Origin of the sequence: Sphaerospermopsis sp. FACHB-1094, assembly GCF_014696195.1 — a bacterium.
GTDB classification, from domain to species: domain Bacteria; phylum Cyanobacteriota; class Cyanobacteriia; order Cyanobacteriales; family Nostocaceae; genus Sphaerospermopsis; species Sphaerospermopsis kisseleviana.
In genome coordinates this window covers 1-51,276 of the sequence record NZ_JACJPT010000030.1, presented here as the reverse complement: position 1 = coordinate 51,276, position 51,276 = coordinate 1, and the positions used below count along the sequence as shown (strand labels likewise).

Below are 51,276 nucleotides of genomic sequence, written 5' to 3'. Positions count from 1 at the left end.
GTCACCAGTCACCAGTCACCAGTCACCAGTCACCAGTCACCAGTCACCAGTCACCAGTCACCAGTCACCAGTCACCAGTCACCAGTCACCAGTCACCAGTCCCCAGTCACCAGTTCCCTAACTTATGACAAATAACTTAACAAATACGCTAGTAAAGACCTTCTAGTTGTAGAGTGAAATCAAATAGCCCTAATTTATTCTCAATTGAACATTCAAAGGGAAGATAATCATGGTTCAACGTGGTTCTAAAGTACGTATTCTCCGCCCTGAGTCCTACTGGTTTCAAGAAGTAGGTACTGTTGCTACTGTAGATCAAAGCGGAATTAAGTACCCTGTAATTGTACGTTTCCCCAGTGTTAATTACGCTGGTGTTAACACCAACAACTTTGCTTTAGATGAATTAGTAGAAGTGGAAGCACCCAAAGCTAAACCTGCTGCTAAAAAGTAAGCAATACAACAGTCATGAGTCCTGAGTGCTGAGAATTGAGTATAAAAACATGGAAAAGCAGTAAACTAAATATGCTGGTTCCATGCCCTTAATCTACGGTTGAGGTATGACTCTAAACTAAACACCCAGCAATCATTACTCTGAAAATGCCTGAATTGCCTGAAGTTGAAACAGTACGACGGGGTTTAAATCAATTAACCCTAAATCAAGAAATTACGGGGGGCGATGTGTTGCTACCACGCACCATCGCCCACCCTTTTTTTGTTGAAGAATTTATAGAAAAAATTAAAACCAGTGCCATTACATCTTGGCATCGTCGCGGTAAATATCTTTTAGCTGAACTCTCCCCTTTTTCCTGGTTAGGCGTTCATCTGCGAATGACAGGGCAATTATTATGGTTAAATCGAAATGAACCCTTACACAAACATACAAGAGTAAGATTATTTTTTGGAGATCAGCAAGAATTACGCTTTGTAGATCAGCGCACCTTCGGGCAAATGTGGTATGTTCCTGGGAATGTACCTGTAGAAAGTATTATTACAGGTTTGGCCAAACTAGCAGTAGACCCATTTTCCCCAGAGTTTACAGTTGAGTATTTAGCAAATAAACTGCAAAAAGTCCGTCGTCCGATTAAAACAGCCTTATTAGACCAGTCAATAGTAGCAGGATTAGGTAACATTTATGCTGATGAGGCTTTGTTTAAAAGTGGCATCTTACCTACCACCATCTGTACAGAATTGCAGAAAAAACAAATAGAACCTTTAAGAACAGCGATAATTGATGTTTTATCCGCCAGTATTGCCGCAGGTGGGACAACTTTTAGTAATTTCCTCAATGTTAAAGGCGTTAACGGCAATTATGGCGGTGAAGCGTGGGTTTATAACCGTGCTGGAGAGCCTTGTAAAGTTTGTAGTAATATCATCCAGCGTATTAAACTAGGTGGGCGTTCTAGTCATTTTTGTTCTCAGTGTCAAAGTTAGTGCTGAGTCTATATCGCTGTTAAAATTTTATGAGGAGAAAAATTATATCTGAAAATGGCGGCCAATTTAGCCGCTTTTTTGTTGACGTTACAAAAATTTATGATTAGAATAGCGACTAGGCAGTTTTGGTAAATATTTATTACTATTTATTACCTAGATTGAAATTATGTTAAGAAATGTGTTTACAAAAGTAACGATTTCTTAATATAATCTAATTAAAAGAAAAATGCAAAATTGATTGTCAACAGTGATGAATCCGATACAAATTCCTTGGCTATCAGCCATAATTTTTTTGCCGTTAGTGGCATCCTTAGCCATTCCCCTCATTCCCGACAAAGACGGTAAAACCATTCGCTGGTATGGTTTAGGAGTAGCTTTTGCAGATTTAGCATTAATGATTTATGCGGTTTGGCAAGGTTACGACTTCCAAAGTTCAGCTTTACAACTCACAGAAACCTATAGTTGGATACCTCAAATTGGTTTAAATTGGGCATTAGCGATTGATGGTTTATCAATGCCCTTAGTATTACTCACAGGTTTAATTAACACATTAGCTATATTCGCGGCTTGGAAAGTAACCAATAAGCCGCGTTTATTTTATGCGTTAATGCTGGTAATGTACAGCGCCCAATTAGGTGTATTCCTCGCCCAAGACTTGTTATTATTCTTCTTAATGTGGGAAATCGAATTAGTACCTGTTTATTTATTGATTTCTATTTGGGGAGGCAAAAACCGCCGTTACGCAGCTACTAAATTTATTCTCTACACAGCAGCCGCATCTATATTTATTCTCGTAGCTGGTTTAACAATGGCGTTTTACGGTGATAACTTCACCTTTAACATGACAGAATTGGGACTTAAAGAATATCCCCAACTGTTAGAATTAGCTCTCTATGCAGGTTTCTTAATTGCTTACGGTGTAAAATTACCTATTTTCCCCTTTCATACCTGGTTGCCTGATGCCCACGGTGAAGCGTCTGCACCTGGTTCTATGATTTTAGCTGGTGTGTTATTAAAAATGGGTGGTTATGCCCTAATTCGCTTTAACATGGAAATGTTAGGTGATGCCCACGCTGTTTTTGCTCCAGTTTTAGCAATTTTAGGTGTAGTCAATATTGTTTACGGTGCTTGTTGTGCTTTTGCCCAAACTAACCTCAAACGCCGTTTAGCTTACTCTTCTATTGCCCACATGGGTTTTGTGTTAATAGGCATTGCATCTTATACCGAAATTGGTATTAGTGGTGCAGTGTTACAGATGGTTTCTCATGGTTTAATTGCTGCTAGTTTATTCTTCTTGTCTGGTGTTACTTATGAACGCACCCATACTTTAATGATGAACCAAATGGGTGGTATTGCTAAGGTAATGCCGAGAACCTTCGCTCTTTTTACTGCTGGTGCAATGGCTTCTTTAGCTTTACCCGGTATGAGTGGTTTTGTGGGTGAGTTAATGGTGTTCTTGGGTATTGGTACTAGCGACGTTTATAGTTCTAGTTTCAAGGTTGTAGTTATTTTCTTATCAGCAGTGGGTGTGATTTTAACACCTATCTATTTACTTTCTATGTTGCGTCAGGTGTTCTACGGTAAGCAAAGTGAAGAGTTACATTTAGATACTGTAGTTGCTGATGTGAAACCCCGTGAGTTGTTCATCACTGCTTGTTTGTTACTGCCTATCATCGGTATTGGTTTCTATCCTAAGTTAGTAACAGAAACATACGATGTAAAAACTGTAGAAGTTGCGGCTCATGCCCGTCAAGTGTTGCCTGTGATCGCTCGTCAACAACCTACAAGTTTATATTCTCAAATCTTTTCTGCTCCCACTTTAGCTAGTGCTGAGTAGTTGTTAAGTTACAAGTTGTTTTGGGGGTGGTTGTGGAAACTGCCCCTATTTTTTTCTCACGCAGAGACGCAGAGGCGCAGCATTCGGGGGATAAGTTATCCCTGAAACCATTGATTTTCTTTCCGAATGCTTCGCCCTTACTTATTTGAAAATACTTGTAATTGCTTATGCACAGAAGATAGTTCTTCCTCATCAAAACCAGCATAACAGGGTTTTCAGGTGGTGTCAAGGGGTTTACTCTTTACTATTGCGGAAATTTTGATTTTTGAAATTAATGTTGAGTTTCCTTGCGTCAACCCAACCTACTACTAAAATATTGTAATCATACTATTCTAAAATTCCTAACAAAATTCTCATTAAATCTTCTAAATCATCAGGAATACGATATAGTGAGATATCTTGAAAAATTTGCTGATTTGTTTTATCTAACCTACCAAAACGCCAAGCATCCCCAATAGTTACACATCCATAAAAAATATCACCTTCTTCAACTTCAGAAATAGCAATTAATTCTACAGCTAACTGAGTAAAACCTCGTGTTAAATCATCATTTTTTGCCTCAACTACTAATAAACCGGGATTTCGTTTTAGGAAATAATCTAAATTACCTTTTAACCAATTATTCACAGATAATGGATATTCGATTCTTACTTGACATTGACAATAACGAGCAACTTCTAATAATGTAGGTGCTACTAAAGTTTCTCGTCGCGCTGTTTCGCTACTTAAACTGACTAGAGTTAAAGATTCTTCAATTCTTTGTTTTAACTCTTCTAATCTTTCTAAAGGATGATTACTTTTAGGTAAATCAATATGTCTTCTGAGTAAAGAGTAACCTAATTCTGCTAATATTTCATCAGCTTCATAGCTCATTTCAAAGTAAGATTGGAATGTGTAGGATTGATTTTCTGATAATATTTTTCTACGAGTCATAATTTCTCTGAATCAGGTGGTTATCGAGCGACCTGTACTGAGCCTGTCCTGAGCGGTGTCGAAGGGCGCAGTCGAAGTAAGTCGAGATAATATCCAGGATTTGAGGATTTACAGGATGTTTATTACCATCATACATGAGAATAATTAATTTATTGCTACGGAAGATTTAGTAAGTGATGACAAGAAAGTGATTATTTCTTGAATTAATGGATGTTGTTGTAATATTTTAATTTCTTCATCATTTATGTTGCTAAATATTATCTCGTTAATTGGCTTTTCTGCTCCTAATACTGTCTCTAAAAATTCCTTGGGTTTACTTTGGGCAAGTTGCCATTCTAAATCATTAAATTCACGTTGGGCGATTTTTTCAATTAATGGTTTATTTTGGAGAAATATAATTTCTATTTCAGGAATAGCAAGGGAGATTTGAAAAGGAATACCAGAAGATGCTTGACTTAACATATAATTAATTAAATCTTTCTTTTCAAATACTTGAGATGGGTTATTTGTATCTGCATCTATAATAAGAAAAACAGGTATTTTTTGAGTCGCAAGTAGTGAACTAGCTAAAGAACGCGCTCTGTAAGAACTTGCACCTGCTATAAATTTAATATCTTGAATTAAATTTTTTGGTAGCAATTTCTGTAAAATTTCTATATCTTTATCACTTTCTGTCAGGATGTATGCTAGTGTCATGAGAAAATCTCCGTTGTAATGTCGTAATTAGGTATACATTTTTGAACACAAACACGATATTTTTTGACTAGGAATTTACATATACATTTATTTGTGAGTGAATATTCAATTTCTTCTCCTCCCCATAGTAGAATAGTTTGCGGAGAAATAAACCCAGTTAATGTTACTGTTGCTTCTGTAAATCCACTGCGACTAAACACACTACCAATAGCTGATGCTGGTCTTCGTAGCAATTGATTTCTTAGTTTAGCTATAGGTTCAATATTAACCTCGTCACTTGTATCTTTACATTCTATCAAACAGGCTAGGCTATCTGTATAGATTACTCCGTCAATTTGTTCTACTATTTTATCTTGAATTTTGACGATGTAAGGCCAAGCTACTTCTGCACCATCAAGTTGAAATGCACGTAATACCAGATATTCTAATGCTTTACCTGCATCCCAAAAGTTTGAGGTCTTTTTTGCTTTAATTTCTGACCATAATTTAATTAAATCATCCCAGTTATAGCTGGTAATTCTTGCTTTATATTCTGCATCTGAGGTCATGATTCTATCTGATGTGTCGTATGTTGTAACCTATTATCATTAATTCTACGTTACGGTGTTATTGATTATTGTTGGGTTTCCTTGCGTCAACCCAACCTACTAAATTACAAAAACCTAATTGCCAAGTAATTCTTGTTTACGTCGCTCCTGTTCTTGCTGCTGAACTCTTGCGCGTGTTTCCCGATATTCTTCTACTGCTTTTTGAGATTCATAAGATAGTGAGTTCCTCAATTTTTGAGATTCGTTTTCATCCCCTAAAAGAGAAATCACTTCTCTTCTTTGTGGTTTATCAAGTTTAAGAAACCATTCGATAAAAGATTTTAAAATTACATCTTGTAAACCTGATACTTCGTCATGAGCTACAACACAAGAAGGGCAAACGTATGGTAGGTAGTATGATATTAAACCCCAAGAAGACCTATATTTTTCGCCTTGGGAAATCTTGTTTTTGATCTCGCCGCATTCCTTAGCAGAGATATTGTTAGCAATAATACAGTCTAACAACTGCCACTCGTAACTAGAATAACTGAAGGTGCTTGCTAGTTTTCCAACAGCTACAGAACCAGGATATCCTGGTAGTATTTCTCCTGTTGAAGCGAGTTCAGGAAATTTATCCAAAATCAAGGAGTAATGATATCGAGATTTGATGCACTCTTCTAAATCACTGTTATCCCACTTATCAATATTCAACAGCATTTGTTGATAGTATTCTTTAGAAGGAACATCTTTCTGACAACTTTTAGCCACCTCAGCCAGTGATTTCATATTAACCTGAGCATCACTTTTCATTGGCGTTAAAAACAAAGCCGAGCTAGTTACAAATAAAGCAATTAAACCTTTAACTGTGAATTTCATCATTGATTTCCCTCTTTGATTACCTGTTCTAATTCATCGGAAGCTTTAGGAATGGGATGTGTATTTTCCCAAGGTTTAGTGGCATTAATTACATAATCATTTGAACGTGGTGTATTTTCTTGTTTTTTCCTCGCTTTTTGTGGTTTAGGTACTAATTGTGGTTTCTTTGGAACTTCCACAATAGTTTTTTGTGGTTTTATTCGCAAAGATTTTTTAGTGTTTTCAGCTTGTATTTCTGCTTGTCGTCGTTGTTTTTCTCGCAGTGCAACTTGTTTTTTATGTTGTGCCAAAATAGCGGACTCAAGTTCTCTTTTTCGTTTCTCAGCTTCTTGTTTTTTCTGTGCTAATTTAGCGGATTTTTCTTTTCTAATAGCCGCTTTTCTCTCTTCTTCAGCTTTAGCTGCTGCTTGTAATTGACGTTGTTTTTCTATAGCTGCTTGTCTCTCCTGTTCAGCTTTTAAAACAGCTTGACGTTTTTGTTTTTCTATTTCTTCCCTTCTCGCTTTTTCAACTTCCACATCTTCAGATGAAACTACATTTACCGAACTTGGTTGAATTTGGGGTTTAGCCTTTGGTGTAGATTCATTAATTTGGATAACTGGTGATGAATTAGAAATACTAGGACTAATAACGGGTATTTTTTCTTCAGTTTCAACTATGTTTTTATTATTAGGTTGATTCAATGCAGCAATAGCAAAATATCCTACACCTAAACCAATCAACCATTTCCACTTTTTGCGATTTTTCTGACTTGGTTTACCAGTCGTTTGTACTGATTTACCTGGACTAACAGAAATAGTGGGTAAAGAACTATTTTTAGATTGAATATTCGTGGTATTTACAAAAATTTGCGGTTGATTTAAAGCCTTTTCAATTTTCTTTAATCTCTGTAAAATAACTCTCGTATTTTCAGGACGCTGATTTGCAGTAGGAGCAATTAAATTATCAATTAAATCTGCTAAAAGAGGAGAAATATTAACTGCATATTTTCGCCAATGTAACTCATTAGTCAGAGGATCATAAATAGCTTTATCCTGGGGTTCTTTACCTGTGATCAAAAATATAAAAGTCCGTCCCAAAGCAAAAAAATCAGACTGTTGTACAGAATAACCGTTTTGTTGTTCTGGTGGTGAATAACCTTGGGAAATAATTCTAGTATGGGAGTTTCCCGCTAAAATTGTGGTGGTGATTTGTCGCACTGCACCAAAATCAATTAAAACCAGTTGCCCACTAGGTCGCAGCATGATATTCTGAGGTTTAATATCACGATGAAAATATTTTTGAGCGTGTACTAAAGCCAGAATTTCTACAATTTGTTTCAACCAATGGATAGCTTGAGTTTCAGTAATAGGTTGATAATTGCGAATTTCCATCCATTGCTCTAAATTTACCCCTTCAATTTTCTCCATTACTAAACAGTGCAATGGTACAGAACTATTTTTAGGTAAAACCGTAAAATAACCATCTGCTTGGACTTTGGGAATACCTGCACTATTTAACTGACTCAAAACCTTAGCTTCTTGTTGAAACAGTTCCACCGCTTTAGGGTTATTCTCAGTCAGCACTTTTAAAACTTTGGTTTTTCCACCGTCGTCAATTTCAAAAGTGTTACCAAAACCACCTTGACCTAGTTGTTTAAGTACCCGATAGCGATTTTGCAGTAGTATTTGTGACCCACAGTTACGGCAAATAGGATTATTTGCATTTGCAGGAATTAAGAATATAAAGTAATCATAATATGTTTAAATATACTCTAAGTAGATTAACATAGTTGTCGTATTTTTGGCAACTGGTTTTACTATATAACTCACATTCCGCATAAGCGGAGAATAAAAAAATAATTATCTCCAAAAACATTGTTTGGTAAGGGTTTTCAGGATTTTAGTTCAAAGGAACTATAAAATGTTTATTAGGAATTTATCTCATTTATTGAGAATATTTTTGGAGTAAAGTTTGTACAACCCTGAATCTTTCGTGATAATTATTCAGAATTGGATTTTATCTGCGGAATGTGGGATATAAATAACAAAATAAGTAGGGGATGCAGTATCGCTAAAGCTAAAGCTTCGCTAACGCGCAGCGTGCCATTAAGCATATAAATACAAAACTGAATCAAGGGATTCAGGGATAAAAAGGGGAAGAAAATCCCAGGAATAGACGTTACAACCATCAAAAACTGCCCACTTTTCCCCCTGACTCCTGTAGGGGTTTAGCACTGCTAAACCCCTACTGACTCCTGACTCCTGACAATTTAATTCTTATTAGTTGTTGTAGTATTTTGAGCAGCTTGTTTACCTAAAATTTCCAAAGCTTTAGCAAATTGGGGATCTTCTAAAGTAGCCAGTTTATCACGTTCGTTTAACCACAACTCTTGTCTTTGGGCATCAGTTAAATCTACTTTGATATCAGGGTCAATACCGTGCTTGTTAATATCTTTACCGCTAGGAGTATGATATTTAGCAATAGTCACCGCTAAACCAGAACCATCTTCCAACGGACGCACAGATTGTACCAAACCCTTACCAAAAGTTTGTGTACCCACTATCGTCGCCCGTTTATTATCCTGCAAAGCACCGGACAGGATTTCACTAGCACTAGCAGAACCCTTATCCACCAAAACTACTAAAGGTTTATTAGTTAAAGCACGTCCTCTGGCTATTTCCCGTTCTTGCTCACCTTGACGATCAATAGTGGAAACAATCGTACCTTTATCTAACCACATCCGGGAGATTTCTATACTGGAAAATAATAAACCACCAGGATTACCACGCAGATCCAAAACGTAACCAGTGACGTTTTTAGCTTCTAACTTATTAATGGCATCTCTCATTTCTTTGCCAGCATTAGCACTGAATTGATTCAGTCGAATGTAGCCAATATTACCTGCTGGACTTGGTTTTTCAGCAAACTTAACCGGATGAATTTCGATTCGCGCCCTGGTGATGTCAAATATTTTTTGCTGACCATTTCGGAGAATTTTCAGTCTGACCTGAGTTCCCGCTTCACCGCGAATTAAAGATACAGCTTGGTTAGTATCCATGCCTTTAGTGCTTTTGCCATCAATTTCTAAGATGACATCTTTAGCTAAAATTCCTACTTTAAAAGCTGGTGTATCTTCAATAGGGGAAATTACAACTAATTCCTTTGTTTTTTCATCCTGACTGATAGTGATACCAATACCTGTTAATTCTCCAGAGGTATCAACCTGCATACTCTTAAATTCCTCTGGATCCATAAACCGGGTATAAGGGTCTTCTAGCTTTTTCAGCATCTCCCGGATGGATGTATAAGCTTCCTGCTGATTACTGTAGGACTTGCTTAAATATTCTTTACGAACAGCTTGCCAATCTACTTGATTAAAAGTCCCGTCTACATATTGACGGTAAACAATTTGCCAAACTTCGTCTACCAATTCCTTGGGACTTGCTTTAAACAAAGCCTGACCACGGGAATTAATACCAAGACTAGTAACAGCAATTGTAGAAAGCGTCACTGCTGTAGCACCTAAAACAAGTCTACTTTTTGTAATCACCATAATGACATCTATGTCAGAGGGAAAATCTATTGTCAGTATGCCCAATCTAACACAGGATTTGGTGATTGGTGATTGGTGATGGGTGATGGGTGATAGGGGAAAAATATTTCTCTCCCGACTCCTCTACGGGCGAAGCATTCGGGCTACCAATTCTCAATTTTATGAAAAGGTTATTTTCCGAATGCTTCGCCCCTACGACTCCCGACTCCCCATTCCCCAAATTAAGGATCTACCCAACGTCCATCAGCTTTAATTAAATTGATCAATTCCTCTACACCTTGATCTTCTGGAACTTTTTTGATTTCTTCTCTGCCACGGTATAAAGAAATAAAACCAGGATTTTTACCTACATAACCATAGTCAGCATCGGCCATTTCTCCTGGTCCGTTGACAATACAACCCATGACGGCAATATCTAAACCTGTTAGGTGTTTGGTTGCTTCCCGGACTTTGTGTAACACTTCTTCTAAGTTAAATAAAGTTCTTCCGCAAGAAGGACAAGCGACATACTCAACCATTGTTTTCCGCAAACCTAAAGCTTGCAGAATGCTGTAACAAACGGGAATTTCTTTTTCTGGTGCTTCTGTCAAAGATGCGCGAATTGTATCACCAATACCATCGGCTAATAATGTAGCTATTCCCGCAGTAGATTTAATTCTGCCATATTCCCCATCTCCGGCTTCGGTTACTCCCAGATGTAAAGGATAATCCATGCCTAAATCATCCATGCGTTTGGCCATTAACCTATAGGCTGCTACCATGACGGGAACTCGTGAAGCTTTCATGGAAATAACGATGTTGCGAAAATCCAAAGATTCACAAATGCGGATAAATTCTAAGGCAGATTCTACCATTCCTTCGGGAGTGTCACCGTAGGTAAATAGCATTCTTTCTGCTAACGAACCATGATTCACTCCTATCCGCAAAGCTTTACCTTGATCTCTTAGGGAAACTACCAAGGGTTCTAAGGTTTCACGGATTTTCTCGCCAATTTCGTCAAATTCGGCTTTTGTGTATTCGGTGCGGTTGGTGTTGGGTTTTTCAAATACATACAACCCTGGATTGATACGTACTTTTTCGATATGTTTAGCTACTTCCAGGGCAATTTTCATGCCATTGTGATGCACGTCGGCAACAATGGGAACATCACGGTAAGTTTGCTTTAATTTCTGTTTAATTTCTGCTAAGGCTTTGGCATGAGCCATACTAGGAACTGTAACGCGGACAATTTCGCAGCCAATTTCATGAAGACGACGAATAGCTGCTACAGAACCATCAATATCGAGGGTATCTTCGTTAATCATTGACTGTACCACCACAGGGTAGCCTCCGCCAATGGTGACATCTCCTACCTTGACAGGACGAGTTTTGCGGCGTTTGATGGTGGTGTCAAAGACGGGTTGACTGGATGTAATGTTGTTAGTTTCAAGGGGTGGTAGGGTTTGCATAGCCTCAACAGGTAGATTTTCTGTAGCTAAAATATCAGATTGCAAGGGGTTATGTTTCTCAGATTGCCATAGTTGAGGCTCTTTTGGGTGGTTAAGTGGAAAATTTCCAACTTCATTTTGTTAGCATTTATTAAATGGTATTGATAGGTTCAACGCTATTGATATGAATCCTACTGTCACTCGATTACAGGAACACATTGAATATCCCCGTGAGGGAGTTTTAAGCAAGGTGCTGGCAAAAGATACAGTTTGTCAATATACTCTCTTTTGTCTAGCAGCTAATACGGAAATTTCTGAACATACCTCTACACGCAATGCTACTGTCAATGTTTTGGAAGGTAGAGGTTTATTAACTTTATCAGGAGAAGAAATTCTACTCGAACCCGGAGTTTTTATTTTTATGCCTGCTAATGCCCCTCATGCGTTACAGGCTGAATCTAATTTATCATTTCTGCTCACACTTTCTGAAAGGTCAGCAGATCTTAATTAATCATTTTGGGAGGTTTGGAAAATGTCAACAGCAATTTCTACCTTTACTCAGCATTTAGATTTTTCTCAATCAGAAATAGAAGCAATACTTTCTACACCTTTAGATGAGGTACTGAAATCAGAAGCACTAAAACAAGAATTAGACAGTTTAGATATTCAATTACTGCGTGAAACTTTACCCACAGCAGGACAAGTTTTAGCTGAAAATTTACCGCTTTTCTATCATTGGTTAAAAAACGAATTAGGGGTTAAGCGTGTTCCTGATAGTCCAGATCATACAACAAAATGGGTAATTAATTTTCTCCATCATCAAGAAAGTTTAAATCACCTCGTTGAGTTACATCATCCAGTTCCACCAGCAGCTTTAGAAGAAGCTGTTCCTCGTTTAGTTAGTTTATTTGATGGTGTGGAAGATGTCAAAGTTCGTCAGGAATGGGAAAAAGCGGTTGCTGCACTTTGTTTAGTTTTGGTTGTTGATAAAAGACAGAATAATTCGTAATTCGTAATTCGTAATTCGTAATTGCTGTCAAAATTAAAAATTTACAGAATTTTAGGAAAAACTTGATTGATTTTTGCTGACCATCCTGTAAATCCTGAAATCCTGGATATCCTGATTCAGACAACATTACCATCTTATTAACACTAACTCAGAGATTTGGACGATGTTGAATCCAAGGATTAGCGGTTTCTAATTGTGCTGCTAAACTAATAATAGTAGACTCGTCCGCAGGTTTACCTATTAATTGCACACTCAGGGGTAAACCATTACTATCAAAACCTACAGGAATCGCTATTGCAGGTAATCCTGTTGCGTTTGCTACTGGACAAGGTGCAACCCATTTGATAATATTTTGAAATGTCTCTTCTGGGGTTAAATTTTGCCATTCACCAACTTTAATGGGTGAGTGCAAATAAACCGGTAATACTAACACATCAATATTATCAAAAAAGGCGACAATTTGCCGGGAAACTATCTGCATTTGTGCTAAAGCTTGCAAATATTCACCCGCAGAACCGGTTCTAGATAATAAAAATTGATTCAATGGTTGCAGTGCTTCTAGGGGTATTCCTGCTGCTGCTACTCCAGATTGCCATACTATTTGAAATGGTGCTACTAAACCACTCATATCAGGACATTTTTCTGCTATTTCATGTCCCATTTCTGCTAATAATTTAACTGTTTTTAATACTCCTTGTTTGCAGTTTGTGTCAGCATCTCCCAAGGGAGTAATACTGGTACTAAAAGCTATTTTTAACTTCTGGGTTTTTACTTGGGTTGCTGCTAAAAATGAAGGTTCTGGATTTGTCAACCAGTAAGGATCTCCGGTAATATATCCAGAAATCACATCTAACATGGCTGCTGCATCTGATACAGTTCTAGCTATGGGACCATGAACAGCAATTCCTCCCATACGATCGCCTACCGGTGCTTGTGTGACTCTTCCCCTTGCTGGTTTAATTCCCACTACACCACAACAAGCCGCAGGTCCTCTAATTGAACCACCACCATCTGAACCTTGAGCGATCGCACATAATCCTGCTGTCACAGAGGCCGCAGCACCACCACTAGAACCCCCAGGAGTATATTCTAAATTCCAAGGGTTTCTAGCTGGGGGAAAACCTGTAGGTTCACTGTAAGGATAAGAACCTAATTCAGACGTGGCAGTTTTTCCCAAAATTGTAAAACCGGCTTGTTTAATCTTGCTCACTACGCCATCATCATAGTTAGAGATATTTTTAACGAAAGCTGGATTTCCGTAAGTGCAAGTAACACCAGCTACGGCGTTTAAATCTTTAATAGAAATGGGAACACCAAAAAATGGCGGTAATTCTGAAGCGGTTGTGAGTAATTCTGTTTTTGCTTTAGCGTCAGCAATAGCTAAATCTGCTGTGACAGTAAAATAACTTCCTAATTGGGGATTGAAGCGAGAAATTCTATCTAAATATAGTTCTGTCAATTCGAGAGGTGAAACTTCCCGACGACGAATTAATTGTGCTAACTCTAAAGCTGGGGTAAAAGCTAAATCAGTTTCATTCATTGTTGTAATTTGCAACTTTAAATTTGCAACTTTAAATTTTATACATCTATCAGAAGTTATAAATCTTCCATATTTCACAAATATTAACTTATAGCCCAACACAGGGTAGTTAAGACATCAATTTATCATGAAAGTCTTACTAAAATAGGCATATACTCCTGACTTCTGACTCCGGTTGGTGAGCGACTTGTACTGAGCGCAGTCGAAGTAAGTCGAACCACTGACTCCTACTATATTACTTTTTCACACTTGACCACCCCAAACTTGTAGACTGTTGATAAATCTTCTTTAAAGTATTCACATCTCTGCTAGAAATAGATACAGGGTTACGAACTTGAGAAAAATAAAGTGCGTCAGTTTCTACGGGACTATGACCCCAAATTCCTAAAGCGTGTCCCATTTCATGACGTGCTGCTGCTTGCAAATGTTCCCCTGTTTGAGTGGGACTTAATAAAATAGTAAAACGGTGTAATAAAAAATTATTTTGATTATATAACTCGTATGTCGCTAATGCAGAACGCGCACGGGGAATTTTACTAATGGGGTTTATTTGTAAAGGTGGACGTTGACGCATAATTTTAATATCAGCTTTAATATCAGTAATTTCTGAATTTTCTACTAATTCTAAAGGTAAAAAATTATTCCACTCTTTAATAGCTTGTGAAACTTGATTTACCCATGTTTGCGCTTGTTGTTGATTGATATTTGTAGGAGTTTCAATATTTACTTTAATCGGGAAATGTGACCAAATTAAATAACCATATTTTGTAGGTTGAATTTGCTCAAAATAATCACCACTATTATTTTGATCTTGCCATTTTTCTAAACTTAGTGGTAAAGGATGGGGTTTTTGTATTGATTTTTCCCCTAACCTCTCTGCTACAAGGAAAGGGGAAATTATAGTCTCCTTCCCTGCTAGGGAACGGGGTTGGGGGTTAGGTTCTTTGGCTTGAGTATGAAAATTCGTCAAAATAACTAACAGTCCTGAAATTATGAATAAAGTCAGAACTGTTAATAATTTCCACCCAAAAAAATGATGATTTCTATTTTGGGTTTTGGATATTGATTTTTGGGATATTTTTCCCATTTTTACTTATCTAGGTTTTACTTATTTAGGTAGCCAGTTAGCACTTAAAACCACTGTTAAACCGAGAAAAATTACTACTAACGCCCAGGTGACACGATTTAATGTATTTTCTGCGCTTTTGGTACTGCTAAAGAGTTGAGCTTGGCCACCAATAGCACCGATACCATCACCTTTAGGGCTATGTAGTAAAACCAGGACAATTAAACCTAAGGCAGAAAACGCCCAAATTCCTTGCACAATGTTAGTAATCGACATACGTAATTAAAAATTCCCAAAGATGATCTTGAATATTATTTAACGTAACACGGTTAATTAAAAATTTGATGATTGGTGACTGGTGACTGGTGACTGGTGACTGGGATAATATTACCAATTACCCATTACCCATTACCCATTACCCACTACCCATTACCTCTAAAAAACAGTTAACTGTGAAAAGTTAACTGTCAAAGAAGAGAAATAGATTACAACCCTACTTGTACAGGAGTACGAGAAAGTTGTAAATCATATTCTGCGGCTCTTAGTAGAGATTTACCAGTCATTTCTTCTGGTTGAGGAATTTGTAAAATATCCAAAATAGTGGGTGCAATATCAGCTAACTTACCATCATGTCGCAAGTCAACATTTGCACCATATCCGGGTATTTTCACTTTTTCCCCTTCTACCAAAATGAAGGGAACGGGGTTAGTTGTATGTGCCGTCCAAGGATTACCATCCTCATCTGCCATATACTCAGCGTTACCGTGATCGGCTGTAATTAGCATTGTACCGCCAACTTTGCCGACACTTTCTATAAGTCTGCCTAAACATCGGTCAACGGTTTCAATCGCTGTGACTGTAGCTTCTATTTTTCCTGTGTGGCCTACCATGTCGGGGTTAGCGTAGTTCATCACTACTAAAGAGTAAATACCCTTTTCAATGGCAGCGATCGCCACATCTGTCACCGCCTGGGCGGACATTGCGGGTTCTGTATCGTAGGTGGCTACCATTGGACTGCTGACCAGTTCCCGATCTTCTCCCTTGTATGGGTCCTCTAGTCCCCCATTAAAGAAATAGGTGACATGAGCGTATTTTTCCGTTTCTGCCGTGCGGAACTGTTTTAGACCATGATTTGCAATCACTTCACCCAGAATATTCGTCAAGTTCTGGGGAGTAAAGGCCACAGAGACAGTTAACTCTGGGTCATATTGGGTAAATGTCAGAAAAGACAGAGGTGTAATTTGCTGTCTCTCAAAACCCTGAAAATCAACACTAACAAAAGCTTGAGTTAATTCTCTGGCGCGGTCGGGACGGAAATTGAAAAAGATCACCCCATCGCCAGGTGCAACTGCGCCAGGAGTAATTCTGATGGGAACAATAAACTCGTCGGTTACGCCTTCAGCATAAGAGGCTTGCAAGACTTCTAACGCTGTTTTTCCGTTGCCAGCGCCTTCTTGCGTCATTACATCATAAGCTCGTTGGACTCGATCCCAACGGCGATCGCGGTCCATCGCATAATAACGACCGCTAATAGTGGCTATCTGCCCTATTTCCACGCGGTCTATATAATCTTGCAGTTGTGCGATGGCTTTTATTCCATCTGCGGGAAGAGTATCACGCCCGTCCATGATAGCGTGAATACATACATCAGCAATTTGCTGTGATTTGGCTAAGTCCAGTAACCCAAAGAGATGGGTAATGTGGGAATGTACCCCACCGTCAGAACAAAGCCCAATCAAGTGTAACTTGCCATTTCGTGATTTCACTTCCTGGCAAATGTTTACAAGTGCTGGGTTAGCGGACAGAGAACCGTCTTCAACCGCATCGGAGATGCGTACCAGTTCTTGGGGGACGACACGCCCAGCGCCAATATTCAAATGACCAACTTCCGAGTTGCCCATTTGACCTTCTGGCAACCCTACGGCTTTTCCTGAAGTGCGAATGAGGGTGTGGGGGTAGGCCGCCCACAAACTGTCCATAATGGGAGTTTTAGCGGCAGCGATCGCGTTTCCTCGCTTGTCCTCACAGTAGCCCCATCCATCTAAAATGACTAGCACCACAGGAGCAACAGGTGCTTTGGTCATAGTAAAATTGCCCTTTACTTTTTGTAATAACCGAATGATACCACTACTAACCGCTAGTTGAAGAAAGAAGTTGGAAAAGATAGTATTTGCAGGAGTTATAGCTGTTAGAAGTCAAGAGGCAGAAGTTAGGAGTCGTAGGGGCGAAGCATTCGGGCGACCAATTATCAATTTTATGAGAAGGCTATTTTCCGAATGCTGATGCTTCCAGCACGCTTCGCGAACGCCCGTACAGGAGTCAGGAGTCAGGAGTTTGACTGTTATCCCTGTAACCAATTTTCTAAACTTAAACCTTCAACTCTTGCTAAATCACTATCATTAGAAACCACGATTAAACCTTTAATTATCGCTGTAGCCGCAATTAAAACATCTTCACTTTGAATCGGTAAACCTTTTAATCTTAAATTCGCATGAATTTCCGCAGCTTTTTCTAAAATCGCTAAATCATCTAGAAAAATTATCGGATATTTTTGACAGAATATGTTAAATCTGGCTCTTTGTTTAGGAGCATCAAACGCTAAAAAACCTCTTCTAATTTCAAAATAGGTAATACAACTAATAAATATATTGTCTTCTTTAGCTTGAGCTAATTCAATCTTTTCTAAAATTAGAGAATTTTGTTTGAGGGCTAAAGAAACAATATTAGTATCTAATAAATAATTCATGTTTTTTATATTTTTATAATATTCTCTATTTTCGTTTAATTGCGTCTTCAAAAATTGTCATTTGCTCGGGTGTAAAATCTTCACCAATTTTCGCCAAAATTCTCACAGCCATAATACCATCACAACGTTTTTTTAAACTTGCATCTGAGATATGATTAAACTCATCAAAAGATAAGGTTTTTCTAAAAATTCCCACTAAATCATTTACTATTGCACCATAATCAAGATCCTCTTTAAATATGGGATTCTCTTCCATTAAAATAGATACCACTTTCTCAACTCTCTTAATCACGGATTCTTGATCAATGTTTGTTAATAACATAATATTCGCCTCCTGCTTTCACAATGATATATAGATGTTTACAATTAAAATTTGAGGATTAAATTATTGAAATTTTACCATTTTTAATAGTACAGGTCAATTAATCAATTACTATTTTCTAAATTCTGATGCTGATCCATTAAAATTAAGATACATTAATTTATTATACTATCATCATACCATGTTCAATAAAAATTTACATAAGTTATTTTATTTCTGCTTTACAGTATTACGTAATTAGGGGTGTTATATTTTTTGCAGTGTGATTTATTTTGTCAGAATCAGGATAACCAGGATTAAAGGATTTACAGGATATGATTTTTAAATTTCTGGTTTTCCTTTGCGTCTTTGCGTGAGATTTTTTCTTATCTTCAAATCCTGATAACACCAGAAAAGTAATCAATAACAATCCTCTTAATCCTCAAATCCTGGACATCCTGATTCTGACAAAAAAATCCCCAACTTATTGATAGTTGAGGATTGCTAAATATTAGTTATTTACTTGTTTTTAAAAACAAATCTACTTCTTCTTCGCTGCGGATTTTGCTGATTTTGCTGCTTTCTTCGCTGCTTTTTCCGCTTCTATTGCAGCTAACTTTGCTTGTTCCTTTTCTTCCTCAATCTTCCGCAAATAATAATGGTAATCTCCCAAATAAACCCGAAATTCTCCGTCCCGAATTTCCACAATTTTATTTGCAACTTGGGAGATAAAATAACGGTCGTGAGATACTACAATGGCAGTACCATCATAATTTTGTAATGCTTCCTCCAACATTTCCTTAGCGGGAATATCCAAATGGTTGGTAGGTTCATCTAAAATGATTAAATTAGCAGGTGTTAACAGCATTTTCGCTAATGCTAACCTAGCTTTTTCTCCTCCACTTAACGCACCCACTTGTTTAAATACTGTATCACCAGCAAATAGAAATCTTCCTAACAAAGTGCGGACTTCTTCATTTTTCCAGTCGGGAACTTCATCATGTATGGTTTCCATGACAGTTTTATTTAAATCTAATGCTTCCGCTTGGTTTTGTTCAAAATAACCAGGGATAACATTATGATCTCCTAGTTTCACAGTTCCTTCTGTGTATGGTTCTACACCCATAATCATTTTCAAAAGTGTAGATTTTCCAGCACCATTGGGACCTAAAAAGGCGATTCTATCACCTCTTTCAATCAACAAATTAGCACCTAAAAACAAAATTTTATCACCATAAGTATGGGTTAAATCCTTAATTTCTACTACTTCTCTACCGCTACGAGGTGCGGGGGGAAAGCGAAAATGTAAGGTTCTAACTCCTGCGGTTGGTGCTTCAATTCTTTCAATTTTTTCTAGTTGCTTTTCTCGGCTTTTTGCTTGGGTACTACGAGTTGCACTAGCGCGGAATCTATCTACAAATGCTTGTTGTTTTTCTAATTCCTTTTGTTGGCGTTCAAAGGCGCTCAATTGTGCAGATTCATTTTCTGCTTTTTGTTGCAGATATGATGAATAATTACCCAGGTAAGTGCTAGAAACTCCTCTTTCAGTTTCGACAATTTGTGTACAAAGACGATCCAAAAATTCCCGATCATGGGAAACTATGACCATTGGTGTCAGTAACTTTTTCAGGTAATTTTCTAACCATTCAATAGTTTCTAAATCTAAATGGTTTGTCGGTTCGTCTAGTAGTAATAAATCTGGTTCTTGTAGGAGAATTTTACCCAAACTCATCCGCATTTGCCAACCACCAGAAAAAGCACTCACTAGGCGATCGCCATCTTCTACTTGAAAGCCCATTTCCGGTAAAATCTTACCAATGCGAGCATCTAAACCATAACCATCCAAGGCTTCAAACTGACGCTGTAATTTATCTAACTTATTAATCAGTTTATCTAATTCCTCTAGGGTGGCGGTTTCCATTTCCCGTTGTACTTCGTGCAAAGCTAACTGAACTGCGTTAGCTTCCTTGAAAACTGTCCAAAATTCTTCATTAACTGTCCGCGTCGGATCAACTTCAAATTCTTGGTTCAGGTATGCTATGTGTAAACTAGCAGGGCGGATAATTTCCCCCGCAGTGGGTTCTATTTCCCTAGAGATAATTTTCAGTTGGGTAGACTTTCCCGCACCGTTAACACCAACCAAACCAATGCGATCACCTGGTTTAACTTCCCAGTTGATATCCTTTAAAACTTCGCCTGTAGGGTAAATTTTACTAATGTGTTCCAGTCGCAACATGAAATATCTCTCAGATAGGGGATATAAGGGTAAAGCTAACGCCATACTCAATCTTAACAAAATTTAACGACATATTTACAAGAATTTAGGAGTCAGGAGTTCAGGAGTATGACTTCGCCACGCTTCGCTATCAGGAGTCAGGAGAAAGAATTGATTTTTTGTCAGCATTTAGCCGTCGGTTTCCGTCGGTTTCCGTCGATTTCCGTCAGTACCTGAAATATTTAAATACAAAGAATGAAAAGAAACAGATGCAGATAAAATGCACGCAATTAAAACTTTAGGAAATTAAAACTTCACGAAATTAAAACTTTTCAATTCTTGCTATTAGCTGATTACTAATTATTAATTATTAATTATTAATTATTAATTATTAATTATTAATTACTGATAGCTCATTACTGACTTCTGACTCCTTGTTCGCGAAGCGTGGCGAAGCCAATCTCCTGACTCCTGACAGCTTTTTGTTACTTAACAATAATTTACATCAAAATTAATAGAATACACCTGTATTGTGTCTAACAAGGTTGACATTTTGCCATCCTTTAAAGAATCATCTTAGGGAACCCGAAGAATCAAGAGGAAACTATGCACACAGTTATTCTCGTTCTGGTTGAGGTGTTAATTGTAATTGGAATGTCAAGGTTACTAGGATTGGCATTTAAATCAATTAAACAACCATTAGTCATCGGTGAAATTGTCGCTGGTATCATGTTGGGACCATCATTATTTGGTTTCATTGCTCCCCATGCAGCAGCTACACTGTTTCCTCCAGAAACCTTACCTTTCCTGAATGTTTTATCTCAGGTAGGACTAATATTTTTCATGTTTTTGATAGGTTTAGAGCTAAATCCTAAATATCTCAGCGGTAATTTAAAATCAGCGATTATTATTTCCAATATCAGCATAATTGTGCCGTTTTCCCTAGCTGCGGTTTTATCTTTGCTGTTGTATCCACTCATTTCTAATGCTAGTGTATCTTTTAACGCCTTCGCTTTATTTTTAGGTGCAGCAATGTCAATCACAGCTTTTCCTGTATTGGCCAGAATTATCACCGAAAATAATTTACAAGGGACAAAATTAGGAACATTAGCTTTAACTTGCGCCGCCGTTGATGATGTAACAGCGTGGTGTATTTTAGCAATAGCGATCGCAGTCGCTCGTAATGGTAGCATCAATCAAAACGCTATCCTCACCATTTTTGAAAGCCTCATCTACATTGGTTTTATGTTCACCATAGGGCGGTGGTTTCTCAAACATCTTCTTACCCATTATCGCCGCACAGGAAAGTTAAGCCAACTTCTTCTAGCGTTAATTTATATGGGAGTAGTTGCATCTGCTCTCATGACTGAATTTATTGGTATTCACCTGATTTTCGGCGCATTTTTATTAGGTGCAGTCATGCCCAAAAATGCCGAATTAGTCAGAGAATTAGCTGTAAAAACTGAAGATTTCGTCTTAATTTTTCTTCTCCCTGTGTTTTTTGCCTATAGTGGTTTAAGAACACAAATCGGTTTACTCAACAGTCCACAATTATGGTTACTATGTGCATTAGTTTTAGGAGTAGCCATAGCAGGAAAGTATTTTGGTACTTATTTTGCAGCCCGTCTCAGTGGCATTAATAACCGCGAAGCATCAGCCCTGGGTTGGTTAATGAATACTCGCGGTTTAACAGAATTAATTGTTTTAAATATTGGTTTGGAATTAGGAGTAATATCACCTTTGCTATTTACCATGTTGGTAGTGATGGCTTTGGTAACAACATTTATGACATCACCATTATTAGAATGGACTTATCCCAAACAGTTAATTAAATTAGATGTTGTTGAACCAGAACCAAAACAAGAGACAAATACAAACACAGAAATAATAGAAACAATAGAAACAATAGAAACAATAGAATCTTTTGTTACTCCATATCGGATTTTAGTACCTGTAGCCAACCCCAGCACCCAGAAAGGTTTAGTGCAATTAGCAGTAGCGATCGCCCTCAACTATCGACAACCTGCTGTGATCAATCCTCTCAGTTTAATCGAATTAGAGGAAGACTACGGTTTTGAAAATACACCCACAGAAGCTAACCGCTTAATTACCGAGCGTCGTCACCAACTAGAAGAATTAATTGATACTCTAGAACCGCCAATCATTCGCTCTTATATCCATCCTATCGTTCGCATATCTAGCAATGTCGCTAGAGAAACAGCCCAAATAGCCCAAATAGAACAGCCTGACTTAATACTGGTAGGATGGCATCGTCCAGCCTTTAGTAATAATCGCTTAGGTGGTAGAGTTGGACAAATTCTCAGCACCGCACCAGTAGATGTAGCAGTATTCATAGATAGAGGCGGCGATCGCCTGGAAAATTTGCTAGTTCCCTACTCTGCAAATATCCATGATGACTTAGCCCTGATCCTTGCCCTGCGACTACTCATCAACCGTGATACCTGTATGTTGCAGATTTTACAAGTCTTAACAGCAAATCAAACCCAAGATGAATTAAGTTATGAATTAAACGGAATGATTTCCCAACTACCAGCCAATGTACGCGATCGCATAGAAATCAAAACCATCAGCGATCCAGAACCCATGTCAGCCGTACTTGCAGCCTCAGAAAATATTGACTTAACCATTGCTGGTACTAGTCGCGCTTGGGGTATTGAAAGACAAACTTTAGGAAGATACACAGATGAACTTGCTATTCAATGTCGTTCTTCCCTACTTATCACCCGTCGTTATAGTCAAGTTACCTCTCATCTGAGTTCCCTACTACTAGAAACTAGCTACCAAGAAACAATACATAATTCGTAATTCGTAATAGTGCCTCCGGCACGCTGCGCCAACGTAATTCGTAATCACCAATCATCAACAACATCTAAAATATGAAAAGTCTACTCAAAACCAGGCAAGTTTTACCATCCAATCTTTTGAAGATCAGCTTATTGTTATTATCTACAACAATAACCCTAAATACTTGCATTAATCTGGCAATTGCCAATTTACCAAAACCAAAAGTAACACTCAACAAATGGCAACTTAACCCCAAATCCCAACAGCTAGAAATTACCCTTTCCGCAAATACAAAACCAGAGTATTTCTACCTGGATCAACCCCCCCGTCTAGTTGTAGATTTGCCTAACACACAATTAGGCAATGTCAACACCCAAAAAAGCTATTCTGGAACAATCCAGAAAATTCGCGTTTCCCAATTTAGCCCACACATCACCCGCCTAGTCATTGACTTAAAACCAGGAACTTTTGTCGATGTCAGCAAAGTAAAACTGCAACCCGCTTTCCCAAAAAACCCCACGCGCTGGGTATTACGACCTATATTCTCCCATCATAACACCACTAACAGCAATCAACCATCTCCATCATCTTTAATGACTCTCCCACCACCAACCACCAACTTACCCACCAACCAACAACCTTTAGTTACAGCACCACCCCTAAATTCTCAAAACCCCTCTCGATTATCCAACTTAACCATCATCCCCGCCAATTCTGCCAACTCTTCAGAAAACACCAATATGATTACAATTCCTAATTCTTCTGCAAATATTCCTAATTCACAGAATTATTCAAATCAAAATTTTAGCGTTCCTATTATCGAATTTGGCCAACCCATACCAACCACTAACTGGTGACTGGTGACTGGTGACTGGGGATACAATGAAAAGATTTTGGATTTTGGATTTTGGATTGTTTTTGTCAACTTCAATCTAAAATCTAAAATCTAAAATTATTCTGCCTCCTGACTCCTTGAACTCCTTCTCCTAAAATCTTTCTGTTTCCTGCGTTGGTGCAACAGCACCCGGTTGAGATAAGAAGAAATTCTGAGCAGATTCGTTTTGATATATACACCTAATATCTGGCTTCTCACTATCCAAGTCACCAGTAAAGCCAAAAGTATTCAGGCGATTTTTACACTCTCTCACCTGATCAGAAGTCACAAGTCTTTTATTTTCTAAAATAGCCCAGTTATTTTGACGGATTACACATCCAGGACGAATACTAGGCTGGGCAACATAGACATTAAAGGGGTTCAGAGTGACAAATAATCTCGCATCCATCACCATCGCACTAGCCCCATATTGCACACAAATTTCCGGGTTTGGTGCTTTAGTATCAATAAATTCACGGGAAGCCACATTGGATGGAGTTAAAGTAGTTGTAGAACTAAATGCAATACCAATCCCAATACCTAAAATCAACACCCCTCCCAAAACGGCAATAGTGGTGAAATTAAAGATAGGAGATTGGAAAATAGAGGGTTTAGTAGTAGTAGCTGACCTAACAGTTGATTTACGTCTCATTTTTGCTTGATCACCTTCACGCCAATTTTGAGGAGGGAGTGGTTTCTTATCTCCGATACAAAAAAGCTAACTAATGCTAACAAAAGTTGGCTTTTTCTTCCTGTTTCACCAGTTCGACTACGCTCACTGAACTCCTAGAAGTGTATTTAGAGTCAGCAGTCAGCCAAAAAACAACTGACCACTGACCATTAACTAACTAGCTAACAGAGTTTTTTCCAGTGAAGTCCAACGGAAATAGCGATCGCCACCCCGTTCAATTACCACTTTCACCCGTGGTTCTAATTTCGGCAAGTTCGCTAAATATTCCACTTCCTGATCAGAAAGAATATTGCCCTCAATAATCCACAGCAATAAACCCTTAGACTTAGGAGGTAGTTGTTCCAAATGAGAACCAATCAAAGGTGGTAGATAATACACATCACCCACTGCTGCACCGCTACCAGTGCTTTTTTTACCTAGATGGGGAGGTCTCACACCATGAACTCCCATCAAATAGGCCGCCACATCTCCCAAACCTCTAGCTGTAATATGGAGGTTAACATAGCCCGCAGCGCGTAAACGACGGCGATAGCGACCTTCGTGGCCTCCCTCCAACGGAACAAATACACCTAAAGAGCCAAATTTCTCCAAATCCCGGATGAAACCCCTGCCAGTGGTAATTAGTGCCATAGATTTTCGTCTTATTTCACTTAGATATTTCTATTATTTACCTTTGGATGGTAGATTAAGTTAAGTTAAGTTATAGAATTTTATCAACATCCAGCATCAACCCCTCTCAAAAAAAAATCTTCCCCATAAACCACTGGACAAACACAACTTAATATATTATATTGTTAGATTGTGACCAAACTGTAAAATCAGGTAACTTTCTAAATTAGCAACCTCAAGCAAAAACAGCATCAGTGATTGATGACTGAAAAACAATCTTCCAGCAATATCTGGTAGAAAAGAGCAAGAGACTGGTAAACTAGAAAAGCATTTAGGTCAAAACAAGAAGCTAGAGGCTCATAACCCACAGCCAAAACCAAGCTTCAGTCCGAGTTCACTCCCGCAGCCCCTAAAACAAGGCAAATCCTCAAACAATAGTTTAAGGTATTAAAAGCAGTAGAGCCTGAACAGCAGTTTTCAGGAAATGGATACTGAATGGAAACATCCATTTAAGTCCTACTACCAACGGAGAGTGCCAGAGCAATGGCTTAGACGAAAGCATTGCTGCACAAAAACGCAAAGCAATAGCGTCTTGCATTGATACCAGAAATAATACCTTCCCATAAAAAAGGTAATTATCACTGTTCTGGTGGACAAGAAAGTGAAACAATAGACGGATTCACCTAACAGTAGACAAACAGTTTGTTGCGTCATCAAGAATTTGCACTGTCAAATGCCAGTCCAAATTTGCGGAGATAGAATCTTCACAATGACGTTAAGAAACTTGTCTCTTAGAAATCCGATTTCCAGGTCAGCAACTAGATAAGGAGAACCAGTTACTGTGTCTGTAGGTATTCTCGGCACCAAGCTGGGCATGACCCAAATCTTTGATGAAGCAGGAGTAGCCATTCCTGTCACCGTAATCAAAGCAGGTCCATGCACTGTCACACAAGTTAAAACACAACAGACCGACGGTTACTCCGCCATTCAAGTTGGCTATGGCGAAGTTAAACCCAAGGCATTGAATCAACCGAAACTAGGACACTTGGCAAAATCATCTGCCCCAGCATTGCGGCATTTGAACGAGTATCGTACTGATACAGCCAGTGAATATGCTTTAGGACAAGAAATTAAAGCAGATATTTTTAGTGAAGGTCAAATTGTAGACGTAATCGGTACAAGTATCGGTCGTGGTTTTGCCGGCAACCAGAAGCGTAACAACTTCGGACGCGGACCCATGTCACACGGTTCCAAAAACCATAGAGCGCCCGGTTCTATCGGTGCAGGTACAACCCCTGGTCGTGTTTATCCTGGAAAACGGATGGCAGGCAGACTAGGCGGAACTCGCGTTACAATTCGCAAACTGACCGTAGTCAAAGTAGATGCAGAACGCAACCTGATCCTGGTTAAAGGCGCGATTCCTGGCAAACCAGGCGGCTTAGTGAACGTAGTACCCACAAACAAAGTTGGTAATAAATAGTTTTAGTTGATTAGCTGTCAGCATTAACTGACAACTGACCACTAACAAAGGATACAAACATGGTTGAGAGTGTAGTTAAAAATTGGCAAGGCGAAGAAGTTGGTCAGACCAGCTTCGAGTTGCGAGTTGCCAAAGAAGAAACAGCGGCGCACATAGTACACCGCGCCCTCGTCAGACAAATGACTAATTCTCGCCAAGGTACAGTCAGCACCAAAACCCGTTCAGAAGTACGAGGTGGAGGACGCAAACCTTGGAGACAAAAAGGCACCGGTCGCGCCCGTGCAGGTTCTATTCGTTCACCATTATGGCGTGGTGGTGGTGTGATCTTTGGACCTAAACCCAGAGATTTCAACATCAAACTCAACCGTAAAGAAAGACGTTTAGCACTGAGGACAGCCTTTGTTAGTCGTGCAGAAGATTTAATAGTTGTAGAAGAATTTAGCAACGAACTACAACGCCCCAAGACCAAAGAATTGGTAGCAGCATTAGCCCGTTGGGGAGCAGTCCCAGAGCAAAAAACCTTGTTAATTTTGTCTGAGATCGCAGAAAACGTGAATTTATCAGCCCGCAATGTAGAAAATTTAAAAGTAATTGCAGCTGATCAGTTAAATGTATTTGATTTACTGCACGCCGACAAAATTGTAGTTACATCCTCAGCTTTAACAAAAATTCAGGAGGTCTACAGTGCCTAACTTTGACCCCCGCAACCTACCAGACTTGGTGCGTCGTCCTATTCTCACCGAGAAAGCGACCATCCTCATGGAGCAAAACAAATACACATTTGAAGTAACTCCTAAATCAACCAAGACACAGATTAAAGCGGCAATTGAAGACTTATTTGCAGTCAAAGTTGTTAAGGTTAACACCACCTTACCACCACGTAAAAAACGCCGTGTAGGTAAATTTATCGGCTTCAAGCCTCAGTACAAAAAAGCGATTGTTACCGTCGCCGCTGGGGACGAAGACAAAATCAGACAAGTTCTCTTCCCAGATGTTTAAAAATTGGCGAATGGCGGATCAGGAATTGAGAAAGGTATTGATTACCAATCACCAATCACCAATCACCAATCACCAATCACCAATTACCAATTAGCAAAGCAAATCGTTTATGGGTACTCGTTCTTATCGCCCTTATACCCCCAGTACTCGCCAAGTTACAATCTCCGACTTTGCGGAAATCACCAAAACTGAGCCAGAAAAATCACTAACTGAATCAGTACATCGTGCCAAAGGTCGGAATAATCAAGGGCGGATAACCAGCCGTCGTCGGGGAGGCGGACACAAGAAACTATACCGGATTATCGACTTTAAGAGAGATAAACGGAATATAGCAGCTACAGTTACAGCAATTGAATATGATCCTAACCGGAATGCGCGAATCGCCTTAGTTCAGTACGAAGATGGCGAAAAGCGATATATATTACATCCCAATGGCTTGAAAGTAGGCGCAAAAATTATTGCTGGACCTGAAGCACCTTTTGAAGATGGTAATGCCCTGCCTCTGTCTAACATTCCCTTGGGTACTAACGTTCACAACGTAGAACTGACAGCAGGTAAAGGCGGTCAAATTGTCCGTGCTGCTGGTGCAACAGCCCAAGTTGTGGCTAAAGAAGGTAACTATGTGACATTGAAATTACCTTCTGGTGAAGTTCGCATGATACGTAAAGAATGTTACGCCACCATCGGACAAGTAGGCAACACCGACGCGAGAAACCTGAGTGCTGGTAAAGCCGGACGGAATCGCTGGAAAGGTCGCCGTCCTAAGGTTAGAGGTAGCGTCATGAACCCAGTAGACCACCCACATGGTGGTGGTGAAGGTAGAGCGCCCATCGGTAGATCAGGTCCTGTGACACCTTGGGGTAAACCAGCTTTAGGTGCTAAGACCCGCAAGCGCAAAAAAGCCAGCACTAAATTAATTGTCCGTCGTCGCCGTAAGTCCTCTAAACGGGGTCGTGGCGGTCGTCAGTCTTAGAATTTTAGATTTTAAATTTTGGATTTTAGATTCAGTTAACTTGTGGGCATCTGCAAAATTATGAAAATAACAGAAGTCTTGACAAGTAGCTTGAATCATCCAAAATCCGAAATTATCAATCCAAAATCTGTCTTGAAAAGTTCTGATCGGCGGAAACCGCCGCTCCGACTTTCCGCAAAATCAAAAATCCAAAATTGAACTATGGGTCGTTCTTTAAAAAAAGGTCCTTTCGTTGCTGATCACTTACTCAGCAAAATCGAAAAGCTGAACGAGAAAAACGAAAAGCAAGTCATCAAAACTTGGTCGAGAGCTTCAACAATCATACCCGTTATGGTGGGTCATACCATCGCTGTACACAATGGTAAACAGCACGTTCCCGTATTTGTGAACGAACAAATGGTAGGACATAAGTTGGGAGAATTTGCTCCAACCCGCACCTACAGAGGTCATGGTAAGAGTGATAAAAAATCGGGGAGATAGTCATTGGTAAAAGGTGACAGGTGACAGGTGACAGGTGACAGAGAAAATGCGGAAGTTAAAGAATAATTGATGCGTGGAATTCTGAACTCCTGATAGCGAAGCGTGGCGTAAGCCATACTCCTGAACTCCTATTCCCACTGACCAAAACAGAGAAAATTATGGCAACTGATACTACAGAAGTTAAAGCGATCGCTCGTTATATCCGCATTTCTCCCTACAAAGTGCGTCGTGTACTGGATCAAATCCGGGGGCGTTCATATCGGGAAGCACTAATCATCCTGGAATTTATGCCCTACCGCGCCTGTGAACCAGTATTAAAGGTGTTAAGAAGTGCGGCCGCTAATGCTGAACACAATGCAGGTTTAGATCGGGCAGAATTGGTAATTACTCAAGCTTATGCTGACCAAGGTCCAGTTTTAAAACGGTTCCAACCCAGAGCGCAAGGAAGAGCTTATCAAATCCGCAAACCGACCTGTCATATTACTGTTGCTGTCGGTGCAGGTGCTACTGCTGCTAAATAAGCAGCCAAATAAGCACTCATACAGCCACAACTAATTGCGTACAGTAAGAAATTTTAGAGGAAGCATTTGTGGGACAGAAAATTCATCCAGTCGGTTTTCGTCTGGGTATTACACAAGAACATCAATCCCGTTGGTTCGCAGTTCCTGACCGTTATCCAGCACTGCTGCAAGAAGACCACAAACTCCGTCAATACATAGAAAAAAAACTGGGAAGAACCGCTCAAAATAACGCTGGTATTTCCGAAATACGTATTGAGCGCAAAGCTGACCAAATCGACTTAGAGTTACGGACAGCTAGACCAGGTGTGGTAGTAGGTCGGGGTGGACAAGGTATAGAATCACTGCGTACCGGACTGCAAGACTTGTTAGGTGGTCAACGGCAAATTCGCATTAACGTTGTGGAAGTGCAAAAAGTTGATGCTGATGCTTATTTAATTGCCGAATACATCGCTCAACAATTAGAACGCCGTGTTTCCTTCCGTCGGGTAGTGCGCCAAGCGATTCAACGCGCCCAAAGAGCCGGAGTACAAGGAATTAAAGTTCAAGTGGGTGGTCGCCTCAATGGTGCGGAAATTGCCCGGACAGAGTGGACTCGTGAAGGTAGAGTACCTTTACATACACTGCGTGCTGACATTGATTATTCCTACTGCACAGCCCAAACAATTTACGGAATTTTGGGTATCAAGGTTTGGGTATTCAAGGGCGAGATTATCCCTGGACAAGAAGAAGCACCACAACCATCAGGAAGGGAGCGCGAACCCCGTCGTCGTGACCAAAAACGCCGTCGCCAACAATTTGAAGACCGTTCAAATGAAGCGTAATAGGTGACAGGTGAGAGGTGACAGGTGACAGTAAAAAGCCAATTACCGATTACCAATTACCGATTACCAATCACCGACTACCGATTACCAATTACCAATTAGCAAACCATGTTAAGTCCTAAAAGAACGAAATTCCGCAAACAACAACGCGGACGCATGGAGGGTCTAGCACACCGTGGCAGTACCCTGAACTTTGGGGATTTTGCTCTGCAAGCCCAAGAGCCATGTTGGATTACTTCCCGGCAAATCGAAGCTTCTCGTCGGGCAATGACTCGTTACATTCGCCGGGGTGGTAAAATCTGGATTCGCATTTTCCCAGATAAACCCGTTACCATGCGTCCTGCAGAAACCCGGATGGGTTCCGGTAAAGGTAATCCCGAATTTTGGGTAGCTGTAGTTAAACCAGGTCGGATTTTGTTTGAAATCGCTGGTGTATCCGAAGAAATAGCTCGTGAAGCTATGAGATTGGCGGCTTATAAGTTGCCCATCAAAACTAAGTTTATTGTGCGCTCTCAACCACAGGAGCAAGAATAGGTTATGGCTCTTCCCAAGATTTCAGAAGCTAGAGAATTAAGTGATGAAAAACTAGCTGAGGAAATAGTCGCTGTTAAGAAACAACTATTTCAATTACGCTTGCAAAAAGCCACCAGACAGCTAGAAAAACCTCACCAGTTTAGACACGCCCGCCATCGCCTAGCTCAACTGTTGACAGTAGAGGGAGAACGGAAACGGGCAGCAAGTCAATCGACTCAAGAAGCAAAGTAGGAGATTATGGCAGTCAAAGAACGAGTTGGCTTGGTAGTGAGCGATAAAATGCAAAAAACCGTGGTTGTCGCTGTAGAAAACCGAGCTCCTCACCCCAAGTACGGCAAAATCGTAGTTCAAACCCGGCGCTATAAGGCTCACGATGAAGATAATAACTGCAAAGTGGGCGATCGCGTGCGGATTCAGGAAACTCGACCCCTGAGCAAAACTAAGCGTTGGCAAGTTACAGAAATCCTTAACGCTAAAGCTACAACATAAATGGTTGTTATAAAATTAACAACTCTAACCGGGAGACTAAGTTGTGATTCAACCCCAAACTTATCTGAATGTCGCAGATAATAGCGGTGCCAAAAAACTCATGTGCATCCGCGTATTAGGCGCAGGTAATCGTCGCTATGGTGGCGTAGGCGATAAAATTATCGCTGTTGTGAAAGAGTCTAACCCCAACATGGCTGTTAAAAAGTCTGATGTTGTGGAAGCAGTAATTGTTCGCACCAAGAAAAGTATTAATCGTGACAGTGGTATGAGCATTCGTTTTGATGATAATGCCGCAGTCATCATCAACAAAGATGGCAATCCCAGAGGTACACGGGTGTTTGGACCAGTGGCACGGGAATTACGCGATAAAAACTTTACCAAAATAGTTTCTCTCGCGCCGGAGGTGCTGTAATGGCAAAGCCAAAACCTAAAGTGTTTCATAAAATGCACGTCAAAACCGGCGACACTGTACAAGTGATAGCCGGTAAAGATAAAGGCAAAGTGGGAGAAGTGATTAAAGCACTACCCCAAGACAGCAAAGTTATTGTTAAAGGTGTCAACATTAAGACCAAGCACGTTAAACCTCAGCAAGAAGGTGAGTCTGGTCAGATTGTTAACCAAGAGTATCCTGTTCATAGTTCCAATGTGATGCTCTACTCCACCAAGCAAAACGTCGCTAGTCGTGTCTGCTACACTTTCACCGCTGAAGGGAAGAAAGTGAGAATGTTGAAAAAAACAGGTGAGATTTTAGATAAATAAGCCTGTAACCAGGTTGAGATTTTAGATTTGAGTAGATTTAAAGATATTCAATCCAAAATCTAAAATCCAAAATCTAAAATTCCCTGACCAAGCCCAGGGATAATCAGGACAAATAACTATGGCGACAACTAGACTCAAAACTGTATATCAAGAGACAATTGTCCCCAAACTAACCCAACAGTTTCAGTACACTAACGTACATCAAGTACCTAAAGTGGTGAAAATCACTGTTAACCGGGGTTTGGGTGAAGCTGCTCAAAATGCTAAAGCATTAGAAGCATCTTTAAACGAAATTGCCCTGATTACTGGTCAAAAACCAGTAGTGACAAGAGCAAAAAAGGCGATTGCTGGCTTCAAAATTCGTCAAGGTATGCCTGTTGGCATCATGGTGACTCTCAGAGGCGAACGGATGTATGCCTTTCTCGACCGTCTGATCAGCCTCGCATTACCTAGAATCCGCGACTTTCGTGGTGTTAGCCCCAAAAGCTTTGATGGGCGAGGTAACTATACTCTAGGTGTACGAGAACAGCTAATTTTTCCAGAAGTCGAGTACGACAGCATCGATCAAATCCGTGGTTTAGATATCTCTATCATTACCACAGCGAAAAACGACGAAGAGGGTCGTGCCTTACTTAAAGAAATGGGAATGCCCTTTCGCGATCAATAAGTTCATCTAAAGAGGGAACGATGGCGGCTAACGACACAATTGCAGATATGCTGACGCGCATCCGCAATGCTAACCTGGCAAGGCATCAAACAACACAAGTGCCAGCGACAAAAATGACTCGTAGTATTGCCAAGGTACTACAACAAGAAGGCTTTATTTCTGAAGTTTCAGAAGCCGGAGAAGGGGTCAAGCGTAACTTAGTAATTTCCCTGAAATACAAAGGTAAAAATCGCCAACCCTTAATTACAGCACTGAAGCGTGTAAGTAAACCTGGTTTGCGGGTTTACTCCAACAGAAAAGAATTACCAAGAGTGCTAGGTGGCATCGGTATTGCCATTATTTCTACATCCAGTGGGATTATGACCGACCGTGAAGCGCGTCGTCAGAACTTGGGTGGTGAAGTGCTTTGCTACGTTTGGTAATCAAGAAGATCAGGAGTATGGCTAACGCCACGCTTCGCTATCAGGAGTTCAGGAGTTCAGAATTTTTTCAGGGTTATTAACCACGACTCATTCTCGTACTCACAACTCATAACTGACAAAGGACAAAATTAAGTCATGTCTCGTATTGGTAAACGTCCAATTACTGTTCCCGCCAAAGTACAAGTGGCGATAGATGGCACAAAGGTAGTGGTAAAAGGTCCAAAGGGAGAACTTTCCCGTGATCTACCCGCCAATGTCATAGTTTCTCAGGAAGGCGAAACTTTGTTGGTAACTCGTCGGGATGAAACCCGTACTTCCAGACAAATGCACGGTCTAAGCCGTACCCTGGTTGCCAACATGGTTGAAGGAGTATCCCAAGGTTTTCAACGGCGCTTGGAAATTCAAGGGGTTGGTTATCGCGCCCAAGTTCAAGGCCGTAACCTTGTATTGAATATCGGTTATAGCCATCAGGTACAAATTGAACCACCAGACGGAATTCAGTTTGCTGTAGAAAATAACACCAATGTCATCGTCAGTGGCTATGACAAAGAAGTGGTAGGTAACACAGCAGCTAAAATTCGTGCTGTCCGTCCACCTGAACCCTACAAAGGTAAAGGTATTCGCTACGCCGGTGAAGTGGTCAGACGCAAAGCTGGTAAGACTGGTGGTAAAGGTAAGAAGTAAATATGAAACTCACTCGCAGAGAATCAAAACAGCGTCGTCATCGGCGCGTGCGTGGTAAAGTTAGCGGTTCCCAAGAACGCCCACGGTTAGCTGTATTCCGGTCTAATGAGCATATTTATGCTCAAGTCATTGATGATACACAACATCAAACCATTGTCGCAGCATCAACTGTAGAACCAGAGTTGAAATCTAACTTAGCTTCTGGTGCTAACTGTGATGCCTCAGCGCAAGTTGGTAAGTTGATAGCAGTGCGTTCCTTAGAAAAAGGTATTACCAAAGTCGTTTTTGATCGCGGTGGTAACCTCTATCATGGTCGCATCAAAGCACTAGCTGAAGCAGCACGCGAAGCAGGTTTAGATTTCTAAAGTCATCTGTCAGGGAACAGGGAACAGGTAACAGTAATAACTGAAAACTGAAAACTGGCAACTGGCAATTGACTAATGACCAATGACAGCTAACGTTGAGAGAGCATGAATTATGGCAACGGGTCGTCGTAAAGCAAGTAAAGCAAAAAAAGAAGAAACCAACTGGCAAGAACGGGTAATTCAAATCCGTCGTGTTAGTAAAGTGGTTAAAGGTGGTAAAAAACTTAGCTTCCGGGCAATTGTCATCGTTGGTAACGAACGCGGGCAAGTTGGTGTAGGAGTGGGTAAAGCTTCTGATGTGATCGGGGCAGTTAAAAAAGGTGTGGCAGATGGCAAAAAACATCTGATTGAAATTCCTATCACCAAATCTAACTCTATTCCTCATCCTATTGATGGTATCGGCGGTGGTGCTAAAGTTATCATGCGTCCAGCCGCACCCGGTACAGGTGTAATCGCCGGGGGTGCAGTACGGACTGTATTAGAGTTGGCAGGAGTACGTAATGTTCTCGCTAAACAATTAGGCTCTAGTAATCCTCTGAATAATGCTAGAGCCGCTGTTAATGCTCTATCTACACTGCGGACATTCGCGGAAGTCGCTGAAGATAGGGGTATTGCTGTAGAGAATCTCTATATTTAGTAACGCTTTGAGATTGGATTTTTCATATAAAATCCATAAGCACAACGAGATTATCAATCCCAAATCTAAAATCCCAAATCAAAATGAGACTCAACGATGTTAAGCCCCAAAAAGGCTCAAAAAAACGCCGTAAGCGTGTAGGTAGAGGTATTTCTGCCGGTCAAGGTGCTAGTGCAGGTCTAGGTATGCGGGGTCAAAAATCTCGCTCCGGTAGTAGCACTAGACCAGGTTTTGAAGGTGGTCAACAGCCGTTGTACCGTCGGATACCTAAACTCAAGGGGTTTCCCGTCGTTAATCGTAAAGTTTACACTACGATAAATGTAGAGAAGTTGGCCTCCCTACCTGCTAATTCAGAAGTAACTTTGGCTTCTTTGAAGGAAGCTGGGATTCTTACATCTGTTAAAGGACCCTTGAAAATCTTGGGTAATGGGGAATTGGGCATTCCGCTCAAGGTGCAAGCGGCAGCTTTCACAGGCCAAGCTCGTAGCAAAATTGAGGCAGCTGGCGGAAGTTGTGAAGTCTTAGACTGAGCCAGGAAACAGCACTCCCAGCTAGTCAACTCGCTTCCAGCGCCTGGTTAACTATAAAGGTAGCACTCTATGATCAGTCGAGACAAAGCCCCAACGGCTCAAGAAACTTTTATGCAGATGGCGCAAGCAGCTGGACTGAGAGGAAGGCTGCTGGTCACAGTCGGTATTTTAATTTTGGTTCGCCTGGGCATCTTTTTACCAGTTCCAGGAATTAATCGGGAGAGATTTGCAGAAGCTATATCCGGCAATAATTCCATTTTCGGTTTATTGGATATATTTTCGGGACGGGGACTCTCTACACTGGGGGTATTTGCTCTGGGGATTTTGCCCTTTATCAATGCGTCTATTATCATCCAATTGCTGACTGCCGCCATACCTTCTTTAGAAAACTTACAGAAAAATGAAGGGGAGGCAGGACGGCGGAAAATATCGCAAATTACCCGCTATGTGACTGTTGGTTGGGCAGTTGTTCAAAGTACGGCTTTTTCAGCATTGTTCTTACAACAATTTGCCGTTAATCCTGGACCAGTTTTTGTGGCAGAAACGGCGATCGCTCTCACTGCTGGTTCAATGTTTGTCATGTGGGCATCGGAACTGATCACAGAAAGAGGTATTGGCAATGGTGCATCTTTGTTGATTTTTGTCAACATTGTTGCTTCTTTACCTAAATCTTTAGGCGATACCATTGACTTGGTACAAGTTGGCGGCCGGGAAATAGTCGGTCGTGTGATTGTCCTCGTACTGGTTTTTATAGCTACCATTATCGGTATTGTGTTCGTGCAGGAAGGAATGCGGCGCATTCCCATTATTTCTGCACGTCGTCAGGTAGGTCGGCGAGTTTTGGCAGAACAGAGGAGTTTTCTACCTCTGCGCCTCAACCAAGGTGGTGTGATGCCAATTATTTTTGCCGCTGCTATTCTCAGTTTGCCACTGCTAATAGCCAATTTCACTAAAAATGCTGAATTGGCAAATATCGTTAATACTTATCTAAGTCCCAGTGGTTCTGGTTCTTGGGTTTACGCTTTGGTGTACATGGTTTCCATTATCTTCTTTAGCTACTTCTATTCTTCGTTGATTCTCAACCCTGTAGATGTGGCGCAAAACTTGAAGAAAATGGGTTCTAGTATTCCCGGTATTCGTCCCGGTAAGGCTACCAGTGAGTATATTGAGCGTGTCAGTAACAGATTGACTTTTTTAGGCGCACTCTTTTTGGGCTTAGTGGCTATTATTCCCACGGCTGTAGAAAGCACTTTAAACGTGCCAACTTTTAGAGGGTTGGGTGCTACCTCTTTATTAATTTTAGTGGGCGTGGCAATTGATACGGCAAGGCAAATTCAGACCTACGTTATCTCTCAACGCTATGAAGGAATGGTGAAACAATAGTGACGCGATTAATCTTCTTGGGACCACCGGGTGCGGGTAAAGGAACTCAGGCTAAAGCCTTGGCTGATTTTTTAAATATTCCTCATATTTCCACTGGGGACATTTTACGCCAAGCCATTACAGACCAAACAGATTTGGGGAAAAAAGCCCAAGAATACATGGATAAGGGTGATTTAGTTCCTGACAAACTTGTAGAAGATATGGTTGAGGAACGACTCCAAAAACCAGATGCAGAACATGGTTGGATTCTTGATGGCTTTCCTCGCACAGTTGCCCAAGCAATTTTCTTGGGAGAACTGTTGGCAAAAATGGAGAAGGACGAGGAAAAGGTGGTTAACCTGGATGCACCCGATGACATTGTTATAGATCGGTTGTTGGGACGAGGACGTAAAGATGATGCTGAAGATGTAATTCGTCATCGTCTGGATGTTTATCGCCGAGATACTGCACCACTCATTAAATATTATGGCGATCGCCATAAACTTTTAACTGTTAACGGTAATCAGTCCCAAGAAGAAGTTACCGCCGAATTAAAAAAGGTCATAGCTGTTTAGGGGATGAACAGGGGAAATAGAGGAGCAAATATCCCAATCCTCAATCCCCAGTCCCCAATTCCTTTTAGCTAAGATATATTAATAAACTGTTGATATATTTCGCAATTTGTGTATTCTTACCGATTGCATTTGTGGCAACGGAACAGAAAATTGTCGAGTTGAGGAAAAAATTTGTCTAAACAAGATTTGATTGAAATGGAAGGGACTGTCACCGAATCATTGCCCAATGCAATGTTTCGTGTGGACTTGGACAATGGTTTTAATGTTCTAGCACACATTTCCGGTAAAATTCGCCGTAATTACATCAAAATTTTACCTGGTGATCGGGTCAAGGTGGAGTTAACTCCCTACGACCTGACAAAAGGCCGAATCACCTATCGACTACGGAAGAAATAAAACTATGTAGAGAATCTTACCATAAATCAGCCAATTTGGGATTTACCCATTTGCTTAACTGAAATAATTTCCCTAGAAATGCTATAATTTACTATTTGGAGTCAATTAGAACAGGCATGAAAGTCAGAGCCTCAGTCAAAAAAATCTGTGAAAAATGCAACGTGATCAAGCGCCGTGGTCGCGTTATGGTGATTTGTGAAAACCCCAAACACAAGCAACGTCAAGGATAAAACTCTGATTACCAGAGCTTTGGTGCAGCAAAAAATCACCATCAAAAACCAAGAATGTGATTAATTATCACGATCTGCTAAATGCGAGCAAGAACAAAAGAGGGAGACATTCATTGTGGCAAGGATTTCGGGAGTAGACCTACCCCGCGATAAGCGCGTAGAGATTGGTCTAACTTACATTTATGGAATTGGGTTAACAAGGTCGCAAGAAATCCTAGCGGCTACTGGTGTGAACCCAGACACCCGCGTTAAAGACCTGAGTGATGCTGATGTAGCGGCTTTGAGAGCCGAAATAGAAAGTAATTATCAGGTAGAAGGTGACTTACGCCGTTTGGAGGCGATGAGCATCAAGCGTCTAGTGGATATTGGCTGTTATCGTGGCCGTCGTCATCGCATGGGCTTACCCGTCAGAGGACAAAGAACCCGCACCAACGCCAGAACCCGACGCGGCAGAAGACAAACAGTGGCTGGTAAGAAGAAAGCCCCTGGTAAATAAATAAACTTTCTAGGCTTGCTCATGACAGCAAGTTTTACCTTAAATTCACCAAACAAATATGGCAAGACAACCAACTAAAAAAACCGGGAGCAAAAAGCAGAAACGGAACGTACCTAACGGCATTGCCTACATTCAGTCTACTTTCAACAATAGCATTGTCACCATTACCGATCAAAATGGAGATGTCATCTCCTGGGCAAGTGCTGGTTCAAGTGGATTTAAAGGGGCAAAAAAAGGAACTCCCTTCGCAGCACAAACCGCCGCTGAAAGTGCAGGCCGTCGCGCTATGGACCAAGGAATGCGTCAAATTGAGGTGATGGTAAGTGGACCTGGAGCCGGTCGAGAAACTGCGATCCGGGCGTTGCAAGGAGCAGGATTAGAAATTACCCTAATCCGTGATATTACCCCTATTCCTCACAATGGCTGCCGTCCACCTAAGCGCCGTCGAGTTTAAACACTGTCAGAATTCAGGAGTCAGTAGAGACGTTCCACCGGAACGTCTGTACAGGAGTCAGAAAGTTTGAGAAATCCGTAGATGATCAAATAGTAATTTTTGGCGTAACTGTTAAGAAGCTGACCGCTGATAGCTGAATGCTTACTAAGCATTAACTGTTAAACACGCTCAGGCAGAAAGTTCATGCTCAGGGAAATCACCGCCAAGGCAATCTGGGAAATATAAAGTAAACTTCAGAAGCAATTGGTGATTAAAAAGCATATCAGCCCTCCCAATGGGAAGGCTGCTCAACTTTCAAAAAAACAGAAAAACAGAATATTAACATGCCTGCGGATTGAATTGGCAAACCAAACTATCACTAATTTTATATGTTGGCAGTTTGATCCACCACAGTCATAGATCAGAGCATAAAGTGAATTTGATAGGCAAATTAATTGCCTGATAGCAGCACCTTGAAAGGGAGGCTACTCCGTGGCGCAGTTCCAAATTGAATGTGTAGAGTCTAATACAGAGGAAAGTCGCAGCCATTACAGTAAATTTGTCCTCGAACCCTTAGAACGTGGTCAAGGGACAACTGTAGGTAACGCATTGCGGCGGGTTTTGTTGTCCAATTTAGAAGGGACGGCAGTTACAGCAGTAAGGATAGCTGGGGTTAGTCATGAGTTTGCCACAGTTCCTGGTGTCAGGGAAGATGTGCTGGAAATTCTCATGCGCATGAAGGAAGTGATCCTCAAAAGCTATTCTTCTCAACCCCAGATCGGTCGGTTATTGGTTAATGGTCCTGCAACAGTCACTGCGGCACATTTTGATTTGCCTAGTGAAGTAGATGTGATTGATCCTACCCAGTATGTAGCTACTTTGGCTGAAGGTGGCAAACTGGAAATGGAATTTCGCATTGAAAGAGGTAAAGGTTATCGTACTGTAGAACGGGGTAGAGAAGAAGCCACTTCCCTGGACTTTTTGCAAATTGACTCGGTATTTATGCCGGTGCGAAAAGTAAATTATAGCGTTGAAGAAGCCCGTGGTGATGGTACTCTTAAAGATCGACTGTTATTAGAAGTTTGGACTAATGGCAGCGTTTCACCTCAAGAAGCACTATCTTCAGCGGCGGGAATTTTGGTAGATTTATTTAACCCGTTAAAAGATATCTCCTTAGAACCTACAGATATGGGTTCAGATATCCCAGACGATCCAACTGCTCAAATTCCCATTGAAGAATTGCAGTTGTCTGTCCGTGCTTATAACTGTCTCAAACGAGCGCAAGTTAATTCCGTGGCAGATTTGCTGGATTATACCCAAGAAGACCTCTTGGAAATCAAAAACTTTGGTCAAAAGTCGGCGGAAGAAGTAGTGGAAGCTTTACAGCGTCGTTTAGGCATTACTTTACCGCAGGAAAGAGGTTCTAAACCAAACTAATTTTATTTTGTAATAATTTCAAGTGCATTATTATGCGTCACCGTTGTAAAGTCAAAAAACTTGGTAAACCCACAGACCAGCGTCGTGCTTTATTGCGATCGCTCACCACTGAGCTTATCCGTCATGGTCGTATTACCACAACTTTAATCCGTGCTAAAGTATTGCGGAGTGAAGCGGAAAAGATGATCACCCTAGCTAAAGATGGTTCTTTGGCAGCACGTCGGGAAGCTTTGGGTTATATCTACGATAAATCCCTAGTTCATGCTTTGTTTGAGCAAGCACCTACTCGGTATGCTAACCGTCAAGGTGGTTATACTCGCATTCTGCACACCGTACCCCGTCGCGGTGATAATGCAGAAATGGCGATTATTGAATTAGTTTAAAGTCAAAGGGAACAGGGAATAGGGAATAGGGAACAGGGAATAGGGAAGATATAAACATTATAGAGCTATTGCCTTTTGCCTTTTGCCTCTTGCCTTTTACCAAACCCAGTATGTTAGAAAGCCGCCAGCCAACACCAACTTATCGAGTAGCCTTGGTCATTCAGTATCTAGGTACTAATTTTCACGGCTGGCAACGGCAAAAGGCGCAGCGAACAGTCCAAGAAGAGATAGAAACAGCTATAGCTACTGTTCTGGGGTATCACGTGACACTTCACGGCGCAGGGCGAACTGATGCCGGAGTTCATGCAGCTGCTCAAGTCGCGCATTTTGATGCTACAGGTTATATACCCGCACACAAGTGGGCAACAGTTTTGAACAGTTACCTACCTCCAGATATATTAATCAGGGCTTCGGCGGGTGTAGATGACCGTTGGCACGCTCGCTTTAATGCAGTGTATCGTCGGTACAGATACACAATCTATACTGAAGCTCTACCAAACTTGTTTGTGAACTCCTTCAGTTGGCATTATTATTATGCTCCCTTGGACGAAAATTTAATTCAAGCTGCCCTGAAACCTCTGCTGGGAAAACATCATTTAGCGGCTTTTCATCGTGCAGGATCAGCGCGATCGCATTCCTGGGTGGAAGTACAAGCAGCAGAATGTTATCGAAAAGGTTCATTGCTGCATATTGAAATTCAGGCAAATGGTTTTTTATACGGTATGGTGCGGTTATTAGTAGGGATGCTGGTAGAAGTTGGTTCTGGAGTGCGATCGCTCGAAGATTTCACCAACATCTGGCAAACAGAAAACCGGGAAAAAGTGAAATACGCCGCACCACCTCAAGGCTTATGCTTGTTAAGGGTAGGATATCCTGATTTTCCCTTTCCCCAGGAAATTTGGTACGACACCCAACCATATTTAGTGTTTGGTCAGGATAAATAAGTGACAGGTGACAGGTGACAGGTGACAGTGAAGGATCAAAACTAACCACTAATTACTGAAAGCTGATTACTGAAAGCTGATTACTGACCACTCAAAACCGACAAAGGAAAAATAACAATGAGTAGTAAAACTTACCTTCCTCCTCAAGAAAAACTTGAGCGCGAGTGGTATGTAGTAGATGCCACCGATAAACGCCTGGGTAGACTAGCAAGCGAAATTGCTATGGTTCTCAGAGGCAAAAGAAAAGCTGAATATACACCCCACTTAGACACTGGTGATTTCGTAGTTGTGATCAACGCCGAAAAAGTAGCAGTTACCGGTAAAAAACGCACTCAAAAAGTTTACCGTCGTCATTCTGGCCGTCCTGGTGGAATGAAAACAGAAACCTTTGCTAAATTACAACAACGTTTACCAGAACGGATTGTAGAACACGCTGTGAAAGGGATGTTACCTAAAAACAGCTTGGGTAAACAATTATTCACAAAGTTGAAAGTTTACGCTGGTCCTACCCATCCCCACGCAGCACAAAAACCCAAAGAACTAATTGTTAACACAATTCCTGGAGAAAATTAATAATGGCAACAGTAGCAGAAGCTAATAGCGGTCGCGCTGTGTACTGGGGTACTGGCCGCCGTAAGTCCGCAGTCGCACAAGTACGTTTAGTTCCCGGTGAAGGTAAATTTACCGTTAACGGCAAAGATGGAGAATTATACTTCCAATTCAATGCCAACTACTTAGGAGCGATCAAAGCACCCTTAGAAACCTTGGGACTAGAAAGCGAATATGACATTTTAGTAAAAGCTGAAGGCGGTGGTTTAACCGGTCAAGCTGACTCTATTCGCTTGGGTGTAGCTCGTGCGTTGTGTCAATTAGATCCTGATAACCGTTCACCTTTGAAAATCGAAGGTTATTTAACTCGTGATCCACGAGCTAAAGAACGGAAAAAATACGGTTTACACAAAGCTCGCAAAGCTCCTCAATACTCCAAACGATAAAGCTGGAGACAGGAGGCAGAAGGCAGGAGGCAGGAGGTATACCAAATTTTACCCAGTCCCCAGTCCTCAGTCCCCAGTCGCTAATCCTAGTTATAATTTTGATAGAGAAACACCACAAAAGGAAAAATGGCTAAACCTGATATTCATCCCCAGTGGTATCCAGAGGCTAAGGTCTACTGTAACGGTCAAGTTGTGATGACTGTTGGTTCTACAAAACCGGAATTGCACGTAGATGTTTGGTCTGGAAACCATCCCTATTACACTGGTACTCAGAAAATTATTGACGCTGAGGGTCGTGTGGAACGCTTCCTCCGCAAATATGGTATGTCTGGCGAACAAGGCAGTAAAAAGAAAAAGTAGCTGGTTGGCTATAGCTTGTGCTGGCATGATGCCCGCACCACAAGGACCCTGCATGGTTGTGGGGTCACTTGTCATTTTATGCTTGAGCCAACTTGTTATTTTTTAGGAGCTTGTGTAGTCGTTATGGCAGAATCATATTTACTGGAGAAACTAAAATCTGTTGAACAAACTTTTCATGAATTAACTCGCCGTTTGGCAGACCCAGATACGGCGAAAAATCCTGATGAGTATCAAAAAATTGCTAAGTCTCGTTCTTCTTTAGAAGAGGTTGTTAATACTTACGAAACTTGGAAAACTGCCCAGGAAGAATTAATTGGGGCGCGTCAAATTCTTAAAGAGTCTAATGGGGATCCAGAGTTGCAAGAAATGGCAGCTTTGGAGGTGAAGGAATTAGAAGATAAGATAGAACATCTGGAAGACAGGTTGAAGATATTGCTGCTACCTCGTGATCCGAATGATGATAAAAACATCATGTTGGAAATTCGCGCTGGGACTGGTGGTGATGAAGCGAGTATTTGGGCGGGTGATCTGCTGAGAATGTATTCTCGCTATGCTGATACTCAAGGTTGGAGAGTGAAGCTAGTCAGCGAGTCTCTGGGTGAGATGGGCGGTTTTAAGGAAGTAATTCTGGAAATTCAAGGTGATAGTGTTTACAGTAAGCTGAAGTTTGAAGCTGGTGTTCATCGTGTGCAGCGTGTTCCAGCAACGGAGGCGGGGGGTAGGGTGCATACTTCTACCGCTACTGTGGCTATTATGCCAGAAGTGGATGATGTAGAGGTGCATATTGATCCGAAAGATATTGAAATGACTACTGCGCGTTCTGGTGGTGCGGGTGGACAAAACGTGAACAAGGTGGAAACGGCGGTTGACTTGATGCACAAACCGACTGGTATCCGCATTTTCTGTACTGAAGAACGGAGTCAGTTACAGAACAAGGAACGGGCGATGCAAATTTTGCGGGCGAAACTCTATGAAATGAAGTTGCGGGAACAACAGGAAGCTGTAACTTCGATGAGGCGATCGCAAGTTGGTACTGGTTCTCGTTCAGAAAAAATCCGCACTTACAATTATAAAGATAGTCGGGTGACTGATCATCGTTTGGGACAGAATTTCACTTTGAATCCTGTTTTAGAAGGTGATATTGAAACCTTGATTCAATCTTGTATTTCTCAAGATCAACAGGAACGTTTAGCAGAATTAGCTGCTGCTAATAATTAATTTTTAGCTTTAAATATTTGCTAAAACCGCTTATTTTGTTGTTGTTTTTTACAGGAATAGGCGGTTTTTTTTATGATTAAGATAATCTAGTTTATTTTGAGTACGGTGTATGGCGTTCTTATAGCAAAAGTAGTGAGGATAAGTAATGAGTCAGCAAGAATCTAATTATATTCCGTTCACCTCTAACCAAGAGTTAGCTAACCCGATGGATTTATTGCTGAATAAAGAATGGTTGAGAAAAAGCATTCGAGGTGAGGAAGAAGTAAGTGGTAATATTGGTGCTGGTTTAGATTGGGGTTCTAGTTTTGAACAACTGTTGCTGAATCCTGAATTGTTTTTTTGATAATTTACACTACTACAAGTTTATTTAAAATCATACTGCTTGACTTATGGTAACACATAAGTTACTATAGCAGTATGTCTATTATAAGAGTTCAAGAATATCTTAAAGAAGATGGTTCAAGTCCTTACCAAGAATGGTTTGATAGCTTGGATGCTCAAGCAGCTGCGAAGGTAACAGTTGCTAAGTCTCGTTTGGAATTAGGCAATACATCAAAAGTTAAATGGTTTGATGGAATTGGTGAATATAAGATTGATTGGGGTCCTGGATATCGGATTTATCTAGCTCAAGATGGTAAACAGCTTATAGTTTTATTTGGTGGGGGAACAAAGAAAAATCAGCAATCTGATATTAATCGTGCTAAAGAATTATACCAAGAGTACAAAAGACGAAAAAAAGAAATTAGCAAAGAGCAAGCAACTGACAACGATAATAGAGAGAAGAGGTAGTTATTATGGCACTAACTAGAGACTTTAAAGAAACCGTTAATGCACGAGTGCAAAGAGATTCTGAGTTTGCGATCGCTTTACTTGATGAAGCTATTTCTCTTTTCCTGAATGGTGAACCAGAAACAGCAAGATTGATTTTGAGAGATATTGTCAATGCAACGGTAGGTTTTGAACAATTGGCAATTGAAACTTCTAAACCGAGTAAGAGTTTACATCGGATGTTATCAGCAAAAGGTAATCCAACGATGGATAATTTGACTGCTATTTTCAAAGTTTTGCGGAAAAAACTGAATGTTGATATTCAAGTGAAGACGACGGTTATTTCCTGATAAGAAGTTTGTTATCAGCATTGTATTCAAAAATTGAGATTCTATGAATTTACTATTAGTGTTGAACTACAGTTATGAATTGAGAATTGGATTTCCCCATACTTTAATAATTCCATTCTGATAACCAGTAACAATTCTTTTTCCATCTGGAGTAATTGCTAAACAATAAATCAAATTATGTTCTGTGGTATACTCTTGGATGTAATGAATGCGTTCACCATTGTTTAAATCCCAGATTTCAATGAATGATTTATTATCTAATTCAGGGGTGTTATGATTTCTCAATCCACATGATACAAGTCTTTGTCCATCTGGAGTAATTGCGAGATCAATATTTCTGTCAGCATAACTATTTAAAACTAGCATTATTTCTTGAGACTTTGTTGTTAAATCCCACACTATAATTTTTTTATCATAGCTACTGATGAGTTTACCTCCATCTGGTGTAATAGCTAAAGCATAAACCCATCCTAAATCTCCTCCTACAATATTCTGTAATTTGCCAGTGTATATATCATAGACTTCGATTTTCTTTCTGGCCACTATTACTCTTTGTGAATCAGGAGTTATAGTAATACATTTATGCCAATAAAAAGGATGATCATTATCAACCGAACGAGGTTTTATTACATTAATTATTTGTTTATTTTTCAAACACCATATTTTTAGAGTCTGTGAAAACTCACCACTAATCAAGTATTGTCCATCTGGTGTAACTGCTACCAATACAACTCTATGTGAAAAATCATAGGTATTAATTAAACAACCTGTATTAAGATCCCAAAACGTAATAGTATCATCCCAACCTGCACTAATAATTTCTTGTCCATCTGGAGTAATAGCAATACATTCAACATCATCTGTATGATTTGTTAATACATTAATTATGTTATATGTACTTAAATTAAAGATTCTGATTGTGTTGTCCCAACTAGCACTAATAAGTTTCTGTCCATCAGAAGTAATAACTAAAGAACTTACCCAATCTGAATGATACTCAAGAATTTGCAGAGATTCAAAATCTTTATAGGGATTTTCGTCAGCTTGCAAAACAATTACATCAGCATAAACTGATAATTTTGCAGATGCTTCATTGAAAAAGAACATACTCAAAGATTTAAATAACTTAGCTAAAATTCTTTTCGACTTTTTAACTATCCATCCTTCTAAAAAATCACTAATTTCTCTAAAAAATATTAATATAATTTCCCTAATATTTGCTATTTTATCATTTGATTCTGTATTGGATGTTGGAGAGTCGTAATCTGTAGAATCTACGTCTATTGCTTCTAGTCCAGGTGATTCTATATTAGGATTTAATACATCACTTATAAGTTCTTCATAAGAAATTAATTTAAATAATATTAAATTTATAATACCTAGAAATAGGAAAAAGTCTCTTTTTTTACGACTATATTTAAATACCGATTTTGAGTAAACGATTACTTTACTATCAAGAGTAACTTCATTATTTTCTGCAATTATAATAAAATTACCATTCTGGTCAATTTTACCCCCTGTTGTTTGCCAATAGACTTCTCCAGGATCAATTTCTTGACCAAATTGGTCTATTCCGTTAACAATAAATAATCTTTCTTCACCAGGGTTTAGATACACAAAAGCGGGAGTAATTTCTAAACGTCTTAAAACAGGTAAAATAGTTACTTTAGCATTAACACTTATATTATCTATGGTAGCACTTACGGTAATTTCTACCTCTGTATTATAATCAACCTCCAGTAAACCACTATCATTAATGTTTCCACCTTTTGTACTTTTCCAAATAACATTTTCAGTATTTAAAAGTTCACCTGTTTGATCAAATGCAATGAGAGTAAATTGATATTCTTCTTCTGGTTTAAGTTCTATTTCTTGTGGAGAAATTGCTAAACCTTTTAAAACAACAGGTACATTCACTTCAGCAATAGCAGTTAAATTACCTACCTTAGCACTGACTTGACAGATACCTTTTTGATAGTCAAAAGTGGAAAAATTTCCATATTTATCAATTGAACCATCTGTTGTTGTCCATGTAATATTATTTACAGACATTTCTTCATAACGCTGATCATACCCTGTAACAGAAAAATAACAACTTTCATTTGGTAATAAAATGATAGATGATGGTGAAATTTCTATTCTTGTTAGTCGAGAAGGTTCACGAATTTCAACTTCTATAGATGTACTGATATTTCCTACGGATGCTTTAATTATTACTTTTTCTTCTTGTTTTCCTGCTGTGTATAAACCTTGTTTATCAATAATTCCTGAACTAGCATCCCAACTGACTTGACTTATTGTGATATCATTGCCATATTGATCTGTACCTTTGATTTTAAATAGTTGCGTTTCATGTGGATGTAAGTATGAACTCTTGGGAGTGATTTTCAAACTAATTAAAACAGGTAGAATAATTACTTTAGCATTAACACTTATATTCTCTAAAGTTGCAGTGATAGTGATTTCACTACTACTATAATCCCCTTGAAAAACTCCATTATTATTAATAATGCCACCTGTTGTTTTCCATCTTACCCCTTGAATATCTAAACTGTCATTTCTTTGATCGAAAGCATTTAGAGTAAATTGATATTCTTCCTCTGGTTCTAGTTCTATTTCTTGTGGAGAAATTTCTAAATGTTTTAAAACAACAGGTACATTCACTTCAGCAGTAGCAATTAAACTACCTACATTAGCACTGATTTCACAAATACCTTTTTGATAATCAAAAGTATAAAAATTTCCATATTCATTAATTAAACCGTCTGTTGTTTTCCATCTAATATTATTTACAGACATTTCTTCATCACGTTGATCATAACCTTTGATAGAAAAATAACAACTTTTCCCTGGTAATAAAATGATAGATGATGGTGAAATTTCTATTCTTGTTAGTCGAGAAGGTTCTCGAATTTCAACTTCTACAAATGTACTGATATCTCCTACGGATGCTTGAATTATTATTTTTTCTTCTTGATTTTCTGCTGTGTATAAACCTTGGTTATCAATTATTCCTTGACTTGCCTTCCAACTAACTTGACTTATTGTGATATCATTGCCATATTGATCTATACCTTTAACTACAAAATAAAAACTTTCTTTAACAAATAAATTAAAAGTTGAAGAAACCATAACTAATTGGCTGAGTTTAGGAGGCTCAATTATTTGGACATTTACAATATTCCGTATTGAACCAACAACAGCAATAAGCTCAAAATTTCCTGCAACATATCCAGCTTTAAAATATCCATCTTTATCTATTTCACCACCAGCAATTTCTGTCCAAGGTATAGTCTCGTTTGGCATTATATTACCGCGTTGATCTAAGATTTGACCTATAATTTTCTGCGATTGACCAAATTCTATGGTTAACCTAGTAGTATACAATATTAGTTGTGTAATTCTAGGCGGTTCTATAATTTTAATAGGCAAAGATACTTCAAAAATACCTACGCTGGACTTAATATTAAACTTACCTTCTCTTTCTCCTGCTGTAAATAAACCATCTTTAATTTTACCTCCTGTAGCTTTCCATTTTACCTGATTTATATCTATATCAATTTCTATTTTGTTTTGGTCTAATCCCTTAACAGTGAATAAATGAGACTCTCCAAAAAATATTTCTTGAGAAGAATGAATAATAATAATTTCACTTAGCCTTGGATAAGAAAGTCCTTTTAAGGTATGTAGTGGCTTTCCTGTTTTAAAGTTCCACAATCTTAACCAATTATTTCCGGCACTAGCTATAATGTTCCCATTAGAACTAGTTGTTACAGCACCAATAAAACCGGATTCTTCAAACATGGTTGAAATAATTTTCTTTTCATTTCGTGAATAAACTTTGATAGTTGTACCATGACAAAAGATAAATATATGATTATTGATTGGGTAATCATTGATTGGGTAATCATTTAAAGCATAAATTGGCAGTTCATATTTATCAGTTTTAATAAATTCTAAACTTTGTAGGGGTAATTTAGTAGAAGAGCTATCATCAACAATCCCAAATATTCCACGTCCTAGAAATGCTACGAAAATAAATAGTCCAGATGCTAATATATCTGCAATACTTCTTACTAGGATAGAGAGTAACTGATCGGAACTATAGTCAAAAAATGTACGTACTTTACCTGCTATTAAAATACAAAGTCCAATACTAACTATATCTATCACACCTTGTATGAAAAATGTACGCCGATTTAATTTATAAGAATTATCTTTGGAACTTGAAACTACTTGCCAAAATTTTATTTCTCCATTGCGACTAGCACTAATTAATTGTTGATTATCTGAAGTAATAATAATTCCTTGAATCCAACTATTATGTCCCTCTAAACTCCTGATTATTTTACCAGTCTCTAAATCAAATAAAACAATTTTATTATTTGTACACCCTCCAACTATAACTTTATTATCATGGCTGATTGCTAAACATAAAACAGATGACAAATTATCGTCTTCTTGAATGTTTTTCTTTAAAACACCTGATTGTAAATTCCAAGTTTTAATAGTTTTATCAGAACTACCACTAACAATAGTATTTCCATCCTTGCTAATACTAACAGCATTTACCCAGCTAGAATGACCATTTAATGTTTTAGTTAGCTTTCCATTTGTCAGATTCCATATTTTAATTGTCTGGTCTGCACTGCCACTAACAAGAGTATTGCCATCAGGACTAATAGCAACAGATAAAACCCAATGAGAATGTCCAAAGAGGCTATATAATATTTCACCAGTTTGTAAATCCCATACCCAGATTGTTTGCCAAGTTCCTCCAACAATAATTTTATTATCAGAACTGATAGCCAAACAAGTAATAGTATCTGTAGGATGAATTTTCCTACCTTCTTCTGTAGAACTTTTTAAATAAGGATTATATTCATGTAAAATCCAGTACGCTGATTGTTGTACTTTCTCTGATTTATCTTTTAGAGAATGTTCCATGAAACAGTCAAAGCCTTGTTGCCCACATTCCAATAATTCTGCTAAAGCAGCCAGTCTTTCTTGCTCATTTCCAATTGCTAAACGATGTTGAATTTGATTAAGTTTTGTGTTCATATATTTACAAATATTTATAATGACTCGGTAAAAGATTCTAAATCAATATTATTCTGTGTTTTCTAGAGTGCCAATAGTAATAAAATTATCTTTACAAATATACAAATAAAATTGTTTGTATCTGAGTGTTTAGAAAGTAGCTTGGTGAACATTAGTAATACCGAATATCAAAAATAGCCAAGTGGACAAAAAAGAAATAGCCAAAAGGTCAATGCCATCAAAAACAAAGCCCTGTTACCTTACCAACTAAGGCAACCAGCGTCATCGTCACTATGGCTACCAAAACACCAACCAAACCAAAGCGAAAACAGACACAAACTCGCTCCTGGGAAAACCTGACAGACCGCCGCAAACTCCGCCATATAGAAAACACACTCGATAAAGCCATTACTCAATCACTAGAAAACGGTTCTATTCAATTCCATGAAGACTTTAAAGCCTGTGTAGAAAATTACAGCCAAGCATCAGGCAAAGCACCCATCACCGTAGAACTATGCGTAGGAGGAGATGATGATGAAATTAGAGGCTATCGCTTCTACCTTACCAGTGGACACAGAACCAGTGGTAAATACCTGCTCAAAAACCTAGAAGGAATCATAGGCCAATACCTAAAAATTATCAACAACATTCGGGAGATGTTGCACCAGTAACACCAGATTTACGTCCTTTAACTACTATTGAAAGAAGTTATATCCCACATTCCGCACCCTGATCTGGCACATAGAGAAATTACGGAAATAAGAAAGGAAACTGAGCCTAAAAAATCACATATTAGCGAAAAAATACATTGTT

60 protein-coding genes are annotated in these 51,276 nt (G+C 39.5%); 42 read left to right on the top strand and 18 right to left on the bottom strand.

Features of this window, described 5'->3' with window-relative positions; genetic code table 11:
* Positions 1 to 229 precede the first annotated feature (229 nt).
* The 3 genes from H6F47_RS11845 (at position 230) to H6F47_RS11835 (ending at position 3,265) form a co-directional block, all read left to right on the top strand.
* Positions 230 to 448, top strand: a complete 219-nt coding sequence (locus H6F47_RS11845) for a photosystem I reaction center subunit IV (protein ID WP_096570310.1) — start codon at positions 230 to 232, stop codon at positions 446 to 448.
* Positions 449 to 594: 146 nt separating this feature from the next.
* Positions 595 to 1,428: a DNA-formamidopyrimidine glycosylase gene (locus H6F47_RS11840; protein ID WP_137665995.1), complete on the top strand. Its 834-nt coding sequence runs from the start codon at positions 595 to 597 to the stop codon at positions 1,426 to 1,428.
* 250 nt (positions 1,429 to 1,678) lie between these two features.
* Positions 1,679 to 3,265: an NAD(P)H-quinone oxidoreductase subunit 4 gene (locus H6F47_RS11835; protein WP_137665994.1), complete on the top strand. Its 1,587-nt coding sequence runs from the start codon at positions 1,679 to 1,681 to the stop codon at positions 3,263 to 3,265.
* 327 nt (positions 3,266 to 3,592) lie between these two features.
* Here H6F47_RS11835 and H6F47_RS11830 read toward each other — a convergent pair whose 3' ends face one another.
* The 7 genes from H6F47_RS11830 to ispG all read right to left on the bottom strand — a co-directional run bounded on the left by H6F47_RS11830 (position 3,593) and on the right by ispG (position 11,280).
* Positions 3,593 to 4,198 carry a hypothetical protein gene (locus H6F47_RS11830; protein WP_137665993.1) on the bottom strand — a complete coding sequence of 202 codons (606 nt, stop codon included), beginning with the start codon at positions 4,196 to 4,198 and terminating at the stop codon, positions 3,593 to 3,595.
* A gap of 144 nt (positions 4,199 to 4,342) precedes the next feature.
* On the bottom strand, positions 4,343 to 4,894 hold the full coding sequence (locus H6F47_RS11825) for a hypothetical protein (protein WP_190649284.1): 552 nt from the start codon (positions 4,892 to 4,894) through the stop codon (positions 4,343 to 4,345).
* The gene (locus H6F47_RS11820; RefSeq protein WP_190649282.1) at positions 4,891 to 5,442 is read right to left on the bottom strand and encodes a restriction endonuclease; all 552 of its coding nucleotides are present in this window, start codon (positions 5,440 to 5,442) and stop codon (positions 4,891 to 4,893) included. Before H6F47_RS11820 ends, H6F47_RS11825 begins: the two co-directional genes overlap by 4 nt.
* Before the next feature lie 114 nt (positions 5,443 to 5,556).
* On the bottom strand, positions 5,557 to 6,300 hold the full coding sequence (locus tag H6F47_RS11815) for a hypothetical protein (protein ID WP_190649280.1): 744 nt from the start codon (positions 6,298 to 6,300) through the stop codon (positions 5,557 to 5,559).
* Positions 6,297 to 8,012, bottom strand: a complete 1,716-nt coding sequence (locus H6F47_RS11810) for a protein kinase (protein WP_347239081.1) — start codon at positions 8,010 to 8,012, stop codon at positions 6,297 to 6,299. Before H6F47_RS11810 ends, H6F47_RS11815 begins: the two co-directional genes overlap by 4 nt.
* A 536-nt stretch (positions 8,013 to 8,548) precedes the next feature.
* Entirely contained in the window at positions 8,549 to 9,832 is a 1,284-nt protein-coding gene (gene ctpC, locus H6F47_RS11805; RefSeq protein WP_190346567.1) for a carboxyl-terminal processing protease CtpC, read from the bottom strand.
* 221 nt (positions 9,833 to 10,053) lie between these two features.
* Positions 10,054 to 11,280, bottom strand: coding sequence for a (E)-4-hydroxy-3-methylbut-2-enyl-diphosphate synthase (gene ispG / locus H6F47_RS11800; RefSeq protein WP_096570327.1), 1,227 nt, complete (start codon positions 11,278 to 11,280; stop codon positions 10,054 to 10,056).
* Positions 11,281 to 11,443: 163 nt separating this feature from the next.
* On the opposite strand from ispG, the gene H6F47_RS11795 reads away from it, so the two are divergent.
* Both H6F47_RS11795 and H6F47_RS11790 read left to right on the top strand, forming a co-directional pair.
* Positions 11,444 to 11,770, top strand: coding sequence for a cupin domain-containing protein (locus H6F47_RS11795; RefSeq protein WP_190649278.1), 327 nt, complete (start codon positions 11,444 to 11,446; stop codon positions 11,768 to 11,770).
* Positions 11,771 to 11,791: 21 nt separating this feature from the next.
* A complete protein-coding gene (locus H6F47_RS11790) occupies positions 11,792 to 12,268 on the top strand; it encodes a hypothetical protein (RefSeq protein ID WP_190649276.1) in 477 nt (158 codons plus the stop codon).
* Positions 12,269 to 12,416: 148 nt separating this feature from the next.
* Here the strand turns inward: H6F47_RS11790 and H6F47_RS11785 are convergent, their stop codons facing one another.
* The 8 genes from H6F47_RS11785 to H6F47_RS11755 all read right to left on the bottom strand — a co-directional run bounded on the left by H6F47_RS11785 (position 12,417) and on the right by H6F47_RS11755 (position 20,157).
* Positions 12,417 to 13,808, bottom strand: a complete 1,392-nt coding sequence (locus tag H6F47_RS11785; protein WP_190346525.1) for an amidase — start codon at positions 13,806 to 13,808, stop codon at positions 12,417 to 12,419.
* A gap of 235 nt (positions 13,809 to 14,043) precedes the next feature.
* A complete protein-coding gene (locus tag H6F47_RS11780) occupies positions 14,044 to 14,778 on the bottom strand; it encodes a peptidase (RefSeq protein ID WP_307722494.1) in 735 nt (244 codons plus the stop codon).
* Positions 14,779 to 14,916: 138 nt separating this feature from the next.
* Positions 14,917 to 15,150 carry a preprotein translocase subunit SecG gene (secG, locus tag H6F47_RS11775; protein WP_096570332.1) on the bottom strand — a complete coding sequence of 78 codons (234 nt, stop codon included), beginning with the start codon at positions 15,148 to 15,150 and terminating at the stop codon, positions 14,917 to 14,919.
* Positions 15,137 to 15,268 (bottom strand): hypothetical protein, encoded by a 132-nt coding sequence (locus H6F47_RS28515; protein WP_268932381.1) that lies wholly within the window; start codon positions 15,266 to 15,268, stop codon positions 15,137 to 15,139. Before H6F47_RS28515 ends, secG begins: the two co-directional genes overlap by 14 nt.
* A gap of 91 nt (positions 15,269 to 15,359) precedes the next feature.
* Entirely contained in the window at positions 15,360 to 16,958 is a 1,599-nt protein-coding gene (gene gpmI / locus H6F47_RS11770; RefSeq protein WP_190649274.1) for a 2,3-bisphosphoglycerate-independent phosphoglycerate mutase, read from the bottom strand.
* A 257-nt stretch (positions 16,959 to 17,215) separates the two neighbouring features.
* The gene (locus H6F47_RS11765; protein WP_190649272.1) at positions 17,216 to 17,620 is read right to left on the bottom strand and encodes a type II toxin-antitoxin system VapC family toxin; all 405 of its coding nucleotides are present in this window, start codon (positions 17,618 to 17,620) and stop codon (positions 17,216 to 17,218) included.
* A 25-nt stretch (positions 17,621 to 17,645) separates the two neighbouring features.
* Complete coding sequence (locus H6F47_RS11760) at positions 17,646 to 17,942, bottom strand: hypothetical protein (protein WP_190649270.1); 297 nt, start codon at positions 17,940 to 17,942, stop codon at positions 17,646 to 17,648.
* 520 nt (positions 17,943 to 18,462) lie between these two features.
* Positions 18,463 to 20,157: an ABC-F family ATP-binding cassette domain-containing protein gene (locus H6F47_RS11755; protein ID WP_190649285.1), complete on the bottom strand. Its 1,695-nt coding sequence runs from the start codon at positions 20,155 to 20,157 to the stop codon at positions 18,463 to 18,465.
* A 585-nt stretch (positions 20,158 to 20,742) separates the two neighbouring features.
* Between H6F47_RS11755 and H6F47_RS11750 the strand changes: the two genes are divergently transcribed.
* Together H6F47_RS11750 and H6F47_RS11745 are read left to right on the top strand one after the other, a co-directional pair.
* Positions 20,743 to 22,962: a cation:proton antiporter gene (locus H6F47_RS11750; protein ID WP_190649268.1), complete on the top strand. Its 2,220-nt coding sequence runs from the start codon at positions 20,743 to 20,745 to the stop codon at positions 22,960 to 22,962.
* A 71-nt stretch (positions 22,963 to 23,033) separates the two neighbouring features.
* Complete coding sequence (locus H6F47_RS11745) at positions 23,034 to 23,798, top strand: AMIN domain-containing protein (protein ID WP_137665977.1); 765 nt, start codon at positions 23,034 to 23,036, stop codon at positions 23,796 to 23,798.
* 129 nt (positions 23,799 to 23,927) lie between these two features.
* Here H6F47_RS11745 and H6F47_RS11740 read toward each other — a convergent pair whose 3' ends face one another.
* Positions 23,928 to 24,467 (bottom strand): DUF3172 domain-containing protein, encoded by a 540-nt coding sequence (locus tag H6F47_RS11740; protein WP_096570346.1) that lies wholly within the window; start codon positions 24,465 to 24,467, stop codon positions 23,928 to 23,930.
* Positions 24,468 to 24,659: 192 nt separating this feature from the next.
* Entirely contained in the window at positions 24,660 to 25,136 is a 477-nt protein-coding gene (locus tag H6F47_RS11735; RefSeq protein WP_096570348.1) for an NAD(P)H-quinone oxidoreductase subunit N, read from the bottom strand.
* Positions 25,137 to 25,956: 820 nt separating this feature from the next.
* On the opposite strand from H6F47_RS11735, the gene rplC reads away from it, so the two are divergent.
* The 34 genes from rplC (at position 25,957) to H6F47_RS11565 (ending at position 45,423) form a co-directional block, all read left to right on the top strand.
* A complete protein-coding gene (gene rplC, locus H6F47_RS11730; protein WP_137665976.1) occupies positions 25,957 to 26,595 on the top strand; it encodes a 50S ribosomal protein L3 in 639 nt (212 codons plus the stop codon).
* A gap of 59 nt (positions 26,596 to 26,654) precedes the next feature.
* Positions 26,655 to 27,287 (top strand): 50S ribosomal protein L4, encoded by a 633-nt coding sequence (gene rplD / locus H6F47_RS11725; protein WP_137665975.1) that lies wholly within the window; start codon positions 26,655 to 26,657, stop codon positions 27,285 to 27,287.
* Positions 27,280 to 27,594: a 50S ribosomal protein L23 gene (locus H6F47_RS11720; RefSeq protein WP_096570355.1), complete on the top strand. Its 315-nt coding sequence runs from the start codon at positions 27,280 to 27,282 to the stop codon at positions 27,592 to 27,594. The genes rplD and H6F47_RS11720 overlap by 8 nt, the downstream gene beginning before the upstream one ends.
* Before the next feature lie 109 nt (positions 27,595 to 27,703).
* On the top strand, positions 27,704 to 28,567 hold the full coding sequence (gene rplB, locus H6F47_RS11715; RefSeq protein ID WP_137665974.1) for a 50S ribosomal protein L2: 864 nt from the start codon (positions 27,704 to 27,706) through the stop codon (positions 28,565 to 28,567).
* Between the two features lie 201 nt (positions 28,568 to 28,768).
* A complete protein-coding gene (gene rpsS, locus H6F47_RS11710; protein WP_096570360.1) occupies positions 28,769 to 29,047 on the top strand; it encodes a 30S ribosomal protein S19 in 279 nt (92 codons plus the stop codon).
* Between the two features lie 158 nt (positions 29,048 to 29,205).
* The gene (gene rplV / locus H6F47_RS11705) at positions 29,206 to 29,568 is read left to right on the top strand and encodes a 50S ribosomal protein L22 (protein ID WP_096570361.1); all 363 of its coding nucleotides are present in this window, start codon (positions 29,206 to 29,208) and stop codon (positions 29,566 to 29,568) included.
* A gap of 68 nt (positions 29,569 to 29,636) precedes the next feature.
* On the top strand, positions 29,637 to 30,389 hold the full coding sequence (gene rpsC / locus H6F47_RS11700) for a 30S ribosomal protein S3 (protein ID WP_096570363.1): 753 nt from the start codon (positions 29,637 to 29,639) through the stop codon (positions 30,387 to 30,389).
* 108 nt (positions 30,390 to 30,497) lie between these two features.
* Positions 30,498 to 30,923, top strand: a complete 426-nt coding sequence (rplP, locus tag H6F47_RS11695) for a 50S ribosomal protein L16 (protein WP_096570365.1) — start codon at positions 30,498 to 30,500, stop codon at positions 30,921 to 30,923.
* A 3-nt stretch (positions 30,924 to 30,926) separates the two neighbouring features.
* Entirely contained in the window at positions 30,927 to 31,154 is a 228-nt protein-coding gene (rpmC, locus tag H6F47_RS11690) for a 50S ribosomal protein L29 (protein WP_096570367.1), read from the top strand.
* Positions 31,155 to 31,160: 6 nt separating this feature from the next.
* Complete coding sequence (gene rpsQ / locus H6F47_RS11685; RefSeq protein WP_096570369.1) at positions 31,161 to 31,412, top strand: 30S ribosomal protein S17; 252 nt, start codon at positions 31,161 to 31,163, stop codon at positions 31,410 to 31,412.
* 43 nt (positions 31,413 to 31,455) lie between these two features.
* Entirely contained in the window at positions 31,456 to 31,824 is a 369-nt protein-coding gene (gene rplN / locus H6F47_RS11680; protein WP_096570371.1) for a 50S ribosomal protein L14, read from the top strand.
* Positions 31,824 to 32,171 (top strand): 50S ribosomal protein L24, encoded by a 348-nt coding sequence (gene rplX / locus H6F47_RS11675; protein ID WP_096570373.1) that lies wholly within the window; start codon positions 31,824 to 31,826, stop codon positions 32,169 to 32,171. Before rplN ends, rplX begins: the two co-directional genes overlap by 1 nt.
* A 118-nt stretch (positions 32,172 to 32,289) precedes the next feature.
* The gene (rplE, locus tag H6F47_RS11670; RefSeq protein WP_096570375.1) at positions 32,290 to 32,838 is read left to right on the top strand and encodes a 50S ribosomal protein L5; all 549 of its coding nucleotides are present in this window, start codon (positions 32,290 to 32,292) and stop codon (positions 32,836 to 32,838) included.
* 20 nt (positions 32,839 to 32,858) lie between these two features.
* Positions 32,859 to 33,260, top strand: a complete 402-nt coding sequence (rpsH, locus tag H6F47_RS11665; protein ID WP_096570376.1) for a 30S ribosomal protein S8 — start codon at positions 32,859 to 32,861, stop codon at positions 33,258 to 33,260.
* Positions 33,261 to 33,395: 135 nt separating this feature from the next.
* Positions 33,396 to 33,944 (top strand): 50S ribosomal protein L6, encoded by a 549-nt coding sequence (rplF, locus tag H6F47_RS11660; protein WP_096570378.1) that lies wholly within the window; start codon positions 33,396 to 33,398, stop codon positions 33,942 to 33,944.
* 2 nt (positions 33,945 to 33,946) lie between these two features.
* Positions 33,947 to 34,309 carry a 50S ribosomal protein L18 gene (gene rplR / locus H6F47_RS11655; RefSeq protein WP_096570380.1) on the top strand — a complete coding sequence of 121 codons (363 nt, stop codon included), beginning with the start codon at positions 33,947 to 33,949 and terminating at the stop codon, positions 34,307 to 34,309.
* 112 nt (positions 34,310 to 34,421) lie between these two features.
* Entirely contained in the window at positions 34,422 to 34,946 is a 525-nt protein-coding gene (gene rpsE, locus H6F47_RS11650) for a 30S ribosomal protein S5 (protein WP_096570382.1), read from the top strand.
* Between the two features lie 83 nt (positions 34,947 to 35,029).
* Positions 35,030 to 35,476: a 50S ribosomal protein L15 gene (gene rplO, locus H6F47_RS11645; protein WP_096570384.1), complete on the top strand. Its 447-nt coding sequence runs from the start codon at positions 35,030 to 35,032 to the stop codon at positions 35,474 to 35,476.
* A 69-nt stretch (positions 35,477 to 35,545) separates the two neighbouring features.
* Complete coding sequence (gene secY / locus H6F47_RS11640; RefSeq protein WP_137665973.1) at positions 35,546 to 36,859, top strand: preprotein translocase subunit SecY; 1,314 nt, start codon at positions 35,546 to 35,548, stop codon at positions 36,857 to 36,859.
* Complete coding sequence (locus tag H6F47_RS11635; RefSeq protein ID WP_096570388.1) at positions 36,859 to 37,413, top strand: adenylate kinase; 555 nt, start codon at positions 36,859 to 36,861, stop codon at positions 37,411 to 37,413. The genes secY and H6F47_RS11635 overlap by 1 nt, the downstream gene beginning before the upstream one ends.
* A 171-nt stretch (positions 37,414 to 37,584) precedes the next feature.
* Positions 37,585 to 37,809 (top strand): translation initiation factor IF-1, encoded by a 225-nt coding sequence (gene infA, locus H6F47_RS11630; RefSeq protein ID WP_006276978.1) that lies wholly within the window; start codon positions 37,585 to 37,587, stop codon positions 37,807 to 37,809.
* Positions 37,810 to 37,925: 116 nt separating this feature from the next.
* On the top strand, positions 37,926 to 38,039 hold the full coding sequence (gene rpmJ / locus H6F47_RS11625) for a 50S ribosomal protein L36 (RefSeq protein WP_013191489.1): 114 nt from the start codon (positions 37,926 to 37,928) through the stop codon (positions 38,037 to 38,039).
* A gap of 115 nt (positions 38,040 to 38,154) precedes the next feature.
* Positions 38,155 to 38,535, top strand: a complete 381-nt coding sequence (rpsM, locus tag H6F47_RS11620) for a 30S ribosomal protein S13 (RefSeq protein WP_096570390.1) — start codon at positions 38,155 to 38,157, stop codon at positions 38,533 to 38,535.
* A 58-nt stretch (positions 38,536 to 38,593) separates the two neighbouring features.
* Positions 38,594 to 38,989 (top strand): 30S ribosomal protein S11, encoded by a 396-nt coding sequence (gene rpsK, locus H6F47_RS11615; RefSeq protein WP_096570392.1) that lies wholly within the window; start codon positions 38,594 to 38,596, stop codon positions 38,987 to 38,989.
* A gap of 471 nt (positions 38,990 to 39,460) precedes the next feature.
* The gene (locus tag H6F47_RS11610) at positions 39,461 to 40,405 is read left to right on the top strand and encodes a DNA-directed RNA polymerase subunit alpha (protein ID WP_096570394.1); all 945 of its coding nucleotides are present in this window, start codon (positions 39,461 to 39,463) and stop codon (positions 40,403 to 40,405) included.
* A 32-nt stretch (positions 40,406 to 40,437) separates the two neighbouring features.
* Positions 40,438 to 40,788 carry a 50S ribosomal protein L17 gene (gene rplQ, locus H6F47_RS11605; protein WP_096570396.1) on the top strand — a complete coding sequence of 117 codons (351 nt, stop codon included), beginning with the start codon at positions 40,438 to 40,440 and terminating at the stop codon, positions 40,786 to 40,788.
* Between the two features lie 110 nt (positions 40,789 to 40,898).
* Positions 40,899 to 41,732 carry a tRNA pseudouridine(38-40) synthase TruA gene (gene truA, locus H6F47_RS11600; protein ID WP_137665971.1) on the top strand — a complete coding sequence of 278 codons (834 nt, stop codon included), beginning with the start codon at positions 40,899 to 40,901 and terminating at the stop codon, positions 41,730 to 41,732.
* Positions 41,733 to 41,849: 117 nt separating this feature from the next.
* Complete coding sequence (gene rplM / locus H6F47_RS11595) at positions 41,850 to 42,305, top strand: 50S ribosomal protein L13 (protein ID WP_096570400.1); 456 nt, start codon at positions 41,850 to 41,852, stop codon at positions 42,303 to 42,305.
* Between the two features lie 2 nt (positions 42,306 to 42,307).
* Positions 42,308 to 42,727, top strand: coding sequence for a 30S ribosomal protein S9 (gene rpsI / locus H6F47_RS11590; RefSeq protein WP_096570402.1), 420 nt, complete (start codon positions 42,308 to 42,310; stop codon positions 42,725 to 42,727).
* A gap of 126 nt (positions 42,728 to 42,853) precedes the next feature.
* The gene (gene rpmE / locus H6F47_RS11585) at positions 42,854 to 43,087 is read left to right on the top strand and encodes a 50S ribosomal protein L31 (protein WP_096570404.1); all 234 of its coding nucleotides are present in this window, start codon (positions 42,854 to 42,856) and stop codon (positions 43,085 to 43,087) included.
* A 123-nt stretch (positions 43,088 to 43,210) separates the two neighbouring features.
* Positions 43,211 to 44,305, top strand: a complete 1,095-nt coding sequence (gene prfA, locus H6F47_RS11580; protein ID WP_096572769.1) for a peptide chain release factor 1 — start codon at positions 43,211 to 43,213, stop codon at positions 44,303 to 44,305.
* A gap of 145 nt (positions 44,306 to 44,450) precedes the next feature.
* A complete protein-coding gene (locus H6F47_RS11575) occupies positions 44,451 to 44,648 on the top strand; it encodes a hypothetical protein (protein WP_242027381.1) in 198 nt (65 codons plus the stop codon).
* Positions 44,649 to 44,722: 74 nt separating this feature from the next.
* The gene (locus tag H6F47_RS11570) at positions 44,723 to 45,094 is read left to right on the top strand and encodes a type II toxin-antitoxin system RelE/ParE family toxin (RefSeq protein WP_137665968.1); all 372 of its coding nucleotides are present in this window, start codon (positions 44,723 to 44,725) and stop codon (positions 45,092 to 45,094) included.
* 5 nt (positions 45,095 to 45,099) lie between these two features.
* Positions 45,100 to 45,423 carry a transcriptional regulator gene (locus tag H6F47_RS11565; protein ID WP_096570409.1) on the top strand — a complete coding sequence of 108 codons (324 nt, stop codon included), beginning with the start codon at positions 45,100 to 45,102 and terminating at the stop codon, positions 45,421 to 45,423.
* A 72-nt stretch (positions 45,424 to 45,495) separates the two neighbouring features.
* Here H6F47_RS11565 and H6F47_RS11560 read toward each other — a convergent pair whose 3' ends face one another.
* Positions 45,496 to 50,484 carry a WD40 repeat domain-containing protein gene (locus tag H6F47_RS11560; protein WP_190649267.1) on the bottom strand — a complete coding sequence of 1,663 codons (4,989 nt, stop codon included), beginning with the start codon at positions 50,482 to 50,484 and terminating at the stop codon, positions 45,496 to 45,498.
* Between the two features lie 272 nt (positions 50,485 to 50,756).
* Here H6F47_RS11560 and H6F47_RS28865 point away from each other — a divergent pair, with 272 nt between their 5' ends.
* Positions 50,757 to 51,134, top strand: coding sequence for a hypothetical protein (locus H6F47_RS28865; protein WP_272109854.1), 378 nt, complete (start codon positions 50,757 to 50,759; stop codon positions 51,132 to 51,134).
* Positions 51,135 to 51,276 lie beyond the last annotated feature (142 nt).

Bases quoted from the DNA above. Each gene is read 5' to 3' on its own strand.
- H6F47_RS11845 (WP_096570310.1), top strand. From the start codon at position 230: ATGGTTCAACGTGGTTCTAAAGTACGTATTCTCCGCCCTGAGTCCTAC.
- H6F47_RS11840 (WP_137665995.1), top strand. From the start codon at position 595: ATGCCTGAATTGCCTGAAGTTGAAACAGTACGACGGGGTTTAAATCAA.
- H6F47_RS11835 (WP_137665994.1), top strand. From the start codon at position 1,679: ATGAATCCGATACAAATTCCTTGGCTATCAGCCATAATTTTTTTGCCG.
- H6F47_RS11830 (WP_137665993.1), bottom strand. From the start codon at position 4,198: ATGACTCGTAGAAAAATATTATCAGAAAATCAATCCTACACATTCCAA.
- H6F47_RS11825 (WP_190649284.1), bottom strand. From the start codon at position 4,894: ATGACACTAGCATACATCCTGACAGAAAGTGATAAAGATATAGAAATT.
- H6F47_RS11820 (WP_190649282.1), bottom strand. From the start codon at position 5,442: ATGACCTCAGATGCAGAATATAAAGCAAGAATTACCAGCTATAACTGG.
- H6F47_RS11815 (WP_190649280.1), bottom strand. From the start codon at position 6,300: ATGATGAAATTCACAGTTAAAGGTTTAATTGCTTTATTTGTAACTAGC.
- ctpC (WP_190346567.1), bottom strand. From the start codon at position 9,832: ATGGTGATTACAAAAAGTAGACTTGTTTTAGGTGCTACAGCAGTGACG.
- ispG (WP_096570327.1), bottom strand. From the start codon at position 11,280: ATGCAAACCCTACCACCCCTTGAAACTAACAACATTACATCCAGTCAA.
- H6F47_RS11795 (WP_190649278.1), top strand. From the start codon at position 11,444: ATGAATCCTACTGTCACTCGATTACAGGAACACATTGAATATCCCCGT.
- H6F47_RS11790 (WP_190649276.1), top strand. From the start codon at position 11,792: ATGTCAACAGCAATTTCTACCTTTACTCAGCATTTAGATTTTTCTCAA.
- H6F47_RS11785 (WP_190346525.1), bottom strand. From the start codon at position 13,808: ATGAATGAAACTGATTTAGCTTTTACCCCAGCTTTAGAGTTAGCACAA.
- secG (WP_096570332.1), bottom strand. From the start codon at position 15,150: ATGTCGATTACTAACATTGTGCAAGGAATTTGGGCGTTTTCTGCCTTA.
- gpmI (WP_190649274.1), bottom strand. From the start codon at position 16,958: ATGACCAAAGCACCTGTTGCTCCTGTGGTGCTAGTCATTTTAGATGGA.
- H6F47_RS11765 (WP_190649272.1), bottom strand. From the start codon at position 17,620: ATGAATTATTTATTAGATACTAATATTGTTTCTTTAGCCCTCAAACAA.
- H6F47_RS11760 (WP_190649270.1), bottom strand. From the start codon at position 17,942: ATGTTATTAACAAACATTGATCAAGAATCCGTGATTAAGAGAGTTGAG.
- H6F47_RS11755 (WP_190649285.1), bottom strand. From the start codon at position 20,157: ATGTTGCGACTGGAACACATTAGTAAAATTTACCCTACAGGCGAAGTT.
- H6F47_RS11750 (WP_190649268.1), top strand. From the start codon at position 20,743: ATGCACACAGTTATTCTCGTTCTGGTTGAGGTGTTAATTGTAATTGGA.
- H6F47_RS11745 (WP_137665977.1), top strand. From the start codon at position 23,034: ATGAAAAGTCTACTCAAAACCAGGCAAGTTTTACCATCCAATCTTTTG.
- H6F47_RS11740 (WP_096570346.1), bottom strand. From the start codon at position 24,467: ATGAGACGTAAATCAACTGTTAGGTCAGCTACTACTACTAAACCCTCT.
- H6F47_RS11735 (WP_096570348.1), bottom strand. From the start codon at position 25,136: ATGGCACTAATTACCACTGGCAGGGGTTTCATCCGGGATTTGGAGAAA.
- rplD (WP_137665975.1), top strand. From the start codon at position 26,655: ATGGTTGAGAGTGTAGTTAAAAATTGGCAAGGCGAAGAAGTTGGTCAG.
- rplB (WP_137665974.1), top strand. From the start codon at position 27,704: ATGGGTACTCGTTCTTATCGCCCTTATACCCCCAGTACTCGCCAAGTT.
- rpsS (WP_096570360.1), top strand. From the start codon at position 28,769: ATGGGTCGTTCTTTAAAAAAAGGTCCTTTCGTTGCTGATCACTTACTC.
- rplV (WP_096570361.1), top strand. From the start codon at position 29,206: ATGGCAACTGATACTACAGAAGTTAAAGCGATCGCTCGTTATATCCGC.
- rplP (WP_096570365.1), top strand. From the start codon at position 30,498: ATGTTAAGTCCTAAAAGAACGAAATTCCGCAAACAACAACGCGGACGC.
- rpmC (WP_096570367.1), top strand. From the start codon at position 30,927: ATGGCTCTTCCCAAGATTTCAGAAGCTAGAGAATTAAGTGATGAAAAA.
- rpsQ (WP_096570369.1), top strand. From the start codon at position 31,161: ATGGCAGTCAAAGAACGAGTTGGCTTGGTAGTGAGCGATAAAATGCAA.
- rplX (WP_096570373.1), top strand. From the start codon at position 31,824: ATGGCAAAGCCAAAACCTAAAGTGTTTCATAAAATGCACGTCAAAACC.
- rplE (WP_096570375.1), top strand. From the start codon at position 32,290: ATGGCGACAACTAGACTCAAAACTGTATATCAAGAGACAATTGTCCCC.
- rpsH (WP_096570376.1), top strand. From the start codon at position 32,859: ATGGCGGCTAACGACACAATTGCAGATATGCTGACGCGCATCCGCAAT.
- rplF (WP_096570378.1), top strand. From the start codon at position 33,396: ATGTCTCGTATTGGTAAACGTCCAATTACTGTTCCCGCCAAAGTACAA.
- rplR (WP_096570380.1), top strand. From the start codon at position 33,947: ATGAAACTCACTCGCAGAGAATCAAAACAGCGTCGTCATCGGCGCGTG.
- rpsE (WP_096570382.1), top strand. From the start codon at position 34,422: ATGGCAACGGGTCGTCGTAAAGCAAGTAAAGCAAAAAAAGAAGAAACC.
- rplO (WP_096570384.1), top strand. From the start codon at position 35,030: ATGAGACTCAACGATGTTAAGCCCCAAAAAGGCTCAAAAAAACGCCGT.
- secY (WP_137665973.1), top strand. From the start codon at position 35,546: ATGATCAGTCGAGACAAAGCCCCAACGGCTCAAGAAACTTTTATGCAG.
- rpmJ (WP_013191489.1), top strand. From the start codon at position 37,926: ATGAAAGTCAGAGCCTCAGTCAAAAAAATCTGTGAAAAATGCAACGTG.
- rpsK (WP_096570392.1), top strand. From the start codon at position 38,594: ATGGCAAGACAACCAACTAAAAAAACCGGGAGCAAAAAGCAGAAACGG.
- rplQ (WP_096570396.1), top strand. From the start codon at position 40,438: ATGCGTCACCGTTGTAAAGTCAAAAAACTTGGTAAACCCACAGACCAG.
- truA (WP_137665971.1), top strand. From the start codon at position 40,899: ATGTTAGAAAGCCGCCAGCCAACACCAACTTATCGAGTAGCCTTGGTC.
- rplM (WP_096570400.1), top strand. From the start codon at position 41,850: ATGAGTAGTAAAACTTACCTTCCTCCTCAAGAAAAACTTGAGCGCGAG.
- rpsI (WP_096570402.1), top strand. From the start codon at position 42,308: ATGGCAACAGTAGCAGAAGCTAATAGCGGTCGCGCTGTGTACTGGGGT.
- rpmE (WP_096570404.1), top strand. From the start codon at position 42,854: ATGGCTAAACCTGATATTCATCCCCAGTGGTATCCAGAGGCTAAGGTC.
- prfA (WP_096572769.1), top strand. From the start codon at position 43,211: ATGGCAGAATCATATTTACTGGAGAAACTAAAATCTGTTGAACAAACT.
- H6F47_RS11575 (WP_242027381.1), top strand. From the start codon at position 44,451: ATGAGTCAGCAAGAATCTAATTATATTCCGTTCACCTCTAACCAAGAG.
- H6F47_RS11570 (WP_137665968.1), top strand. From the start codon at position 44,723: ATGTCTATTATAAGAGTTCAAGAATATCTTAAAGAAGATGGTTCAAGT.
- H6F47_RS11565 (WP_096570409.1), top strand. From the start codon at position 45,100: ATGGCACTAACTAGAGACTTTAAAGAAACCGTTAATGCACGAGTGCAA.
- H6F47_RS11560 (WP_190649267.1), bottom strand. From the start codon at position 50,484: ATGAACACAAAACTTAATCAAATTCAACATCGTTTAGCAATTGGAAAT.
- H6F47_RS28865 (WP_272109854.1), top strand. From the start codon at position 50,757: ATGGCTACCAAAACACCAACCAAACCAAAGCGAAAACAGACACAAACT.